Below are 40,483 nucleotides of genomic sequence, written 5' to 3'. Positions count from 1 at the left end.
AACCGGAAAACTTCAGAAGATTACTGTAAACCTAGATGCGATACGTAACGGACACCCTCAACCAGCATCACAGAACAATCCCGTAACACCCAAAGGCTCCGCCGCCCTCGCATCCCTTCTCTCTCTATCAACTTGTCAATGATCCGTCGGGCTCTTCACCCTGCCGGTAAACGATTGTTTTAGAACCGCTTTCCGTTCCAGCGACTGTCCGGTCTGGCCGTCCCCGCCGCGTTGGAGGCCGGGTTATAGGCCCCCTCGGTCGCGACTGTCAAACCCTTTCGTGAAACTTTTTTGGCGATCCCCGATTTCGCCCCCTGAACCCGCTTAACCCTTTGTTCCGCCGACTTTTCGATATTCACGAGAGGGGCCTCGGCACCGGCCTGTCCCGTTCTCTTTCGCTAAAACCGCCATCCGTTCACCCCTCCTTCATAAGAAGGTGGGCATAAAGGCGGAGGCGGATATGGTTAATCACCCGTCCGGCCCTTGTCGCGGCTCTTCGCGGTTGACATGAAGAGTCACCTTCCATCATCTTCCGTCGACACCTTTTTTCACCTTTTGCCCCGCCATTCCGGAAGTCGCCCGCCCGGGCTCTTCAGTCAGACCGGAGACCCATCCTGTGCATCTAAAGCTGGCCGCCTACCCCGTCCTGGTCCTCACCATGGCCGGCGTCGTAGGCCTCGCGGTCGAGACCGACCTGTTCTCACCCACCCCGAGCATCGCCAGCGACACCGGCGCCGACCCTTTGACGACGGCGCGGTCGGCGGCCGACGCCGGGACCATGACGGCCCCCGCGCGGAACGACATCCAGCTTTCCATCCTGCCGATCGAGCCCGGCGCCTTCGGCCCCCGGCCGATCGTCGCCCCGCCGGTGACGGCAATGGCCCCTAGCGGACCGGAGGAGCATGTACTGACCGTCGCATCCGGCGACACGCTGATGGGCATGCTGACGGATGTGGATCTCTCCGCGGTCGACGCCGCCACTGCCATCGAGGCGCTGGAGGAGGTCTATGACCCCCGCGATCTCCAGATCGACCAGGAGATCAACGTCACGATCGACCATACGCCGGACGGACCGGTGCTGGCGTCCCTGGAGCTGATGCCGGATGTCGAGCGCCGGCTGCGGATCGAGCGGACGGATGAAGGCTTCTCCGTTGCGGAGATCGCTAACGAGCTGGAGACCCGCTGGTCCGCGGCCACCGGCGTCATCGATTCCAGCCTCTATGGCGCGACGAACGGCGCCGGGGTCCCGGATCAGGTGCTGATCGACCTGATCCGCATCCTTTCCTACAAGGTCGACTTCCAGCGCGACATCCAGCCGGGCGACGCGTTCGAGATCCTTTATGAGCAGGATTACGACGAGAACGGCAATCTCGCCCGCAACGGCAACGTGCTGTACGCTACCCTGCTGATGTCCGGCCACGAGATGCCGGTCTACAGGTTCGAGACGGAGGACGGCGTCGTCGACTATTACAGCCGCGACGGCGAAAGCGTCCGCCGGCTGCTGATGCGCACGCCCATCGACGGCGCGCGGATCAGCTCCAACTTCGGCATGCGCCACCATCCGGTCCTCGGCTACAGCCGGATGCACAAGGGCACGGACTTCGCCGCCCCGCGCGGGACGCCGATCTATGCGGCCGGCGACGGTGTCATCGACTTCATCGGCACCAACAGCGGCTACGGCAATTATATCCGCATCCGCCATACCGGCAGCATCAAGACCGCCTACGCCCATATGCGCGGTTTCGCCGACGGCCTGTCGGACGGCGAGCGCGTGACCCAGGGGCAGACGATCGGCTATGTCGGGACAAGCGGCCTGTCCACCGGCCCGCACCTCCATTACGAGGTGCTGCAGAACGGATCGCAGATCAACCCGATGGATCTCGACCTGCCGACCGGCCGGACGCTGGAAGGAACCGAGTTGGCCCGCTTCCAGGACCATATGGAAGAGATCGACGCGCGCTTCATCGAGCTGATGTCCGCCGGCCAGGTCGCCGCCCGTCCCTGAACGGCGGCCTTCCCGTCAGCCCCCTTCCGTCAGGAACAGCCGCACGCCGGTCGCGGCGGCAGGGTCGACGGCGATCAGCTGGCCGGCGCGTTCGTGGGAGATTTCCGCTTCCGCCAGCAGGGCGGCGGCGCGGTCCAGATCCCGGCAGGTGATCCTCGTCTCTATGATCTCGCCGGCAGGGGCGGCGCCAAAGCGGAGGAGGATGCGGTGCGGGCCGGCGGCGATCGTCCAGCCTTCGCCATCCTCCCCCACCGCCCCTTCGCCCAGCAGCGCGAGATAGCGTCCGGCCACCGTCGCGGGATCGGTCACGGCGAGGGTCAGGGAGGCGATCCCTTCCGCGCCGTTCGGGTGGTCCAGCCATTCCGCGCGGCGGATTAGTTCCGGCGTCCGGTGCCGGCAGACGAAGCCGTTGACGCCCAGCGCCCCCGCCTCGCGCGGATGGATGAGGTCGAATTCCGGCCGCACGTCGCCTTCCGGCAGTTCCAGCATCCGGCCCAGCCGCTTCGGCAGATCGCCGGCGATGCCGGCCCGATCGAACGCCCGGAAGGTCCGATCGGCATCGTCCGTCCCGAAGGCGAGGCCGAGCGTGCCTTCGCCCTCCCGCTCCAGGAACCGGTCCAGCCCCTGGACGTGCTGCGCCGGGTCGACGATGCCGAGCAGCTCGATATAGTCGATCCCGAACATCACGCAGTAGTTCGCCGTGCCCCAGCCGACATGCCGGCCGCGCGGCGTGACGGTGAAGCCGAGCCGTTCCCAGGCCGACCGCGCCCGCTCCAGGTCGGCCACGCCGACCAGCAGGTGATCGACGCCGTCGAAGGCTGGTGGGGCGGTCAATAGCTGGACCCCGGCGTCTTGAGGAAGGCGGCTTCCTCCGCATTCGTCGCGCGCCCCAGCGCCTCGTTCCGGTGCGGGAAGCGGCCGAAGCGCTGGATGATGGCCAGATGGCCCAGCGCGTACTCCATGAATCCCTGATCCTCGACCCGCGCCCGGAAAAGCCCGACACAAATCAACTGGTCCCAGAGATCCTCGCTATGCTCGAACGGCAGATAGAGGAAGACGCGGTGCCGGTCGGTGAGGTCCGGCGACAGGTCCAGCTTCGAATCGATGGCGTTCCGGGCGACGGCGCGCGCCATCGGGTCGGTCGCGAAGGCGCGGGGCGTGCCGCGATGGAGATTGCGCGGGAACTGGTCGAGCAGCAGGCAGAGCGCGACCGAACCCCTGGCGGTCCGGCCCCAATCGGCGAACGCGCCGGCGGCGGCGCGTTCCGTCAGCGCGCCGAAGCGGTCGCGGATCGCCGCATCGAAGGAATCGTCCCTGGCGAACAGCTTCTCCGGCGGCGTCTCCTCGAACCAGAAATCCAGCAGCGTCTCGATATCTTTCATCCGGTCCTCTCGATCCTCGGGAAAATCATGTCGAAGGCGGTGAGCGCGGGGTCATCGTCCAGAAGACTCCCCGCCCCGCCGAGATGGCGGTGCACGAACCGTCCGGCCAGAAGCGCCAGCCGCTCGTCGTTCCTCGCCGCCTCCACCAGCAGCGCGGCCGCGAGCAGGTCGCTCATGCGGTCGAGCAGCCGTCGCCCAACCCTTGGCCCCTCCTCCGGGCGGGCTCGCAGTCGGGCGATGGCGGCCGTGACCTCCGACAGCCCCTCGCGGATCGTCGCGACTGCGTCCGTCAGCCGATCGGGCGCGCTCTCCAGCGCCGCCGTCACCCGCTCGACAAAGGCATAATCCCCCGGCAGCCGCCCCGTCGTCGCGCGCAGAAGCTCCAGCGCCTGGATGTTGGCCGGCCCTTCCCAGACCGCGGTCACAAGAGCGTCGCGATAGAGTCGCGCCGTCGGCCATTCCTCCGTATAGCCGTTGCCGCCCACCAGTTCGACCGCACGCACCGAGGACCGGACCGCCTGTTCCGCCGTCCGGTATTTCGCCAGCGCTGTCACCGTCCGCAGCCAGGGAATGGCGTCCTCGCGCCGCTCCGCCTCGTCGAAGGCGAGGCCGCTTTCGACCGCCAGCGCGGTCGACGCCTCATGCTCCATGGCGATGTCCAGCAGCGCTTCGCGGACCATGGGATAATTCGCGATCGGCCGGCCGAACGCCCGCCGGTGGATCGCCCAGCATGCCGCTTCCAGAAGCGCGCGCGCCTGGAGGCCGGCGGCCCCGAAGGCGTTGTGGACGCGGCTGTATTCCAGCGCCGCCATCATGGCCCGCAGGCCGTCGGGCGGTCCCGCCACCTCCACGCCGAACGCGCCCTCAAGTTCGATCTCCCCGGTCGGCAGGCCGCGCGTGCCCAGTTTCTCCTTCAGCCGGCGGATATTGTAGGCGTTGGGCTCGCCGCCCGGCAGATGGCCGGGGACGAGATAGCAGCCGAGCCCCTTGCCGCCCCTCGGCGCGCCGTCCGGTCGAGCCGTCGCCAGGGCCAGTCCCGATCCGGCGTTGCTGGTGAACCATTTGAGCCCGTGGAGCCGCCAGCCGCCGTCCGTACCCACGGCGCGCGTCGTCGTCGCCCCGATATCCGACCCGCCATGCCGCTCCGTCGCCCAGGTACCGCCGGACAGGGCCTTCCCGTCCATCCGGACGAGCTCGGGTAGGTAGCGGCCGCGGATCTCCGCCGGCGCCATGCGCTCCAGCACATGGGCGACCGCGCCGGTCATTGTCACCGGGCAATGGATGGAGATGTCGGCCATCGAGAGGAGATAGCCGAAGGCGAAGGAGAGGAGATGCGGCTCCGCCTTGGGGCCGAAGCAAAGCCCGATCGCGCCGCGCCGGTAGGCTTCGGCATGGCAGTCGCGGTAGGCCGGATTGAGGATGACGCGGCTGGACAGCCCGCCGTCGCGATCCGTCACCTCCAGCCGGGGCGGCGCATGGCGGTCGGTGTAGGCGGCCTGCTCCTCCAGCTTCCCTCCGGCCCAACCGCCGAAATCTGAAAGCCGGGTTTCGTTCCTGGCAAGAAGCTCCGGCGACCGCCGCGCCAGATGACGGCGAAGCGCGTCGTCGAGATCGAAGAAATTCGATCCGGCGGTGCGCTCCGGATAGGGAGCAGGAGAATCGGCGGCGCTCATGGCGCCAGCCTATCACGCGCCCGGAAACGGAAAAGGGCCACCCGTTCCCGGATGGCCCTCATTTCCGAATCCCGAAGGAATGGCGATGCTTAGTGCAGGTCGGCCCACACCTTGCGCTTCACGGCATACATCATGCCGCTGAAGACGATCAGGAACAGCACCACCTTCACGCCCATCTGCTTGCGTTCCTCAAGCTCCGGCTGAGCGGCCCAGGCCAGGAAGTTGGTCACGGCCCAGGCCTGGTTCTCCACCGTCGCCGGCGTGCCGTCGGCGAACTCCACGCCGCCTTCCATCAGGATGTCCGGCATCGCGACCGCGTGGCCCGGATAATATTCGTTCCAGTACTGGCCGGGCAGCAGAGTGGCGTCCTCCGGCGGCTCTCCGAAGCCCAACAGGAAGCTGTAGACGTAGTCGGCGCCGCCTTCCCGCGCCTTGGTGATCAGCGACAGGTCGGGCGGCAACGCGCCGCCATTCGCCGCGCGGGCCGCCTGCTCGTTCGGGAACGGCCCGACGAAGGAGTCTGCCGGAAGCCCCGGCCGTTCGAACATCTCGCCATTCTCGTCCGGCCCGTCGGTGACGACGTAGCGGGCGGCGATCGCCTTCACCTCATCCTCGTTGAAGCCGAGGTCGGCGAGGTTCCGGTAAGCGACGAGGTCCAGCGAATGACAGGTCGAACAGACTTCCATATAGACCTGGAGCCCGCGTTGGGCGGCAGCCTTGTCGAAGGTGCCGAAGACGCCGTTGAAGGTCCAGTCCTGGGACGGCGGCTCCGGCGCCTCGCCGGCCGCGCGGGCCTCCGAACCGAAGGCGCCGAACCCGACTGCGATGGCAAGCGCGGCGGTGACGGCCGCTGACTTAATGGCTCGCATGGCTTTACGCTTTCTCCATCGGCTTCGCGGCGGCGGCGCCCTTGACCGGCCCGCCTCCCTTCTTCAGGACGGCCTCGCTGATGCTCCTGGGCAGCGGCAGCGGCCGCTCCAGCTTGCCGACGAGCGGGGTCACGATCAGGAAGTGGATGAAGTACCACGCCGTCGCGAACTGGCCGATCAAGATGTAGGGCTGCTCCGCCGGCTTGCCGCCGACATAACCCAGGATCAGGAAGTCGATCACCAGAAGAATGATGAACTGCCGGTAGATCGGCCGGAACTTAGCCGACCGGATCGGCGACGTGTCCAGCCAGGGCAGGACCAGAAGCATCGCGATCGACCCGAACATCGCCAGCACGCCGCCGAACTTGGCCTCGATCAGGGTGATGCCGGTGAACGGGATCGTGATGTCGAAAGTGATGGCCCGCAGGATCGCGTAGAACGGCAGGAAGTACCATTCGGGCACGATGTGCGGCGGCGTCACCAGCGGGTTGGCCGGGATGTAGTTGTCCGGATGGCCCATATAGTTCGGCGCGAAGAAGACGAACAGCGCGAAGAAGATCAGGAAGACCGCCGTGCCGAAGCTGTCCTTCACCGTGTAGTACGGGTGGAACGGGATCGTGTCCTTCGGCCCCTTCGGCTCGATGCCCAGCGGATTGCTGGAACCATGGACATGCAGCGCCGCGACGTGGAGGAAGACGACCGCCACGATCACGAAGGGCAGCAGGTAGTGCAGCGAGAAGAAGCGGTTGAGCGTCGGGTTGGCGACGGAGAAGCCGCCCCACAGCCAGGTCACGATCGAATCGCCGACCAAAGGTATGGCCGAGAACAGGTTGGTGATGACGGTCGCGCCCCAGAAGCTCATCTGGCCCCAGGGCAGCACGTAGCCCATGAACGCCGTCGCCATCATCAGCAGCAGGATGACCACGCCGAGGATCCACAGCAGCTCTCGCGGCTTCTTGTAGGAGCCGTAATAGACGCCGCGGAAGATGTGGATATAGACGACGATGAAGAACATCGACGCGCCGTTCATGTGGATGTAGCGCATCAGCCAGCCATAGTTCACGTCGCGCATGATGCGCTCGACGCTTTCGAAGGCGTGGTCCACATGGGCGGTATAATGCATCGACAGGAAGATGCCGGTGACGATCATCGTCACCAGCACGATCATGGCGAGCGCGCCGAAGTTCCAGAAATAGTTGAAGTTTCGCGGCGTCGGATACGCCCCGTACTCCTTGTTCATCATCGTGAAGATCGGCAGTCGATGATCGACCCACCTGATCACTGGATTCTTGAAATTGCTGGGCTCGGCGTGCGCCATGACCCTCTCTCCCCTCAAGGCTTCTTCAGCCGGCGTCAGCCGATACGGATCCGGGCGTCCTCGATGAACTCGTAGGGCGGCACTTCCAGGTTGGCCGGCGCGGGCCCCTGGCGGACGCGCCCGGCGGTGTCGTAGTGCGACCCGTGGCAGGGGCAGAACCAGCCATTGTAGTTGCCCTTGGGATCGCTCGGCTTCTGGCCCAGCGGGATGCAGCCCAGATGCGTGCAGACACCGACCATCACCAGATATTCCGGATTGATCGTGCGTTCGTCATAGGTCTGCGGATCGCGCAGGGTGGCGACGTCCACCGCCTTCGCCGCCTCGATCTCCTCCGGCGTCTGCCGGCGGATGAAGACCGGCTTGCCGCGCCAGGTGACGGTGATCGACTGGCCCACGGTCAGGGGCGACAGGTCGATCTCGATGGAGGCCAGCGCCAGCGTGTCGGCCGCCGGATTCATGCTGTCGATCAGCGGCCATGCGAAAGCCGCCAGGCCAACGGCGCCGGTGGCCGCGGTCGCGAGATAGAGGAAGTCGCGGCGCGATTCGCCTTCGTCTTCTCGCTTGTCCGGATGGGTGATGTCCGCCATCGCTCTTGAATATCCTCGGTCGGGTGAACCTCTAAGATGGTATCCGCGCGAGGCTTGGACCCTCCCAAAGGTCCGGAACGCGCGAAGCCGCGCGGGCGAAGCCCCTCCGGCGCGCGACGGGGTGCATATACATCGCCCGGCGAGCGCTTGCAAACCGTGAAACACCGCCACAATGTCGCGCCCCCGCCGCCCTTGCCGCCGGAACCCGCCATGCGCCTCGTTCTCTATCAGCCGGACATCCCCCAGAACGCGGGCGCGATGATGCGCCTGGCGGCCTGCCTGGGCGTCGGGATCGACATCGTGGAGCCGTGCGGCTTCCTGCTCGACGACCGTCGGCTGAAGCGCGCGGGCATGGACTATCTCGACGCACTCGACCGGCGGCGCTGGCCGGGCTGGCTGGCCTATCGAGAGGCGCCGCATGAAGGGCGGCTCGTCCTGCTGACGACGGCGGCGGCGATTCCCTACACGGCGTTCATGTTCCAGCCCGACGACCGCCTGCTGGTCGGCCGGGAAAGCGCCGGGGTGCCGGAAGACGTTCACGACGCCGCGGACGCCCGGCTCGTCATCCCGCTCCGCGCCGGATTCCGGTCGCTGAACGTCGCTTTGGCGGCCGCCATGGCGCTGGGCGAGGCGCAGCGTCAGCTTGCGGTCCGGGAAGCGCCGGAACCAACATGACATTTTTTTAATGTTCCGGTCGGAACCAATTTTCAACGTTCATCATTCCGTGAGAGCTGAAGGGTTTTTCAGCCAAAGAAAGCTATAGCTCCCCTGCAGTTTGGAGAACGTTATGAAGAAACTGATTCTCGCCGCCGCCATCGTGGCAGCGCCGACCATGGCGATGGCGCAATCGGCGGAGCCGATGCCGGAACGCGATACCCGCATCACCGGTTCGGAATTCGTCTATGGCGGCCAGCAAGGAGATTGGGAAGCCACGCTGTCGGGTACCGGCGGCAACAACCAGGACTTCAACGCTGGTTCCTTCGGCATCGCCGGTAGCCTCGGCTACTACGTCACCGACGCCATCATGTTGAATCTGCGCCAGTCGCTGAATTATTCCGACTTCAACAACGGGACCAACGTCAACGGCTCCACCAGGCTCGGCGCGCTCTACAATTTCGACCTCGGCGCCTGGAAGCCGTGGGTCGGCGCCAATATCGGCTATATCTACGGCGACGGCGTCAGCGAATCCTTCATCGCCGGACCGGAGGTCGGTGTCCGCTATTACGTGAACCCGAAGACCTTCATCTTCGGCCAGGCGGAATATCAGTTCCTGTTCGACGACGCCGGCGACGCCGACAGCGCGATCGACGACGGCACCTTCGCCTACAATCTGGGCGTCGGCTTCAACTTCTAGGGTTTGAAGCCTCCAATAACGGCCGGCCCGCCCCTTCCGGAAGGGGCGGGCCGTTTCCGTTGGGGCCGTTGGGAAACATTCCCCCTTCTGAGAAGACTCCTTACCCTGAGCCAGTCGAAGGGTCGGCGCCCACATGGTTCGACGGGCTCACCATGAGGAGGCGAGGCGGCGACCGCCGACTTGGTGGGGTCGTCGCTTGGTGCTATGGACCGGGCATCGTTCCGCCGTCTTCATGGACCGACCGCCGTGACAGATCCCCATCCGACCATCCCGACCGAAGACCAGAAGGCGCGCGCCGCCGAGTGGTTTGCCGCCCTGCGCGACCGCATCTGCGCGGCGTTCGAGGCTCTGGAGGACGAAGCCTCCGGCCCCCTTTCCGACCGGCCGGCCGGCCGGTTCGAACGCAGGAGCTGGGATCGGCCCGGCGGCGGCGGCGGCACGATGGCGGTCATGAAGGGCCGGGTGTTCGAGAAGGTGGGCGTCAACATCTCGATCGTTCATGGCGCGTTCTCGGAAGAATTCCGGAAGGCCATGCCCGGCGCGGCGGAGGAAGGCGCGTTCTGGGCCGCCGGCATAAGCCTGGTCGCCCATATGCAGAGCCCGCTCGTCCCGGCCGTCCACATGAACACCCGCCACATCGTCACCAGCAAGGGCTGGTTCGGCGGCGGCGCGGACCTTACTCCGATGATCCCGGACGACAGGGACACGACCGATTTTCACGCGGCGCTGAAGGCCGCCTGCGATCGTCACGATCCGGGCTACTACCCCCGCTTCAAGGAATGGTGCGACGAATATTTCTTCCTGAAGCACCGGGACGAGGCGCGGGGCATCGGGGGCATCTTCTACGACAATCTCGACAGCGGCGACTGGGACGCCGATTTCGCCTTCACCCGCGATGTCGGAGAAGCCTTCCTGGAGGTATATCCGGCACTGGTCCGGCGGCACATGGATCGTCCCTGGACGCCCGAGCAGCGTGAGCATCAGCTTCGGCGGCGGGGCCGCTATGTCGAGTTCAACCTGCTCTATGATCGCGGCACGACTTTCGGCCTCAAGACCGGCGGCAATGTCGACGCCATCCTGATGTCGCTGCCCCCGGTCGTGCACTGGCCCTAGCTGCCCTAACCGGCCTACCGGCCCTCCCGCCGCCATGCGGCGAGCAGCGCGCCAAGGATCAGGAAGAGCGCGAGCGCGGCCGGCAACAGCGGAACGTCGCGGACGCCGGTGACGATGTAGTCGCCATTGGCGCGGAGGCCCAGCCAGTCGTCACCCGCGGCAGCGCGGTCGGGATCGGTGCGGCGGATGTCGGGCAGCCCGCCATCGGCCAGCCAGAAGATCCCGCCGCCGGTCGCCTCCGCCGCCGGCTCCAGCACAGCAGCCGTCGTCCGCACGTCGGACAGTTCCGGCGGGTTGAGCGTACCGACGACCGCCAGCGCCGTGAACTCCCCATCCTCCACCCGGAAGATGCCCGGTTCCCGCGCCACATAGTCCGCGATGGCGAGGCCCGGCGCCTCCTCGACCAGGGTCAGCGTCACCTCTTCGCCGGAAGGTGTGGTCAGCCGGACCTCCTCGGGAAGTTCCTCCAGGCTGCGGCGGACGATCCGGATATTGTCGCCGTCGACCACGGTCCGAAGATCGTTCTCCTCCAGCTCCGGCTCCTTCATCAGCCAATGAGCCAGCCGGCGCAGCAGTTCCGCCTGCGGACCGCCGCCCTCATAGCCCCGGCTCCACAGCCAGATCTGGTCGGAGGCCAGTTGCGCCACCCGGCCTTCCCCGACACGGTCGAGGATCAGGAGCGGCCGGTCGCCGATGCCATCCATCAGCACAGAGCCGCCGGTCGCGCGCACGTCGATCTGGCGGAACCAGCGGCCCCATTCCGGCTCGCCCGCGCCCGGCTCTCCCGCCTCCTCGCCCGGTGGCACGACTCCGGCCAGCCCGGCGGTGACAGGATGGCGGTGGCCAAGTTCGGTAACGTCGGGGCGGAAGCCCTCGACCAGCACCTCTCCGGTCGGCTCACCCGGCAGCACATCGCCCAGCGGCGTGCGGTAGAGGCTGAAGGAGGAGGCGAATTGCGGGCCGCTGGCCTCGAGGAACGCGCCGCCGCTGGTGACGTATTCCGCGATGTTGGAAAGATAGATGTTCGGCAACACGCCGCGCCGCCGGTACCGGTCGAAGATGATCAGGTCAAACTCGTTCAGCCGCAGCTCGAACAGCTCCCGGATCGGGAAGGAGATCAGCGACAGCTCGTTGATCGGCGTGCCGTCCTGCTTCTCCGGCGGGCGCAGGATGGTGAAATGAACCAGGTCGACCGACGGGTCCGATTTCAGGATGTTGCGCCAGGTCCGCTCGCCCGAATGGGGTTCGCCCGAAACCAGCAGGACCCGTAGCCGGTCGCGCACCCCGTTGATCGCCACGGCGGCGCGGTTGTTGGCAAGGCTCAACTCCGCCGCCGCCGCCTCGACCTCGAACTCCAGCACCGTCTGGCCGCCATGGTCGAGCGTGAACTCCATCGGCGTCTCGACGCCCACAGGCAGCAGCACGGTGTCGCTGCGCGTCCCGTCCTGCGTGACCGTCACCGCCGCCGAACCATTCGCGGCGTCGTCTCCTGCCGGCAGATCGTCGATCCGGACCGTGACCGTCACGGTCCGGTCCACAAGACCGAAAGAGGGCGCGTTGGTGATGACCAGCCGCCGGTCGGCCTCCTCCCGCTCCCCGGTCAGCAGCGTGTGGACCGGCCCCATGCCGTCGAGCGCGGTCAAATCCTCCGGCACGTCATGCACCTGGCCGTCGGTGATCAGCACCGTTCCGGCGATTCTGCGCCGGGGGATGTCGGCCACCGCCTGGTCTACCGCGTCGAACAGCGCCGTTTCCTCGATCGCGGAATCCTCCCCGCGCTGCGGGCGGACGACCCGGACCTCCAGATCCTCGAACGCGGCAAGCTCCGTCTCCAGCGCCGCCAGGGCTTCCTCCGCCCTGTCCGACCGCGCGCCGATCTCCTGGCTGGGCGATTCGTCGACCACCACCACCGCGACATCGTCGATCGGCTCCCGCTCCTCCCGCACCAGGGAGGGGTTGACCAGCACGACCGCCAGCGCCGCCAGGGTGAGGAAGCGGAAGGTCATCCCCGGCGCGCGGCGGAAGAGGCCGACCAGCAGTGCTGCGGCGGCCAGGCCGAACAGCGGGCCCAGGACCGTCCAGGGCAGCAGGGGCGCGAAGGCGATGGAGGCGGCGTCGATCATGTCACTGGCCCAGCCGTTCCAGGATCGCCGGGACATGCACCTGGTCGGCCTTGTAGTTGCCGGTCAGCGCGTACATCACGAGGTTGACGCCGAAGCGGTAGGCCATCTCCCGCTGGCGCTCGCCGCCGGGAACGACAGGATAGAGCGGCAGGCCCGATTCGCCCCGCGCCCACGCCGCCGCCCAGTCGTTGCCACCGATGATGACGGAGGAGACGCCGTCATTGACCGTCTCGCTGGTATTTTCCACCCAGACCTCCCCGCCCTCGTAGCGGCCGGGGAATTCCTGCATCAGGTAGAAGGCCTTGGTCAGCACATGTTCCGGCGGGACAGGAGTCAGCGCCGGCACGTCCAGCCCCTCGATCAGCGTGCGTAGCCGCTGGGTGCCCTCGCCGCCACCGAAGGCGTCGCCGCCCCGGTCGCGGGTGTCGAAGAGGATCGTGCCGCCGGTCGCCAGATAGCGGTTCAGCCGGTCGATCGCCTCGTCCGACAAATCCGGCTGCTCCGCCACCACCGGCCAGTAGATCAGCGGGAAGAAGGCAAGCTCGTCCGTCTCCGGATCGACCGCCATCGCGCCGTCGGCCTCGACCGCTGTCCGCGCCCTGAGCACTTCCGACAGCGTCTCAAGCCCCGCCTCGCTGGTCCGGTCCACTTCGGGAATCCCTGTCTCGACATAGGCGAGATAGAGCCCGGTGGCCGCCTGGAGCGCGAACTGCTCATCCCCCTGAGCCCACGCGTCCGTCACGGGAAGTCCGGCCAACGCGGCCAACAGCGCGATCGCCGTCGCGCTTCGGCGGGCCAGCGTGAGCAGGCCGCGCAGACCCAGCGCGATCACCAGATCGATCGCGATCAGCGCCATCGCCGCCGCCAGCAGCCAGGGCAACAGGGGAACCTCGCCCCGCGCCTCGTAACCGCCCAGCGCGACACCCGGCGGGAAGCCGGAGAGGGGCGTCGGCGCGTCGATCTCCGCGCCCAGATTGATCGCCGTCCGGGCATCCTCCGTGCCGTAGAAGCCGGGCGGATGGCGCGGCCCCACCATATCGCCGAAAGTGATCGGCAGCGCCGTGGGAGGCGGCGTCTGCAAGCGGCCGAACCCGTCGAGCGTCCGGTAGGGCTCCAGCGTCCGGCCCTCGGAAACCGCCGCGCTGCCTTCGCTCAGCCCCACCACCGCGCGCAGCATCTCCACGAACAGGCCCGACAGGGGCAGGTTGGACCATTCCGGCCCCGCCGTGACGTGGAACAGGACCAGCCAGCCTTCGCCGCGCGCCTCCCCAGTCACCAGCGGCGTGCCGTCGGTCAGCCGGGCCCACGTCCGGCTGGCAAGGTCCAGCGTCGGTTCGGCCAGCACCTGCCGTTCGATCCTGACATCCCCCGGCGGCTCCAGATCGGCGAACGGACCCGTATCGGGGAACGGCGCGAGCGGCATCGGCTCGGTCCAGGAAAGCGCGCCGGAGAGGGTGCGGTCGCCCATCCTCAGCGATACCGGCAGGAGTTGGTCGGGATTGGCCGCCATCAGCGGGCCGGCAAAACGCAGCACGACGCCGCCTTCCGCCATCCAGCCCTGCAGGCTTGCCGTCTCCTCCTCGCTCAACGCGCCGGTGTCCGGCAGGACCAGCACCGCGGCCCCGTCCTGGATCAATTCCTCGATCGTGCCGAACCTGATGTCACTGAACGGCGCGAGCGCGCGCTCCACATAATGGGTGTCGGACAAGAGGGGCTGCGTCTCCCCCTGGGTCGCGGCGGCCGCGATGCCGACGGGCCTGCGACGCCAGCGTTCGTCCAGAAGGACGACCGCGCCCGCCGTTGTCTCGCCGTCGATATCGATGCGCGCCGCCTCGTTTCGAAGCTCCGTGGGCAGGGAGAAGCGCGCTTGCCCCTGCCGCTCTCCCGGCTGGAAACTCACGACCTCCCGGCCGATCAGCCGGCCGTCCTCGGCCAGCACGCGGACGGTCGCGGTCCCGGCACCCTCCGACGCGCGGAGGATGGGGACAAGCAGGTCCTCCCCCTCATGCTCCGGCGGCCGAAGCAGCCGCGCCGTCCCGCCCTCGTCCGGCAGCACCATCTCCAGCCCGCCGAACCGCTGAAGCTGCTCCATCAGAGCAGTGTCGCCTTCCCCCGCCAGCCCGTCGCTCAGCCAGACAGCGTAACCGGAAGGCGGCAGCGCTGCTTCCGTCACCGCCTGGGCGGCGGCGGCGCGGTCGGTCGGCCAGGGATGGGGGACCAGCGCCTCCATCACGCCCCGCGCCTCGGCTGGGCGCAGCCGGCCGGAGACCGCTATCGGATCGCCCGACGGGCCGGGCGCGGTGGTCAGCAGGTAGATATCCCGGTCGGTCCGCTCCGCCCGGTCGGCGAGGTCGCCCATCAGCGCCCGCCGCGCCGGCCAGTCGCGCGCGGCGGCCCAGCCATTGTCGACGACCACCAGCAGCGGCCCGCCGCCCGGCAACGCCTCGCCGGGGTTGAGCACCGGCCGGGCAAGGCCGAGGATGATCAGCGCCGCAATCAGCAGCCTGAGCGCCAGGAGCCACCAGGGCGTCCGGTCCGGGGTCTCCTCCCGCGCGATCAGGTCGCGCAGCATCCGCGCCGCCTTGCCGGAGAAGGGGTTGCGCCTGGGCGAAGGCGGGGTCACGCGCAGCAGCCAGTAGATCACCGGTAGAGCCGCGAGCGCCGTCAGCATCCAGGGGGTCGCGAAGGCGAGGCCGCCCGCCCCCGCGAACAGGCCGGAAAGGCCGCCTGCGATCTGGTTCAGCATCGGCTCACGCCCTTTCCGCCGGGACGCCGGTGACTTCGCCGGAGATCGCAGTGAACAGGGAAAGGAGCGCCGCTTCCGCCGGACGGTCGGTGCGATGGACGGCGCAGGTCCATCCGGCCGTCCGGGCCAGCGTCGCCAGCCCGTCCTGCCGCGCCTTCAGCCGCGCCAGGAAGGCGTCGCGCACCCCTTCGACGCGGCGGACCAGCACCGGCTCCTCGCGTCCGGTGAAATCCTCGAACCGCACCCGGCCGGCGAAGGGCATCGTCGCCTCCGCCGGATCGAGGATCTGGAGGATGTGCCCGCGAACCCCGCGATCGGCCAGGGAAGCGATCTCCGCGTCGATCTCCTCCAGCGGGTCCAGGAAATCCCCCAGCAACACGATGCCGGCATGACGCGGCACGCGGTCGGCTTCCGGCCGGGCCGATGCGGTCGACAGGGCGAGCGCGATGCGGCCGACATTGGCGCGCCCCGCCGCCGGCGGTCCGTCGCCCCCGACCAGCGCGATCCGTTCGCCGGCGCGGTTCAGCAGCGAGGCCAGCGCCAGCAGCAGGATCTCCGCCCGTTCCCGCTTGGTCGGCAGGTCAGGCCGCGACCGGTAATCCATGGAAGGATCGGCGTCGCGCCACAGCCAGACGGATTGGGAGGCCTCCCATTCCAGCTCGCGCACGAAGACGGCGCGGCTCTTCGCGGTCTGGCGCCAGTCGATCGCCCGCACCTCGTCGCCGGGTTGGTAGCGGCGGAACTGCCAGAAGCTTTCGCCCATGCCGACGCGGCGGCGTCCATGGACGCCCTGGGCGACGGTCGACGCCACCCGTTCCGCCGCCGCCAGCAGGGGCGGCAGCGTCGCCGCCAGCGCCTCCGCGCGCTGCTGGCGCTTGATGGCGTCGGACGCTTGCTTCGCCAAAGGCGTCGCCTTTCGGTTCAGGCCAGCGGGGCGCACAGACGGTCGATGACGTCGTCCAGCGTGATGCCGTCCGCCCGCGCCGCGAAATTCAGCGCCATGCGGTGCTGCAGCACCGGCCGGGCCAGCGCCAGCACATCGTCGATGGAGGGCGCGAACCGCCCGTCCAGTAGCGCGCGCGCGCGGCAGGCCAGCATCAGCGCCTGGCTGGCGCGCGGCCCCGGCCCCCAGGCGACATGGCGTTCTATATCCGGCAAGTCGGTGGTGTCCGGCCGGCCGCGGCGGACCAGCGTCAGGATGGCATCCACCACGCTTTCGCCGACCGGCACCCGGCGCACCAGCGCCTGCGCGCGCAGCAGCGCCGCGCCGTCGATGACGGCCGACAGCGTCTCATGCTCCGCGCCGGTGGTCGCGATCAGCATCCGCCGTTCGGCCTCAAGGTCCGGATAGCCGACATCCACCTGCATCAGGAATCGGTCGAGCTGCGCTTCGGGCAGCGGATAGGTGCCCTCCTGCTCCAGCGGGTTCTGGGTCGCCAGCACGTGGAACGGGCGCGGCAGCGCATGGTCCTGCCCGGCGACAGAGACCTTCGTCTCCTGCATCGCCTGAAGCAGCGCCGACTGGGTGCGGGGGCTGGCGCGGTTGACCTCGTCGGCCATCAGGAGCTGGCAGAAGACCGGGCCGGGCAGAAAGCGGAAGGCGCGACGGCCGCCCTCGGTCTCCTCCAGCACCTCCGATCCCAATATGTCGGCCGGCATCAGGTCCGGCGTGCACTGGATGCGCCGGTCCTGGAGGCCCAGCACAATGCCCAGCGTCTCGACCAGCCGCGTCTTGGCCAGCCCCGGCACGCCGATCAGCAGCACATGCCCGCCGGCCAGCAGCGTCGTCAACGTCTGGTCGACAACCTGCTGCTGTCCGAAGATCACCCGTCCGATCGCCGCGCGGACGCGGGCGAGATCCTCGCCCAGCCGCTCGACCTCCCGGGCAAGGTCCGGGTCGTCGGCGGCGTCGATGCGCGCCGTCGTCTCAGTGGCCTGTGCGGTCAATGGTGTGGTCTCCCTTCCTCGGACTGACTACCTTGAGAGTATGGCGAAAATCGGAAGCCGCCACCCGGGAAAAGGTGAGATGACCCAGCCTGAAGGCGATCCCCTCGAAGCCCTCCGCCGGCCGCCCTCCGCGGAGGACGAGGCCTATCCCATCAGGATAGCCAGGGACGGCACATGGTTCCATGAAGGCGCGCCGATTCGGCGGATGGAGCTGGTGCGGCTGTTCGCGACGGTGCTGAAGCGCGACGAGGCCGGCGACTATTGGCTGATGACCCCAGCCGAACGCGGCCGGATAGAGGTGGAGGACGCGCCCTTCGTCGCCGTCGCGGTGGAGGTCGCCGGCGAAGGAAGCGACCGGACGCTGACCTTCCGCACCAATGTCGAACGGGAAACGACGGCCGGCCCCGACCACCCGATCCGCGTCGCCTTCGATCCGACGACCGGGGAGCCCAGCCCCTATGTCGCGCTGGGCGGCGGGCTGGAGGCGCTGATCGCGCGCCCGGTCTATTACGAACTGGCCGAAATGGCCGAAAGCCACGAGGGGCGGACGGGCGTCTGGAGCAAGAGCCGCTTCTTCCCGCTGGATTCGGCATGAGGTTCGACCGGGAGGATCTGCGGCGGCGGCTGCCGCGATTCGAGACGCCGGTGACGGCCGACCGCCGCAAGATCAGGGGGGATCACGACCTCAACCCCGACATGTTGCCTCCCGCCAGCCTGCGGGAGGCCGCCGTGCTGATCCCGCTGGTCGAGCGGGAGGACGGGCTGCATATCCTGCTGACGCTCCGGACCGATCATCTGGCCGCCCATGCCGGCCAGATCAGCTTCCCCGGCGGCCGGACGGAAGAGGAGGACGAGGATGCGCTGGACGCCGCCCTGCGCGAGACGGAGGAGGAGATCGGTCTGCCGCGCGAGAAGATCGACATCATGGGCCGGCTGGACACCTACGTCACCCGAACCGGCTTCCGGATCGTGCCCTTCGTGGGGCTCGTCCGGCCGCCCTTCACGCTGGAGCCGGATCCGTTCGAGGTGGCGGAGGTGTTCGAGGTGCCGCTGGGCTTCGTGCTGGGGCCGGGCAAGCCCGAGCGGCACAGCCGGATATTCCAGGGAAGGGAGCGGTTCTTCTATGTCTTCCCCTATGGCGAACGCTTCATCTGGGGGGCGACGGCGGGCATGCTGCTGAACCTGCGCGAAGCGCTGGAGGTCGATTGATGCGCCGCTACCTGCCGCTTCTCCTGCTTCTGCTGCCGACTCTTCTTTTCATCGTCTGGCGGCTCGTCGCCCGACGCCGGACCGAAGGGCTGTTCCGCGGGCTGCCGGCTCTGCCCCTGGCGCTGGCCGGCACGGCGCTGTTCGCGGTCGGGATGATCGGCTGGGCGCTGTGGGGAGAGGAAGAGCCGGGCGGCATCTACATCCCGCCACACACGGCGGAGGACGGGACCATCCTGCCCGGCCGGATCGTGGAGGAAGCGCCCGATGGTCGATAGGCCGACGCGGCTTTCGGACGCGCCCTGGCTCTCCGATCCGGCGGCGGGACGGGTGATGGCGGCGCTGTCCAACGCCGGCGGCGAGGGTCGCTTCGTCGGCGGCTGCGTTCGGGACGCGCTGCTGAAGCGGCCACTCGGCGATATCGACATCGCGACCACGCTGACGCCGGACCGCACCCTGGCGGCGCTGAAGGCGGCCGGGCTGAAGGCGGTTCCGACCGGCATCGACCACGGCACGGTGACGGCGGTCGCCGACCATCGCCCGTTCGAGATCACGACGCTGCGGCGGGATGTGGAGACGGACGGAAGGCGTGCGCGGGTCGCCTTCACCGACAATTGGGCGGAGGACGCCTCGCGCCGCGACTTCACGATGAACGCGCTTTATGCCGACATCGGCGGCGTGCTGCACGATCCGGCAGGCGGGATCGACGATGCGCTGGCCGGCCGTGTCCGCTTCGTCGGCGACGCCGACCGCCGGATCGCGGAGGACGTGCTGCGCCTGCTGCGCTTCTTCCGCTTCCATGCCTGGTACGGGAAGGGCGCGCCGGATCCCGATGCGCTGGCCGCCTGCGCCCGCGCCGCGCCGCTGCTTTCCACATTGTCGGGGGAACGGGTGCGGGCGGAATTGCTCAAACTGCTTTCCGCCCCGGACCCCGCCCCCGTCTGGCGGAGGATGATCGAGGCCGACGTAGCGCGCGCGGCCCTGGGCGTAGACGGCGATGCGGATAGGCTGGCCCGCCTGGAAGGCCCGCCCGACCCGATCCTGCGCCTCGCAGCGCTGCTGGGGCCGGACGCACCGCAGGCCCTGCCCGACCGGCTGCGCCTGTCCAACATCGAACGGGAGCGCCTGGCGACGCTGTCGGAAAACTGGAACGCGGTGGAGGATGGAGCCTCCGCCGCCGACCTGCGCCGCCTGGCCTACCGGCTCGGCCGGCCGGCGGCGGACGATCTGATCCGTCTGGCGAAAACCGAAGGAAGGCCGCCGCAAGCCGATCTCGGCGCCTGGACGCCCCCGACATTTCCGGTCCGGGGCGCGGACCTGTTGGCGCTTGGCCTCACCACCGGCCCGGAGGTGGGCCGGCTGCTGTCGGAACTGGAAGGCTGGTGGATCGCGGAGGATTTCAGGCCCGACCGGGCGGCGCTCCTGGACAGGGCGAAAACCAACTGCCCCTCACCCAACCCTCTCCCCGGCGGGGAGAGGGCTATCGACTTACCCTCGCCCCTCCTGGGAGAGGGAGGGACCCGGCGAAGCCGGGAGGGTGAGGGGCGTTAAGCCCTCAATGCCCCGGATCGTACCGAAGGCTGTATTCCGGCACGCCCGGCGTGGTGGGCGGCGACAGTTCGTTCATCTGCATTTCCTTCAGGTATTCGATCCTGTCGTCGATCAATTCGGGGGAGGGCGCGTCGGTGATGGCGGACACCGCCGCCAACGCCACGCCCCACACAGCGATGCCGGCCGCCCACGCGGCCAGCACGGATCCGATCTTCCTCATGGTCCTCTCCAAATCGTCAGGCCGTCGCGGGGCAAAGCCAGAAATTGCGGACAGGCCTATATATCAATTTGATATATATCGTTTATTATTAGGTATATGGGCATCCGTCCGGCCCGCTGCAAGAGATACGCATGAACCGTTATCGGCGGATGCAGTGGAACAGCCAGTTGGCGTTGATGCGGAACCGCCGCCGCCTGTGCGGGGACAGCATCTGCCGGGACGACACGCCCTTGGCCTCGAACCCGGCATCGGCCAGCCGGTCGACCAGGTCGCGGCCGTAATAGCGGTAATGGTAGGGATGGCCGAACCGCGCCATCCGTTCGGCCGGCGACGCGATGTCCCGCCCTTCCGGCGAGACCGCCTCCTTCGGGGTATAGGGCACCATCACGACGGCCCGGCCGCCCCTTCGCGTCACGCGCGCCAATTCGGCCATCGCCTTCCGGTCGTCGGGGATGTGCTCCAGCACGTGGGAGGTCAGCACCACGTCGAACGTCCCGTCGCCATAGGGCAGGTCGGTCAGGTCGGCCTGCCGGTCGGCATAGGGGTTGAACCGGTCGACGCTTTCGTAGCGCAGGTTCGGCAGCCCCCGTAGCCGCTCCTCCAGCGCCGTCTCCGGCGCCGTATGAAGCACTCGGTGCCGGCCGGTCAGCAGGTCCGTCCGGGTCGTCAGGTAGAGCCAGAGGAAACGGTGACGCTCGACCGACCCGCAGGTCGGGCACATCGCGTTCCGCCGCCCGCCCAGCCCGAAGGGCAGGAACCGCAGCGCCGTCCGGTTGCAGATCGGGCACTCCAGCACGCCCGGAGCGCCCTTCCCCGGCGCGGCCGTCCGGGCGTAGAGCCGCTCCATCCGGTAGACCGCCGCCTCATCCAGCGCCTCGGTCTCGATGGTCGGCAGCATTCGGGAAAGGCCCTGGAGCATGGCGCAGCGTCTGCTGTTGCGGGAATCGCCCTCACCTTATCAACGGGAGGCGCTCCTGCATAAGTGTCGGAGGTCACTTCCAGAAGAACGTCATGCCGGACTTGATCCCATAGGCGCTAACTTTGAGGCGGTGAGCCTCACACCCTCGCCTTCAAAACCCTCACCCTCCCACCGCTTCGCGGCGGGTCCCTCCCTCTCCCGCAAGCAGGAGAGGGGAAAATTACGACCAAAGTTAGCGCCTATGGGACTTGATCCGGCATCCATACGGCGTCGATGACGGCTGGAACGGCGCTCACTCTTTCGCCGCCGGTGAAAGTAGCCATGGCCCATGGATTCCGGGTCAAGCCCGGAATGACGAAGTGGGAAGGTCTTCACCCTCCCCTCATGGTGAGCTCGTCGAACCATGTCGCCCGACTGCCCGCTTGATTTCACCGCGGGCGATGCGCATAAAAAGAGGACCAGACCGGGCCCCTCTGGCAGTTCGATCGAACTGTGATGTCGGCTGGACGATATCGGAGTGGCTCGCTCTCGTTCCCATCCACCTCCGACATCCCGGCAATGAGCGACGCCCCTTCTTTGTGGGAAGGGTCGGGTTCGGTCGGCGTGTCGGCGGCCCGGCGGGCGGCGGCTGCTTGGTTTCAACGTTCGGAAAGGCAGACGGATGCCCGAATTCTTGTCCCCTGAAATGCTGGCCGCCTTCGCCCAGGTCATCATGATCGACCTGGTGCTGGCCGGCGACAACGCCATCGTCATCGGCTTGGCCGCCGCCGGCCTGGCTGCCGATCAGCGCAGAAAGGCGATCCTGCTCGGCATACTCGCGGCCACCGTGCTGCGTATCTTCTTCGCCTTGATCACCACTCAGCTTCTCGCCATCGTCGGCCTGCTGCTGGCCGGCGGTATCCTGCTTCTCTGGGTCTGCTGGAAGATGTGGCGCGAACTGCGCTCCGGCCATGAGCACGACCAGCATGTCAGCGAGGAGGCGCTGGAAGGCAAGGATCTGAACGCCGACGGCACCGTCGCCGGCTCCGCCCCGCGCAAGACCTTCGCCCAGGCGGCCTGGCAGATCGTGGTCGCCGACGTGACCATGTCGCTGGACAACGTGCTGGCCGTCGCCGGCGCGGCACAGGAGCATCCCTGGGTCCTGGTCTTCGGCCTGGTCCTGTCGGTCGCGCTGATGGGCGTCGCCGCCAGCTTCATCGCCCGGCTGCTCAGCCGTCATCGGTGGATCGCCTATGTCGGCCTTCTGGTCATCCTCTATGTCGCGCTGGACATGATCTATCGCGGCGGGCAGGAGGTCTGGCCCATCGTCGCCGCGGCGATGTGACCGTCCGGATACCGGCCTTCTCCCTCACCGGGAGAAGGCCGGTTCCTTTATGAATATCGACGTGTCCTTGCGGGCGAAGCCGACGCTCTCATAAAGCGCAACCGCCCGCTTGTCCGCGGCATCAACCTCAAGCATCGCGGCGCGAGCCCCATCGGCGGCCGCGTCCGTCAGCGCCGCCTCCAGCAGCGCCCGGCCCAGCCCGCGCCCGCGGAAGCCCGGATCAACCCAGAGATCGTCCAGCACCGCGATCCGGCCGCCATGGTCGATCGAGTGCCGCCAACAGGCCAACGCATAGCCGGCGTCGCGTCCCTCTACCGTCAGCAGCCATGCCCGGCCCAGCGAGCCGTCCGCGCACAGCGCCCGGATCGCCGCCTCCTGCACCGCTCCGACCTCATGCCCGCTTTCCCCATGGAACCGCCGCACGGCCGCGATCAGCCGATCGGCGTGAGCGGACGTCACGGCGAAGATGTCCGCCATGGGTCGCCCCGCGCCTACTTCCGGGGCCGCATGGTCGGGAACAGGATGACGTCGCGGATCGACGGGCTGTCGGTCAGCAGCATCGTCAGCCGGTCGATGCCGACGCCGAGGCCGCCGGTCGGCGGCAGGCCGTATTCCAGTGCGTGGATATAGTCCATATCCATCATCTGGGCCTCGTCGTCGCCGGCCTCCCGCGCACGGGCCTGCGCCTCGAACCGTTCGAACTGGTCCTGCGGGTCGGTCAGCTCCGAGAAGGCGTTGACCAGTTCCCAGCCGTTCACATAGGTCTCGAACCGCTCCGTCAGGCGCGGTTCGCCGCGCTTGACCTTCGCCAGCGGGGAGATGTCGCGCGGCATGTCGGTGACATGAGTCGGCTGGATCAGCGTGTGCTCCACCTTCTCGCCGAACACCAGCTCCACCACCTGGCCCCAATTCTCCTTGCCCGAGATCGGGACCTGGAGCTTCCGCGCCGCCCCCCGCGCGCCCTCGGCGTCCGCGATGGCCAGGAAATCGACGCCCGTCGCCTCCTCGACCAGCGTCGTCATCGGCTTGCGGACGAAGGGCGCGCCGAAATCGATGGCCTGCCCGCCATATTCGACCGCCGTGCCGCCGGTCGCGGCGACGGCGGCGCGGGCGAACATCCGCTCGATCAAATCCATTACGTCGGCATAGTCGGCATAGGCCCAATAGGCCTCCAGCATGGTGAATTCCGGATTGTGCCGGGTGGAGATGCCTTCGTTCCGGAAGTTGCGGTTGATCTCGAACACCTTGTCGGAGAGGCCGCCCACGATCAGCCGCTTCAGATAGAGCTCCGGCGCGATGCGGAGGTAGAGGTCCATGTCCAGCGTGTTGTGATGAGTCACGAACGGCCGGGCCGACGCGCCGCCCAGGATCGGGTGCAGCATCGGCGTCTCGACCTCCAGGAATCCCTCCTCCTGCATGAAGGAGCGCAAGGCCGAGACGATCAGGCTGCGGCGGCGCAGCGTCGTCCGCGCCTCCTCGTTCATGATCAGGTCGACATAGCGCTGGCGGTAGCGCTGCTCCACGTCGGTCAGCCCGTGATACTTCTCCGGCAGCGTCTCCAGCGCCTTGGCCAGCATGGTGATCTGGAGCGCGTTGATCGTCAGTTCCCCGCGCTTGGTCCGCCGCACCACCCCTTCGACGCCGATCATGTCGCCCAAGTCCAGGAGCTTAAGCCGCGCCTGCTCCTCCTCCGACTGAAAATCCTTATGGCTGAACACCTGGATCTTGCCGGCCGTGTCATGCAGGTCGATGAACATGCCGCTGTTGCGGATCGCCCTGATGCGGCCGGCGACGCGCACCCGGTCCTCTGTCATCGTGTCGGCCGGCAGGTCGGCGTATTTCGCGTGCAGTGCGGCCGCGTCCGTTGTCCGCTCGAACCGGTAGGGGTAGGGGTCGATCCCCGCCTCGCGCAGGGCCTTCAGCTTCTCCAGCCGCGGCGCCCGGAGCGGGTTGGAAACGTCATGCGGGGCGCGCGGTGCGGTGATGTCGGCGCGATCGTCGGAGGCGCTATCGGTCATTCTGGGGGAAATTCTTCTGCTGGAGGGGGCCGGAAAGCGGCGCACTATAGGCGGGCCTCCCGGCCTTTTGAAGTCCGGGCTGACCGGAGGGGCGGCGCGCCGCTATAGTGCCGCCCATGTCGCCCCCGGATTCACCTCACGCGCCCTCCCAGCCAGCGCCGCATCAGCAGCGCCCCGCCCCGGCCGTCGCCCTGCCCCACGCCGACACGCTGGTCGTCGGTGCGCGCGGCGGCGTGCGGCTGACCGCCGACGGTGAGTTGCTGGAGGTGGCGGCGGACGCCCTGCCCGCGCTCCTGGACGGACCGCCGCTGATCCTCGCCCATGCCCGGTCGGTCGCGCGCAAGGCCGGAAGGGATTCCGTCCGCGCCTTCGACGTGCTGGAGCTGTTCGCCTTCGTCCATCCCGCCCGCTTCTGCCGACCGACGCCGCGCGGGCTGGCGGAGGCGCTGGGGCTGGGCGACCCGCACGGGCTGGAGGACCAGGCCGTCGCGCTGCGCCGCGCCGCCGAACGGCTGCTGCGCGACCTGACCGCGCCGGGGCGGGAGGAAGCCTCCGACCCCGCCGGCATCGCCGCCGCCATGGGGCGCGGCGGCTGGCTGTGGGCGCCCGCCGTCGCGGCTGCCCTCGGCGATGCGGAAGGCCCAACCGACCGCCGCCGGCGATCGGCCCTACAGGTCTGGCATCGGCTGCCGGAATGGGAGAGCGAGGCGCCGCCCCCGCCACCGACCCAGCACGCCATCGATCCCGCCGAGGCCCGCAACCGGCTGGCGGAGATGCTGGGGACATCCAGCGAGGCGCGGCCCCAGCAGGCGGACTATGCCAGCGCGGTCAGCGCCGCCTTCTCCCCGCGCGCCGCCGAGGATTCGCCCCATCTGGTGCTGGCGGAGGCCGGCACTGGGGTCGGCAAGACGCTGGGCTACCTCTCCCCGGCGAGCCTGTGGGCGGAACGCAACGGCGCTCCGGTCTGGATCTCCACCTACACAAGGAACCTCCAGCACCAGATCGACGACGAGTTGGACCGGCTGCATCCGCTGCCGGAGCGGAAGGCGCGGCGTGTCGTCGTCCGTAAGGGGCGGGAGAACTATCTGTGCCTGCTGAATCAGGAAGAGGCGACCCGCTCATTGGAGGCGCAGCCGGCCCACTCGACGGCGCTTGGCCTCATGGCCCGCTGGACCGCTGCGACCCGCGACGGCGACATGACCGGCGGCGATTTTCCGGGCTGGCTGCCGGACCTGATCGGGCGCGGCCGCAGCCTGGGCCTCGCCGACCGGCGGGGCGAATGCGTCTATTCCGCCTGCGCCCATTACAGCCGCTGCTTCGTGGAGCGGAGCGTGCGCCGGGCGCGGAAGGCCGACCTCGTCATCGCCAACCACGCGCTGGTGATGGTCCAGGCGGCGCTGGGCGGGCTCGACGACGCGAACCTGCCCGGCCGCTATGTCTTCGATGAGGGGCACCATCTGTTCGACGCCGCCGACGGCGCGTTCGCCGGCCATCTGACGGGGTTCGAGACGGCGGAGATGCGGCGCTGGCTGATCGGCGCGGAATCCGGCCGCGCCAGCCGGGCGCGCGGGCTGAAGCGGCGGATCGAGGATCTGGTGGCGTCCGATGAGAAGGCAACGGAAGCGCTGGACGCAATCAACCGCGCCGCCCGCCAGCTTACCGGCGACGGCTGGGCCGCCCGCATCGCCGAGGGCGCGACCCAGGGCGCGACCGAAGCCTTCCTCGCCCTCGTTCGCGCCCAGACCTACGCCCGCGCCGCCGGCCGGGACGGCCCCTATGGGTTGGAGACCGACGCGACCGACCCGATAGAGGGCATGAGGGAGGCCGCGATGGCGCTGGAGGCGGCGTTGGCCCGGCTGCAGGCCCCGCTGACCGACCTCGCCCGCGCGCTCCGCGAGCGGCTGGACGACGAGGCGGCGGAGCTTGATCCCAACACCCGCCAGAGGCTGGACGCCGCCGCCCGATCGCTGGAGCGCCGGGCGCGCACCCAGATCGCCGGCTGGCGGGCCATGCTGAAGGGGCTGGGGCAGGAAACGCCGCCCGACTATGTCGACTGGCTGGGCGTGGAGCGTGAGCAGGGGCGCGATGTCGATATCGGCTATTACCGCCACTGGGTAGATCCGATGATCCCGTTCGCCGAGGCGGTCGCCAAGCCTGCCCACGGCATGGTCGTCACCTCGGCCACACTGACCGACGGGACCGGCGAGGTCGAGGAGGATTGGCGCGCGGCGGAGGCGCGGTCCGGCGCGCTGCATTTGCCGATGCCGGCGACCAGGGCGCGGGTGCCCTCGCCCTTCGATTATGCCGCACGGACCCGGGTTCTCATAGTCCGCGACGTGCGCAAGGACGATCTGGACCAGGTGGCCGCCGCCTATCGAGAGTTGTTCCTGGCGGCGGGCGGCGGCGGGCTGGGCCTGTTCACCGCGATCAGCCGGCTGCGCGCCGTCCATTCCCGCATCGCCGATCCGCTGGAGAGCGCGGGCGTGCCGCTGCTGGCCCAGCATCTGGACGGCATGGATGTGGCGACGCTGGTCGACATCTTCAGGGGAGAGGAAGAATCCTGCCTGCTGGGCACCGACGCGGTGCGCGACGGCGTCGACGTGCCGGGACGGTCGCTGCGGCTGATCGTCTTCGACCGCGTGCCCTGGCCGCGCCCGACCATCCTGCATCGCGCCCGCCGCAACGCCTTCGGCCGCGCCCGTTATGACGACATGATCACCCGACTGCGCCTCAAGCAGGCGTTCGGCCGGCTGGTTCGCCGCGCCGACGATACGGGCGTTTTCGTCCTGCTGGACCCGATGATGCCGACGCGTCTCTGCGGCGCGTTTCCCGAAGGGGTGGAGGTCCAGCGGATCGGCCTTGCCGAAGCCGTCTCGATCACGCGGGATTTCCTGTCGCCCCCTACCGCTCCATGAGGTCGCGCCCGATGAGGTCTCGATAGAGCGCCTCATACTCCCGCGCAGCCTTCGCCCAGCCGAAATCGGCTTCCATGGCGGCGCGTTGCATCGACTGCCAGACATCATGGTCGCGATGGAGCGCGCAGGCCCAGGCGATGGTGCCGGCAAGACCCTCCACCGTGGCCTCGCGGAAGACGAAGCCGGTGGCCGTCCCGGCGGCGACGTTCTCCGGCTCCGCGTTCACGATCGTGTCGGCCAGCCCGCCGACCCCGCGCACCAGCGGCAAGCTGCCATAGCGCAGCGCGTAAAGTTGGGTCAGTCCGCAGGGCTCGGCGCGGCTGGGGACCATGATGATGTCCGACCCGCCCTCGATCCGGTGGGCCAGGATCTCGTCATAGCCGATCCGCACCGCGACCTTGCCGGGATAGGCGCGGGCGGCCTCCGCGAACCCCGTCTCCAGCTCCGCGTCGCCGCTGCCGAGAAGGGCAAGTTGCGCGCCCTGCCCGACCAGCCCCGGCAACGCGTCCAGCAGCAGGTCCAGCCCCTTGTGCCAGGTCAGCCGGCTGATGACGCCGAACAGCGGCGCGTCCTGGTCCACCCGCAGGCCCATGCGGCGCTGGAGATCGGCCTTGGCAGCCGCCTTGCCCGACATGTGGTCGATGCCGAAGGGTTCGGGCAGCGCCGGATCGGCTCCCGGATTCCAGACATCGAGATCGATGCCGTTGACGATGCCGACAAGGTCGCCCGCCCGGCCGCGCAGCAGCCCGTCCAGCCCGCATCCCTGCTCCGGCGTCTGGATTTCCTTCGCATAGGTGCGGCTGACCGTGGTGATGCGGTCTGCGTACCAGAGGCCGGCCTTCAGGAAGCCGACGCCGCCATAGAACTCGACTCCCTCCACCGACCATGCCGAAGAAGGCAGGCCCAGGGCGGCGAAACTCTCCGGCGGGAAACGCCCCTGATAGGCCAGATTGTGAATGGTCAACACGGTCCGGGGCCGACGCTCGTCTTCCCCATGGGTCAGATAGGCCGGCGCAAGGCCGGCCTGCCAGTCATGGGCATGAACGATGTCCGGACGCCAATCTCGATCGCCGCCGCCGCCGATCCGCGCCGCCGCCCAGCCGAGCGCGGCGAAGCGCAGATGATTATCCGGCCAGTCCTTCCCGTCCGGCCTCAGATAAGGATTGCCCGGCCGGTCGAAATGCCCTGGCGCATCCAGCACGTAGGCGGGAACGGGCACGCCGTCGAGCCTGCTGCGCAGCAGCCGCGCCCTGCCGCCGCCGAACAGGTTGGCGTCGGCAAAGATAGTTTCGGCTTCTCCCAGCGCCGCCATCACGGGCGGATATCCCGGCAGGATCACGCGCGCATCGATGCCGTTCCCGGCCAGCGCCGCCGGCAGGGCCGCCGCCACATCGGCCAACCCGCCCGTCTTGACCAACGGATAGAGTTCCGACGCCGCATGGAGAACCCGCATCCGGCGCTCAGTCCAGCGCTTCGAGCATATCGCGGGTGATCAGCACGACGCCGTCCGGAGACCGGTGGAACCGCCGCGCATCCTCCTCCGGGTCCTCGCCGACGACCATGCCTTCGGGAATCTGGCAGCCGCTGTCGACGATGACGCGGCTCAGCCTGGCATGGCGGCCGATGTCGCTGCGCGGCAGCACCACCGCCCCGTCCAGCCGGGCGTAGGAATTGACCCTGACCTGGCTGAACAGCAGCGATTGGGAGACGATTCCGCCGGAAACGACGCAGCCGCCCGAGACGATGCTGTCAAGCGCCGCGCCCCTCCGATCGCCCTCGTCCCAGACGAATTTCGCGGGCGGAAGCTGAGCCTGGTAGGTGTAGACGGGCCACATCTCGTCATAGAGGTCCAGCGCCGGCGTCACCGTCGTCAGGTCGATATTGGCTTCCCAATAGCTGTCGATGGTGCCGGCGTCGCGCCAGTAGGGCTCCGTCTGTCCCTCGCCGACGATCCCGCTCTGGGTCAGGCTGTGGGCCAGCACCTTGTGGCCGTTGGCGACCAGGTAGGGAATGATGTCCTTGCCGAAATCGTGGCTCGATTCGCCGCTGGCGGCGTCCTGTGCGAGCAGTTCGTAGAGGAATTTGGCGTTGAAGATGTAGATGCCCATGCTGGCCAGCGCGACATCGGGCTTGCCCGGCATCCCCGGCGGATCGGCCGGTTTCTCCAGGAAGCCCGTCACCCGCCGCGCCTCGCCCATCGCCATGACGCCGAAACCCGTCGCTTCCATGCGCGGAACCTCGACGCAGCCGACCGTCACCTCCGCGCCGCTGGTGACGTGGTCCTCCAGCATCGCGCCGTAATCCATCTTGTAGACATGGTCGCCGGCCAGGACGATGACATGGTCCGGGTCCTCCGCCCTGAAGATGTCGACATTCTGCCGGACAGCGTCGGCCGTGCCGCGATACCACATCGTCTCGTCGATCCGCTGCTGGGCCGGCAGCAGATCCACGAACTCGTTCATCTCCGCCCGGAAATGGCTCCAGCCGCGCTGGAGATGGCGCAGCAGGCTGTGGGACTTGTACTGGGTCAGGACGTAGATGCGGCGGAAGCCGGAATTGATGCAGTTCGACAGCGCGAAATCGATGATCCGGAACTTGCCGCCGAAATGGACCGCCGGCTTCGCCCGCCGGTCGGTCAACTGGTGCAGGCGGCTTCCCCGCCCGCCGGCGAGGACGAGCGCGATCGCCCGTCGCGGAAGCTGACGCACCACCGGTTCCTCGCGCATGCCCTTCCTCCCCTGGTCGTTCATTGCGGCGCCGACTCGGGACCTTTCATGAACTATAGCAGCCGGCGCCGCCTGCGAAATGAACGCTTGGGTGGCCTCAGATGTTCGGGAAGGCGGGCGCGTAGATCGCCAGCAGGACCGAAAGCGTCACGACAGAGATGATGGTGGAGACGAGGATCACGGCGGAGGTCCGCTCGACATAGACCTCATACTGCTGGGCGACGACGAAGGTCAGCGCGCCGGTCGGCAGCGCCGCCAGCAGGATGGCGCTCGCCGCCCAGAACGGCTCCATCGGGAAGAAGGCGACGATCAGCGCCCAGCAGATCAGCGGCTGCCAGATCAGCTTCAGGAAGCTGATCCAGGTCACCTCCGCCAGATCCGCCGCCAGCGGCCGGCTGGCGAGGAAGAGGCCGATGGCGAACAGCGCGCACGGGCTGGCCGACGCGCCCAGAAGCTGGAACAACGTGACGAACGGCGTCGGGATCGGCCATCCCGCCTCCGACCAGGCGATTCCAGCTATCGAGGACACGACCAGCGGGTTCTTCGCCAGCGCGAGAACGACATCCTTCAGCGCATGGCCCAGCCCCTGCCGCTCCGATCCGCTCAGCTCCAGGCAGACGACCGCGATCCCGACCGACACCGCGCTCATGATCACCGTTGCCAGGGTCGCGGGCGGCAGCCCCGCCTCCCCGAAGGCGGCGACGAAGAGCGGGATGCCCATATAGCCGGTGTTGGAGAAGCTGGCGTTCATGCCCTGCATGGTCAGGATCGCCGGGCGGGCGCGGTGGACGATCGCACCCAGCAGCGCGGCCAGCGCCCAGACGGCCAGGATGCTGCCCAGGAAGGCGCCGATGAACGGCCAGTGCAGGATCTCGTCCAGCGACGCCGCCGCCATCGCGAGGAACAGGAGCGGCGGCAGCGCGATCCAGTAGACGAACTTGTTCAGCGCCTCCGACGATGCGGGGCCGAGCAGCCTTGCCTTACCGGACAGGTAGCCGACAAGGATGATGGCGAAGACGGGCAGGACGACATTGACGATGGCGGACATGATCGGCGTCCTATGCCACCGGCCCGCCCGCCTGTCGAGCGGCCTTGCCCGCCGGACTGCCTTGATTTCGACGCCCGGCGGTCGCCAAATGGCGGCGTCGAAGCTCCCGAAGCCCAAAAGGACCAGACATGACCGACCCCTGCGGCGCCCTGATCTATACCATGGTGCTTGTCTCCGCCTCGGATGGCGCGATGACCGACAACGAGATCAACACATTGGGGGAGATGATCGGCTTCCTCCCCGTCTTCCGCGACTTCGACAGGTCCAGACTGCCGACGCTGACCGAGGAGACGATCTCCCTCCTGGAGGAGGAGGAAGGACTCGACCGCGCGCTCGACATCATCGACCGGGCGTTGCCGGACCATCTGCGGGAAACCGCCTACGCCATCGCCTGCGACGTGGTGGCGTCCGACGCGACCGCCAGCCAGGAGGAGCTTCGGCTGCTGGAGATGATCCGCCACTCCCTGGATATCGATCGGCTTTCCGCCGCGGCGATCGAGCGCGGGGCTCGCGCCCGCCACATGACGCTGGAATAGGACGGCCCGCCATGTCGCTCGCAGAATCCGCCGTCGGAATGGTCGGCCTCGGCCTCATGGGCCGGCCGATGGCCCTCAACCTCCACCGCGCCGGCGCCCGCGTCACGGTCGCGAACCGCAGCCGGCCTTCGGTGGACCTGCTGGCAGCCGAAGGGCTGACGCCCGCCGCCAGCCCGCGCGAGGTTGCGGAGGAGTCAGATACGATCATCCTGATGGTCAGCGACACGCCGGCCGTGGAGACCGTGCTGGACGGCCCGGACGGGGTGATCGCCGGGCTGCGCCCCGGCGCGCTGGTCATCGACATGGGCACGACGGAGGTGCCGGCGACCCGCGCCTTCGCCGCCCGGATCGCCGAAGCCGGCGGCGGCTATGTCGACGCCCCCGTCTCGGGTGGGGAGATCGGGGCGCGCGACGCCGCGCTGACCATCATGGCCGGCGGTTCGGAAGAGGATTTCGCCCGCGCCCTACCGGTGCTGAACGCGCTGGGGAAACGCGTCACCCATGTCGGTCGGGTCGGGGCCGGCCAGATCGCCAAGGCGGCCAACCAGGTGATCGTTGGCCTGACCATCGGCGCGGTCGCCGAGGCGCTGAGCCTCGCCAAACGGGCCGGGGCCGACCCCGCCCGCGTGCGGGAGGCGCTGGATGGCGGCTTTGCCTGGAGCCGGATCATGGAGGTCCACGGCCAGCGCATGATCGACGGGCAGTTCCAGCCCGGCGGCAAGGTCCGCACCCAATTGAAGGACCTGGTCCAGGCGGAGAAGCTCGCCGCCTCCCTCGGCCTTGATCTCCCCGCCCTCACCCTCAACCGCCAGCTCTTCGAACGCCTCGCCGAATCCGGCGACGCCGAACTGGACCACTCGGCGTTGATACGGCTGTTCCAGGCGGCCGAACCAACACCCCTCACCCAACCCTCTCCCACAAGGGGAGAGGGCTAACAACTTTCCCCTCGCCCCTTGTGGGAGAGGGAGGGGCCCGGCGAAAGCCGGGAGGGTGAGGGGTTACCCCTCCTTCTCCGCCACCAGCAGGTAGCTGAGCGGCAGTTGCGCCGCGCGGTGGGCCAGCCATATTTTTTCGGAGATGTCGTGGGCGAATTCCTCCAGGCGGCGGAGGCGCAGGTCCTGGTCGAGGACGCCCGTCACGACAGCGCCCAGCGTGTGGGGGAACCAGTAGTGCGGCGGGGCGTCATAGGGTTGGCCGCTCCAGTAATCCAGGCCTGTTTTGTCCTCGAACGGCTCCGTCCGGAAATAGCTGTGCCTTAGCGGAGCGGGCACGGAGCGGTCTTCCTTGTCCGTCTCCTCGTCGCCGACCATGTTCAGGATCGGGTGTTCCTCATAGATCACCAGATGCCCGCCCGGCCGCAGCAGCCGCGCCGGCGTCTCCAGGAAGCGCCGGAGGTCCGGCATCCAGCCGAACACGCCGATGGTGATGAGGGCGATGTCGAAGACGCCGTCGAATTCGCGCGGGATGTCGTGGACATCGGTTTCCACGAAACGAGCGTCGATCCCCGCCGCCCGCGCGAGTTCCCGCCCCTGGGCCAGAAACCCCGCCGACTGGTCGAACCCGACGCATCGCGCCGCGCCCATATTCCCGACCGACAGGAGCTCACGGCCGTTGTTGCAGCAGATCTGCGCCACGCTTTTCCCCCGGACTCCCAGATCGGCGAGCGCGCCCGTCAGCGTCGCGTCCAGGCAGGAATAGCCGGGAGCGGCGAAGCTCTCCAGCAGCCGCGCATATTGCGGATGCCGGCGATGGTGAGGCTCGGCCTCGTTCCACGCCATACGGTTGGCGTCGATATAGCGGTCCGAATCATCCATGATGTCGGTCACAGGAAATCCTCCAGCGCGGCATACGTTTCCTCGGGCTTCTCCTCCGCCAGGAAGTGCCCGCAATCGATGGCGTGCCCGCGCAGGTCGTCGGCCTTGTCCCGCCATGTCGACAGCACGTCGTACTGCCGGCCCATCAGCCCCTTCTCGCCCCACAAGACCAATGTCGGGCAGGCGATGCGGCTGTCGCCATCCGCCCGGTCATGCTCCAGATCGATGCTGGCGGCCGCGCGGTAATCCTCGCAGGAGGCGCGGATCGTCTCGGGGTTGGAGAAGCAGCGGAGATATTCCGCCATCGCCTGTTCGGTGAAGGCGCCGCCGTCCGCCGACCAGTGCGACAGCTTGTGGCGGAGGTAGAATTCCGGGTCCTGGCCGATCAGCCTTTCCGGCAGCCCGCCCGACTGGATCAGGAAGAACCAGTGGTAGTAGCCCGTCGCGACCGGCTGATTCACTGTGTCGAACAGGGTCAGGGTCGGCACGATGTCCAGCAGCGCCAGCTTCTCCACCGCTTCCGGATGGTCTAGCGCCATCCGGTGGGCGACCCGCGCGCCCCGGTCATGGCCGACGACCCGGAACCGTTCGAATCCCAGCGCCTCCATCACCTGGACCTGGTCCTCGGCCATCGCGCGCTTGGAATAGCCGGCATGGTCGGGGCCGCCGGGCGGCTTGGCGCTGTCGCCATAGCCGCGCAGGTCCGGCATGACGACGGTGAACCGTTCCGCCAGCGCCGGGGCGATCTTGAACCACATCACATGGGTCTGCGGATAGCCGTGCAGCATCAGCAACGGCGGCCCCTCGCCCGCGACCACCACATGGATGGGGCCGGCATCCGTCTCTATGAATTCCCGGCGCAGCTCGTCAGTCATGAATCTCTCCCCGATTCCAGGCCGCCGAGTGTGCCGGAGGTTGCGCGGACAGGGCAATCTCCCTAAACGGAAACTCCCTCCCCAGCTTCTCCCCTCAAACCGGGACATCGACCTTGAGCGACAATCCGATCATCAAGCCCCAGCCGATCAGCGGCTTCCCGGAATGGCTGCCGGAGGAGAAGCTGGTCGAGGAGCGGCTGCTGCGGATCATCCGCGAAGAGTTCGAGCGCTACGGCTTCACGCCGATCGAGACGCCGGCCGTGGAGCGCAAGGAGGTCCTGTCCGCCAAGGGCGTGGTGGAGAAGGAGATCTACGCGCTTTCCCGCCTCGCCGCCGGAGAGGGCGAGGACCCCTCGACCGAGATGGCGCTGCATTTCGACCTGACGGTGCCGCTGGCCCGCTATGTCGCGCAGCATTTCGGCAAGCTGACCTTCCCCTTCCGGCGCTACCAGATCCAGAAGGTCTGGCGCGGGGAACGGCCCCAGGCCGGTCGCTTCCGCGAATTCCACCAGTGCGACATCGATATCGTCGGCAACAACTCTCTAAGCGCGCTGAACGACGCGGAGATCCCGTGCGTCATCCACGCCATCTTCAGCCGGATCGGCATCGGCCGGTTCGTCATCCGGATCAACAACCGGAAGGTCCTGCAGGGCCTGCTAGAGCATTATGGTGTCGCGGCGGCGCGCTATGCGGACGGGCTGCGCGCCGTCGACAGTCTTGAGAAGATCGGGCGCGACGCCGTCGCCCGCGAACTGGCGGCCCAGGCCGGCATGGAGCCCGGCAAGGCCGGCGCGCTGCTGGATGCGCTGACGGGAGAGGCCGACCTGGAGGCGCTGAAACCGATCGCGGGAGACAGCGGCTTGCTGGCGGACGGGCTGGCGGACTTGGAAGAAGTCTCCGCCGGGCTTAAGGCGCTGGGCGTGTCGCAGGACTGCTGGCGGATCGATCTCACCATCGCCCGCGGGCTCGATTACTATACCGGCACGGTCTATGAGACGCAGCTTGTCGACCATCCGGAGGTCGGGTCGATCTGCTCCGGCGGCCGCTATGACGATCTGGCGTCGAACTACACCCGCCAGAAGCTGCCCGGCGTCGGCATCTCCATCGGGCTGACCCGGTTGCTGTCGCGGCTGTTCGATGCGGGGCTGCTGAAACCCGCCGGCCAGACGCCGGCCGCCGCGCTGGTCACGGTGATGGATCGCGCGCATCTGGACCGCTACCTCGCCATCGCCTCCACACTGCGGGCGGCCGGGCTGAACATCGAGGTCTATACCGAGCGGAAGAAGCTGGGCGACCAGTTGAAATACGCCGACAAGAAGGGCTTCCCCGCGGCGATCATCATCGGGGACGACGAGTTCTCCGAAGGCGTGGCGCTGGTCAAGAATCTGCGCGCCGGCACCCAGGACCGCGTGCGGCAGGCGGACCTGCCCACGACCCTGAAGGCGCTGATCGCTTCCGAGGAAGGCTGAGGGATCAGTTCGCTTCCTGCGCCTGCCACAGCCGGCGCAGCGCCTGAACCAGGTCGGCCTGTCCGCCACCGCCCAGCGTGCCGAAGAAAGCGGAATCGGTTTCCAGCACGGCCGGCATGGCCTTGTTCAGCACGTCGGCCCCGGCGTCGGTGACGCCCAGCGCCTTGGCCCGCCCGTCCTTCGCGTTCGCCGATCGCCGGACCAGCCCCGCGCCCTCCAGCGCACGGACCACCTGGCTGGTCATCATGGCGTCGGTCCGGCAGAACTGCGCCAGGCGCGATTGGCTGACGGACCCCTCCCGCCCCTCCAGCCAAGCCAGCCCGGCCAGCAGGACGAACTGCACATGGGTCAGCCCGACCCCTTCCAGCCGCGCCCTCAGCCGCCGCTGCCAGAGGTTGGTCACTTGCCAGAGAAGGAAGCCCGGACTGTTTTCGGGACGGAGGGTGGCCGTGAGGGTCGGCCAGTCGATCTCTTTGCGACGATCCAATTCCACGCTCTCGTCTGGTGAGACTTCACATCGCTGACGACATGCCCGCCGTGGGAGGCAGGAGACTCAACCATACTTAAGCGCGCTTATGTAGCGCAAGAAAATATCAGCCCTTCCTTGATTTCCGAAAATGTCAGTTGATCGCCGCCGGCAGCGGCAGCGTCCGGTCCTCCTCCCGGCCCTCGCCGTCGATCTCCAGCCTGTCGGCATGGACATCCACGACCGCGTAGGCATTCTCCGTCGCCGTCTCGACCATGCCCTGGAAGGTGACGTAGTGGACGCCGTCCAGCTCGCCATAGCCGCCGGCATGGTTGTGGCCGTTGAGATAGGCCGCGACATTGTCGAACCGGCCCAGGAGTTCGGTCACCGCCTCGGCGTTCCAGAGATTGTGCTGGTCTTCCGGATAGAGCGGATAGTGCCCCAGCACGATCACCCGCTCCCCGGCGGCGCGGCTGGCTTCCAGCCGATCTTCCAGCCAGCGGAGCTGCTCCTCTCCCAGCCCGCCGTTCCAGCGCTTGGCGTTGACGGCGCCCTGCGCCGTCAGCGCGTCCAGCATCGCGACCGACGCCGCGTGACGCTCGGTTCTCTCCGGATTGGCGAACAGGCTGAGGTCGTTGCCGTCCAGCACGATGAACCGCCAGCTCTCATGCTCGAAATCGTAATAGCGCGCCTCCAGCCCCAGCCGGTCGGGGACGGAGGCCAGATAGTCCGCCGCCACGTCGAAATCATGGTTGCCCAGCGCGAAATAGGCCGGATGCTCCAGCCGGCCATAGATCGGCAGCAGATGATCGAAGCTCTCGAAATGACGGTCGATGACGTCGCCGACGGTGATGACGAACTCCAGATCGCGCCCGTTGAAATCCTCCACTGCTTCGGAAAGCTTCCACAGGCTGTTGCCATAGTAGCGGGTGCCCTTCGGCGGCACGGGCGCGTATTGCGGGTCCGCGACCAGCCCGAAGCGGAAAAGCGGCTCCTCCTGGGCGGCCGCGCCCGCGACGTTCAGGAGAAGGGCCGCCGCAGCGAGGACGGGAATTGGGAATCGGCACATGACGGTCATCCGGCTGGCTGGTTGGAGGGATTGTTCCAGCCTACGCCGGGGCCGCTACAGCCCGGTGACGACGGGATGACGTTTCGCCGATTCCGCCCGTCCTGCCCTCGTCAGGCATCGCGGTGATGAGGCTCGATCTCCTCCGCCGCCACGCCTTCCGGATGCTGAGCGGTCGGCGTCGGCTCGTCCCAATAGTGGCATGCGGCTACGTGCTTCGGCCCGACATCGTAGAGTTCCGGGGCGATCTGGGCGCATTTCTCCCGCGCCTTGGGGCATCGCGTGCGGAAATAGCAGCCCGATGGCGGGTTGAGCGGGCTCGGCAGGTCGCCGGTCAGCACGATCCGCTCCTTGGATCGCTCGGCGTCCGGGTCGGGCAGCGGCACGGCGGAGATCAGCGCCTGGGTGTAGGGATGGCGCGGATGTTCGTAAAGCTCCGCCCTGTGCGCGATCTCCGCCACCTTGCCCAGATAGAGCACCATGATCCGGTGGCTGATATAGCGGACGACCGAGAGGTCGTGGCTGATGAAGATCAGCGACAGGCCGAATTCCCGCTGCAGGCGCATCAGCAGGTTGACGATCTGACTCTGGATCGAGACGTCCAGCGCCGACACCGGCTCGTCGCAGATGATCAGTTTCGGCTTCAGGATCATCGCCCGGGCGATGCCGATGCGCTGCGCCTGTCCGCCGGAGAATTCGTGCGGGTAGCGATTGATCATCTCCGGCACCAGGCCGACATGGGACATGGTTTCCCGGACCCTGTCGCGCACCTGCTGGCGGGAAAGCTTCGGCTCGAAGGTCTGGAGCGGCTCGGCGATGATGTCGCCGACCGTCATGCGGGGATTGAGGGAGGCCAGCGGATCCTGGAAGATGATCTGCATGTCCCGGCGCTTGGCCCGTATGGCGCTGTCGGATAGCCTGGTCAGATCCTCCCCCATCCACACGACCTGGCCCTCGGTCGGCGTGATGAGCTGGAGGATCGCGCGGCCGAGCGTGGACTTGCCGCAGCCGCTTTCCCCCACCACGCCCAGCGTCTCGCCGGGGCGCAGTTCCAGGCTGACGCCGTCCACCGCCTTCAGCTGGTCGCGCTCCTTCGACAGGAAATGGCGCTTGGGCATCGGGAAATGGACCCGCAGGTCGCGGACGGTCAGCAGCGGCGCGGCAGCCGCGCCCGTTTCCGTCCTGCTCGCCCGGTCGGTCGTCTGATCGGTCATAGGCTTTCCAGATGGCAGGCCTTCGCGCGGCCGGGGGCGAACGGCGCCAAGGGCGGTTCCTCGTTCACGCAGCGGTCGAAGGCGTAGGGGCAGCGCGGGCGGAAATTGCAGCCCGACGGCAGGTGCTGAAGGTTCGGCGGCTGGCCCTGGATGGTCGGCAGCTCGCGCCCGATCTCGTCGGTCAGTCGCGGCATGCTCTTCAGCAGTCCCTCGGTATAGGGGTGCTGCGGACGGTAGAAGATATCCTCCACCGCGCCCGTCTCCACGATCTTGCCGGCATACATCACCATCACCCGGTCCGACAGGCCGGCGATGACGCCCAGATCGTGGGTGATCATGATGATCGAGGTGCTGAATTCCCGTTTCAGGTCGCGCATCAGATCCAGGATCTGAGCCTGGACCGTGACGTCCAGCGCCGTCGTCGGCTCGTCGGCGATCAGGAGGTCGGGTTGGCAGAGCAGCGCCATCGCGATCATCACTCGCTGGCGCATGCCGCCGGAGAATTCGTGCGGGTACATCCTGATGCGCCGCTTCGCCTCCGGGATGCGCACCAGGTCCAGCATCTCCACGGATTTCGCCAGGGCCTGCTTCTCGCTCATCCCCTGGTGCTGGACCAGCACCTCCGTCATCTGCTTGGCGATCTTGAGGTAGGGGTTCAGCGAGGTCATCGGGTCCTGGAAGATCATCGACATCTTCGACCCGCGAATGCGGTTCAGCTTCGCCGGAGCGAGCCCCAATATCTCCTGCCCGCGATATTTGACGCTGCCGGTCGCGCGGCCGTTGGTCGCCAGCAGCCCCATGATCGACATGAATATCTGGCTCTTGCCCGAACCGCTTTCGCCGACCACGCCGATCGTCTCGCCCTGGCGGATATCGAAGCTGACGCCGTTGACTGCCCGCACCTCCCCCTCCGGCGTGGAGAAGCGTGTCTCCAGCCGGTCGACGGCCAGCACCGCCTCCTCCGCATCCCTGTCCGGGGCGGAGGAGGCGTTCGTTCTTTCCATTACGGGCTGGGTCACGGTCATCGGTCCTTCGGGTCCAGCGCGTCGCGGATGCCGTCGCCGATGAAGTTGAGGCAGAACAGCGTCGCGGCGAGGAAGGTCGCGGGGAAGAGCAGCATCCAGGGCGCGTTATGGATGTTGTTGGCGCCGTTGCTGATGAGGACGCCCCAGCTTGTCAGCGGCTCCTGAACGCCGAGGCCGAGGAAGCTGAGGAAGCTTTCCAAGAGGATCACCTTCGGCACCGTCAGCGTCATGTAGACGATCACCGGCCCCAGCGTGTTGGGGATGATGTGCCGGCGGATGATGTTGAAGTTTGAGACGCCGCAGGCGTGCGCCGCCTCGATGAACTCCTTCCGCTTCAGCGACAGGGTCTGGCCGCGGACGATGCGCGCCATATCCAGCCATTCCACCGCCCCGATCGCGACGAAGATCAGGATGATGCTGCGGCTGAAGAAGACCAGCAGAAGGATGACGAAGAACATGAAGGGCAGCGAATAGAGCACGTCGACGATGCGCATCATGATGCTGTCGACGCGGCCGCCCATGAAGCCCGCGGTGGCCCCCCAGGTCACGCCGATGATCAGGCTGACGATGGTCGCCACCAGCCCGACCATCAGCGATATCTGACCGCCCTGCATGACGCGGACCATCAGGTCGCGCCCGGTTTCGTCCATGCCGAAATAGTGCCCGGCCGCCCAGTCCGGCGGGGCCTGGATGCGGTCCCAGAAAATCTGGTCGATCTCGAACGGGACGAACCAGGGGCCGGCCACGCAGAAGAGGGCGATCAGGCCCAGCACGATTGCGCTGACGATCGCCGGCTTGTTGCGCTTCAGCCGCCGCCAGGCGTCCGACCACAGGCTGCGACCCTTGATCGTCGTCGGCTCGTCGGCCGGAAGTACGGTTTGCACCGTCATGGGTTTCCTCCTTCCGTCAGTCGTACCGGACCCTGGGGTCCAGCAGGCCGTAGACGAGGTCGACCAGGAGATTGAATCCGATGA

Annotated in this window: 38 protein-coding genes (1 of these 38 running past the window's edge); 13 read left to right on the top strand and 25 right to left on the bottom strand. The window is 68.0% G+C overall.

Translation table 11 applies throughout. The features are described from left to right. The first annotated feature begins 616 nt into the window (after nt 1-616). Nucleotides 617-2,005 (top strand): M23 family metallopeptidase, encoded by a 1,389-nt coding sequence (locus AAFN89_RS13510; protein ID WP_347539591.1) that lies wholly within the window; start codon nt 617-619, stop codon nt 2,003-2,005. Nucleotides 2,006-2,020: 15 nt separating this feature from the next. Here the strand turns inward: AAFN89_RS13510 and AAFN89_RS13505 are convergent, their stop codons facing one another. The 6 genes from AAFN89_RS13505 to petA all read right to left on the bottom strand — a co-directional run bounded on the left by AAFN89_RS13505 (nt 2,021) and on the right by petA (nt 7,834). Then, complete coding sequence (locus tag AAFN89_RS13505) at nt 2,021-2,839, bottom strand: VOC family protein (protein ID WP_347539590.1); 819 nt, start codon at nt 2,837-2,839, stop codon at nt 2,021-2,023. Continuing rightward, nucleotides 2,836-3,387, bottom strand: coding sequence for a DUF924 family protein (locus AAFN89_RS13500; RefSeq protein ID WP_347539589.1), 552 nt, complete (start codon nt 3,385-3,387; stop codon nt 2,836-2,838). Before AAFN89_RS13500 ends, AAFN89_RS13505 begins: the two co-directional genes overlap by 4 nt. Continuing rightward, nucleotides 3,384-5,060: an acyl-CoA dehydrogenase family protein gene (locus AAFN89_RS13495; protein ID WP_347539588.1), complete on the bottom strand. Its 1,677-nt coding sequence runs from the start codon at nt 5,058-5,060 to the stop codon at nt 3,384-3,386. The genes AAFN89_RS13500 and AAFN89_RS13495 overlap by 4 nt, the downstream gene beginning before the upstream one ends. A gap of 89 nt (nt 5,061-5,149) precedes the next feature. Next, nucleotides 5,150-5,929, bottom strand: a complete 780-nt coding sequence (locus tag AAFN89_RS13490) for a cytochrome c1 (protein ID WP_347539587.1) — start codon at nt 5,927-5,929, stop codon at nt 5,150-5,152. Nucleotides 5,930-5,933: 4 nt separating this feature from the next. Further along, nucleotides 5,934-7,247 carry a cytochrome b N-terminal domain-containing protein gene (locus AAFN89_RS13485; RefSeq protein WP_347539586.1) on the bottom strand — a complete coding sequence of 438 codons (1,314 nt, stop codon included), beginning with the start codon at nt 7,245-7,247 and terminating at the stop codon, nt 5,934-5,936. Between the two features lie 35 nt (nt 7,248-7,282). After that, a complete protein-coding gene (gene petA / locus AAFN89_RS13480) occupies nt 7,283-7,834 on the bottom strand; it encodes a ubiquinol-cytochrome c reductase iron-sulfur subunit (RefSeq protein WP_347539585.1) in 552 nt (183 codons plus the stop codon). Nucleotides 7,835-8,044: 210 nt separating this feature from the next. Here petA and AAFN89_RS13475 point away from each other — a divergent pair, with 210 nt between their 5' ends. The 3 genes from AAFN89_RS13475 (at nt 8,045) to hemF (ending at nt 10,301) form a co-directional block, all read left to right on the top strand. Beyond that, on the top strand, nt 8,045-8,509 hold the full coding sequence (locus AAFN89_RS13475) for a tRNA (cytidine(34)-2'-O)-methyltransferase (RefSeq protein ID WP_347539584.1): 465 nt from the start codon (nt 8,045-8,047) through the stop codon (nt 8,507-8,509). Between the two features lie 112 nt (nt 8,510-8,621). After that, nucleotides 8,622-9,188 (top strand): outer membrane beta-barrel protein, encoded by a 567-nt coding sequence (locus tag AAFN89_RS13470; protein WP_347539583.1) that lies wholly within the window; start codon nt 8,622-8,624, stop codon nt 9,186-9,188. A gap of 246 nt (nt 9,189-9,434) precedes the next feature. Continuing rightward, nucleotides 9,435-10,301, top strand: a complete 867-nt coding sequence (gene hemF, locus AAFN89_RS13465) for an oxygen-dependent coproporphyrinogen oxidase (RefSeq protein WP_347539582.1) — start codon at nt 9,435-9,437, stop codon at nt 10,299-10,301. A 14-nt stretch (nt 10,302-10,315) separates the two neighbouring features. Here the strand turns inward: hemF and AAFN89_RS13460 are convergent, their stop codons facing one another. From AAFN89_RS13460 to AAFN89_RS13445, 4 genes are read right to left on the bottom strand one after another with little or no spacing between them, the layout of a single operon-like run. Continuing rightward, nucleotides 10,316-12,460 carry a hypothetical protein gene (locus AAFN89_RS13460; RefSeq protein WP_347539581.1) on the bottom strand — a complete coding sequence of 715 codons (2,145 nt, stop codon included), beginning with the start codon at nt 12,458-12,460 and terminating at the stop codon, nt 10,316-10,318. After that, nucleotides 12,426-15,170, bottom strand: a complete 2,745-nt coding sequence (locus AAFN89_RS13455) for a DUF4159 domain-containing protein (protein WP_347539580.1) — start codon at nt 15,168-15,170, stop codon at nt 12,426-12,428. The genes AAFN89_RS13460 and AAFN89_RS13455 overlap by 35 nt, the downstream gene beginning before the upstream one ends. Nucleotides 15,171-15,174: 4 nt before the next feature. Then, the gene (locus AAFN89_RS13450; RefSeq protein WP_347539579.1) at nt 15,175-16,074 is read right to left on the bottom strand and encodes a DUF58 domain-containing protein; all 900 of its coding nucleotides are present in this window, start codon (nt 16,072-16,074) and stop codon (nt 15,175-15,177) included. A 17-nt stretch (nt 16,075-16,091) separates the two neighbouring features. Next, a complete protein-coding gene (locus AAFN89_RS13445) occupies nt 16,092-17,039 on the bottom strand; it encodes a MoxR family ATPase (RefSeq protein WP_347539594.1) in 948 nt (315 codons plus the stop codon). Nucleotides 17,040-17,196: 157 nt separating this feature from the next. Here AAFN89_RS13445 and AAFN89_RS13440 point away from each other — a divergent pair, with 157 nt between their 5' ends. Genes AAFN89_RS13440 through AAFN89_RS13425 form a run of 4 tightly spaced genes read left to right on the top strand, consistent with a single transcriptional unit; the run spans nt 17,197 to nt 19,874 of the window. After that, the gene (locus AAFN89_RS13440; RefSeq protein ID WP_347539578.1) at nt 17,197-17,712 is read left to right on the top strand and encodes a DUF1285 domain-containing protein; all 516 of its coding nucleotides are present in this window, start codon (nt 17,197-17,199) and stop codon (nt 17,710-17,712) included. Beyond that, nucleotides 17,709-18,326 carry a CoA pyrophosphatase gene (locus AAFN89_RS13435; protein WP_347539577.1) on the top strand — a complete coding sequence of 206 codons (618 nt, stop codon included), beginning with the start codon at nt 17,709-17,711 and terminating at the stop codon, nt 18,324-18,326. The genes AAFN89_RS13440 and AAFN89_RS13435 overlap by 4 nt, the downstream gene beginning before the upstream one ends. Next, nucleotides 18,326-18,601, top strand: coding sequence for a hypothetical protein (locus AAFN89_RS13430; protein ID WP_347539576.1), 276 nt, complete (start codon nt 18,326-18,328; stop codon nt 18,599-18,601). Before AAFN89_RS13435 ends, AAFN89_RS13430 begins: the two co-directional genes overlap by 1 nt. Further along, the gene (locus AAFN89_RS13425; protein ID WP_347539575.1) at nt 18,591-19,874 is read left to right on the top strand and encodes a CCA tRNA nucleotidyltransferase; all 1,284 of its coding nucleotides are present in this window, start codon (nt 18,591-18,593) and stop codon (nt 19,872-19,874) included. The genes AAFN89_RS13430 and AAFN89_RS13425 overlap by 11 nt, the downstream gene beginning before the upstream one ends. A 4-nt stretch (nt 19,875-19,878) precedes the next feature. On the opposite strand, the gene AAFN89_RS13420 is transcribed toward AAFN89_RS13425, so the two are convergent. Then, a complete protein-coding gene (locus tag AAFN89_RS13420; RefSeq protein WP_347539574.1) occupies nt 19,879-20,094 on the bottom strand; it encodes a hypothetical protein in 216 nt (71 codons plus the stop codon). A 139-nt stretch (nt 20,095-20,233) separates the two neighbouring features. Further along, nucleotides 20,234-21,013, bottom strand: coding sequence for a class I SAM-dependent methyltransferase (locus AAFN89_RS13415; protein WP_347539573.1), 780 nt, complete (start codon nt 21,011-21,013; stop codon nt 20,234-20,236). 661 nt (nt 21,014-21,674) lie between these two features. On the opposite strand from AAFN89_RS13415, the gene AAFN89_RS13410 reads away from it, so the two are divergent. Further along, nucleotides 21,675-22,337, top strand: coding sequence for a TerC family protein (locus tag AAFN89_RS13410; RefSeq protein ID WP_347539572.1), 663 nt, complete (start codon nt 21,675-21,677; stop codon nt 22,335-22,337). Between the two features lie 24 nt (nt 22,338-22,361). Here the strand turns inward: AAFN89_RS13410 and AAFN89_RS13405 are convergent, their stop codons facing one another. Together AAFN89_RS13405 and lysS are read right to left on the bottom strand one after the other, a co-directional pair. Continuing rightward, entirely contained in the window at nt 22,362-22,814 is a 453-nt protein-coding gene (locus tag AAFN89_RS13405; RefSeq protein ID WP_347539571.1) for a GNAT family N-acetyltransferase, read from the bottom strand. Nucleotides 22,815-22,828: 14 nt separating this feature from the next. After that, nucleotides 22,829-24,355: a lysine--tRNA ligase gene (gene lysS, locus AAFN89_RS13400; protein WP_347539570.1), complete on the bottom strand. Its 1,527-nt coding sequence runs from the start codon at nt 24,353-24,355 to the stop codon at nt 22,829-22,831. 116 nt (nt 24,356-24,471) lie between these two features. Here lysS and AAFN89_RS13395 point away from each other — a divergent pair, with 116 nt between their 5' ends. After that, nucleotides 24,472-27,270, top strand: coding sequence for a helicase C-terminal domain-containing protein (locus tag AAFN89_RS13395; RefSeq protein ID WP_347539569.1), 2,799 nt, complete (start codon nt 24,472-24,474; stop codon nt 27,268-27,270). Here AAFN89_RS13395 and glgA read toward each other — a convergent pair. From glgA to AAFN89_RS13380, 3 genes are all read right to left on the bottom strand, one after another. Next, the gene (glgA, locus tag AAFN89_RS13390) at nt 27,257-28,723 is read right to left on the bottom strand and encodes a glycogen synthase GlgA (RefSeq protein WP_347539568.1); all 1,467 of its coding nucleotides are present in this window, start codon (nt 28,721-28,723) and stop codon (nt 27,257-27,259) included. The two genes, AAFN89_RS13395 and glgA, sit on opposite strands and share 14 nt — an antisense overlap. 7 nt (nt 28,724-28,730) lie before the next feature. After that, the gene (gene glgC / locus AAFN89_RS13385) at nt 28,731-29,996 is read right to left on the bottom strand and encodes a glucose-1-phosphate adenylyltransferase (protein WP_347539567.1); all 1,266 of its coding nucleotides are present in this window, start codon (nt 29,994-29,996) and stop codon (nt 28,731-28,733) included. 97 nt (nt 29,997-30,093) lie between these two features. Continuing rightward, complete coding sequence (locus AAFN89_RS13380) at nt 30,094-31,044, bottom strand: AEC family transporter (protein ID WP_347539566.1); 951 nt, start codon at nt 31,042-31,044, stop codon at nt 30,094-30,096. A 128-nt stretch (nt 31,045-31,172) separates the two neighbouring features. On the opposite strand from AAFN89_RS13380, the gene AAFN89_RS13375 reads away from it, so the two are divergent. Continuing rightward, nucleotides 31,173-31,580: a tellurite resistance TerB family protein gene (locus tag AAFN89_RS13375; RefSeq protein WP_347539565.1), complete on the top strand. Its 408-nt coding sequence runs from the start codon at nt 31,173-31,175 to the stop codon at nt 31,578-31,580. Nucleotides 31,581-31,591: 11 nt separating this feature from the next. Continuing rightward, the gene (locus AAFN89_RS13370) at nt 31,592-32,515 is read left to right on the top strand and encodes an NAD(P)-dependent oxidoreductase (RefSeq protein WP_347539564.1); all 924 of its coding nucleotides are present in this window, start codon (nt 31,592-31,594) and stop codon (nt 32,513-32,515) included. A 63-nt stretch (nt 32,516-32,578) separates the two neighbouring features. Here the strand turns inward: AAFN89_RS13370 and AAFN89_RS13365 are convergent, their stop codons facing one another. Together AAFN89_RS13365 and AAFN89_RS13360 are read right to left on the bottom strand one after the other, a co-directional pair. Continuing rightward, nucleotides 32,579-33,406, bottom strand: a complete 828-nt coding sequence (locus AAFN89_RS13365) for a class I SAM-dependent methyltransferase (protein ID WP_347539563.1) — start codon at nt 33,404-33,406, stop codon at nt 32,579-32,581. Further along, nucleotides 33,403-34,269, bottom strand: coding sequence for an alpha/beta hydrolase (locus AAFN89_RS13360; RefSeq protein ID WP_347539562.1), 867 nt, complete (start codon nt 34,267-34,269; stop codon nt 33,403-33,405). The genes AAFN89_RS13365 and AAFN89_RS13360 overlap by 4 nt, the downstream gene beginning before the upstream one ends. Before the next feature lie 113 nt (nt 34,270-34,382). Between AAFN89_RS13360 and hisS the strand changes: the two genes are divergently transcribed. Beyond that, a complete protein-coding gene (hisS, locus tag AAFN89_RS13355) occupies nt 34,383-35,738 on the top strand; it encodes a histidine--tRNA ligase (RefSeq protein ID WP_347539561.1) in 1,356 nt (451 codons plus the stop codon). Between the two features lie 4 nt (nt 35,739-35,742). On the opposite strand, the gene AAFN89_RS13350 is transcribed toward hisS, so the two are convergent. The 6 genes from AAFN89_RS13350 to oppB form a co-directional block, all read right to left on the bottom strand. After that, a complete protein-coding gene (locus AAFN89_RS13350; protein WP_347539560.1) occupies nt 35,743-36,225 on the bottom strand; it encodes a MarR family transcriptional regulator in 483 nt (160 codons plus the stop codon). A gap of 133 nt (nt 36,226-36,358) precedes the next feature. Beyond that, the gene (locus tag AAFN89_RS13345) at nt 36,359-37,273 is read right to left on the bottom strand and encodes a metallophosphoesterase (protein WP_347539559.1); all 915 of its coding nucleotides are present in this window, start codon (nt 37,271-37,273) and stop codon (nt 36,359-36,361) included. A 110-nt stretch (nt 37,274-37,383) separates the two neighbouring features. Next, nucleotides 37,384-38,484, bottom strand: a complete 1,101-nt coding sequence (locus AAFN89_RS13340) for a dipeptide ABC transporter ATP-binding protein (RefSeq protein WP_347539558.1) — start codon at nt 38,482-38,484, stop codon at nt 37,384-37,386. Next, the gene (locus AAFN89_RS13335; RefSeq protein WP_347539557.1) at nt 38,481-39,503 is read right to left on the bottom strand and encodes an oligopeptide/dipeptide ABC transporter ATP-binding protein; all 1,023 of its coding nucleotides are present in this window, start codon (nt 39,501-39,503) and stop codon (nt 38,481-38,483) included. Before AAFN89_RS13335 ends, AAFN89_RS13340 begins: the two co-directional genes overlap by 4 nt. A 2-nt stretch (nt 39,504-39,505) precedes the next feature. Beyond that, on the bottom strand, nt 39,506-40,399 hold the full coding sequence (locus AAFN89_RS13330; RefSeq protein ID WP_347539556.1) for an ABC transporter permease subunit: 894 nt from the start codon (nt 40,397-40,399) through the stop codon (nt 39,506-39,508). A gap of 16 nt (nt 40,400-40,415) precedes the next feature. Further along, nucleotides 40,416-40,483, bottom strand: partial view of an oligopeptide ABC transporter permease OppB gene (gene oppB, locus AAFN89_RS13325; RefSeq protein ID WP_347539555.1) — the 3' end only. Its footprint extends 856 nt past the window's final position; the window shows 68 of its 924 coding nt (coding positions 857-924); its start codon lies off the right edge, out of view; its stop codon occupies nt 40,416-40,418.

Origin of the sequence: Inquilinus sp. CAU 1745, from assembly GCF_039839375.1 — a bacterium.
Classification (GTDB): domain Bacteria; phylum Pseudomonadota; class Alphaproteobacteria; order DSM-16000; family Inquilinaceae; genus JBDOQU01.
This window is presented reverse-complemented; position numbering and strand designations above follow the sequence as displayed.

Excerpts from the sequence above, each read along its gene's own strand:
- AAFN89_RS13500 (WP_347539589.1), bottom strand. The coding sequence starts at position 3,387 with ATGAAAGATATCGAGACGCTGCTGGATTTCTGGTTCGAGGAGACGCCG.
- AAFN89_RS13495 (WP_347539588.1), bottom strand. The coding sequence starts at position 5,060 with ATGAGCGCCGCCGATTCTCCTGCTCCCTATCCGGAGCGCACCGCCGGA.
- AAFN89_RS13490 (WP_347539587.1), bottom strand. The coding sequence starts at position 5,929 with ATGCGAGCCATTAAGTCAGCGGCCGTCACCGCCGCGCTTGCCATCGCA.
- AAFN89_RS13485 (WP_347539586.1), bottom strand. The coding sequence starts at position 7,247 with ATGGCGCACGCCGAGCCCAGCAATTTCAAGAATCCAGTGATCAGGTGG.
- petA (WP_347539585.1), bottom strand. The coding sequence starts at position 7,834 with ATGGCGGACATCACCCATCCGGACAAGCGAGAAGACGAAGGCGAATCG.
- AAFN89_RS13475 (WP_347539584.1), top strand. The coding sequence starts at position 8,045 with ATGCGCCTCGTTCTCTATCAGCCGGACATCCCCCAGAACGCGGGCGCG.
- AAFN89_RS13470 (WP_347539583.1), top strand. The coding sequence starts at position 8,622 with ATGAAGAAACTGATTCTCGCCGCCGCCATCGTGGCAGCGCCGACCATG.
- AAFN89_RS13460 (WP_347539581.1), bottom strand. The coding sequence starts at position 12,460 with ATGTCCCGGCGATCCTGGAACGGCTGGGCCAGTGACATGATCGACGCC.
- AAFN89_RS13455 (WP_347539580.1), bottom strand. The coding sequence starts at position 15,170 with ATGCTGAACCAGATCGCAGGCGGCCTTTCCGGCCTGTTCGCGGGGGCG.
- AAFN89_RS13440 (WP_347539578.1), top strand. The coding sequence starts at position 17,197 with ATGACCCAGCCTGAAGGCGATCCCCTCGAAGCCCTCCGCCGGCCGCCC.
- AAFN89_RS13435 (WP_347539577.1), top strand. The coding sequence starts at position 17,709 with ATGAGGTTCGACCGGGAGGATCTGCGGCGGCGGCTGCCGCGATTCGAG.
- AAFN89_RS13430 (WP_347539576.1), top strand. The coding sequence starts at position 18,326 with ATGCGCCGCTACCTGCCGCTTCTCCTGCTTCTGCTGCCGACTCTTCTT.
- AAFN89_RS13425 (WP_347539575.1), top strand. The coding sequence starts at position 18,591 with ATGGTCGATAGGCCGACGCGGCTTTCGGACGCGCCCTGGCTCTCCGAT.
- AAFN89_RS13420 (WP_347539574.1), bottom strand. The coding sequence starts at position 20,094 with ATGAGGAAGATCGGATCCGTGCTGGCCGCGTGGGCGGCCGGCATCGCT.
- AAFN89_RS13415 (WP_347539573.1), bottom strand. The coding sequence starts at position 21,013 with ATGCTCCAGGGCCTTTCCCGAATGCTGCCGACCATCGAGACCGAGGCG.
- AAFN89_RS13410 (WP_347539572.1), top strand. The coding sequence starts at position 21,675 with ATGCCCGAATTCTTGTCCCCTGAAATGCTGGCCGCCTTCGCCCAGGTC.
- AAFN89_RS13405 (WP_347539571.1), bottom strand. The coding sequence starts at position 22,814 with ATGGCGGACATCTTCGCCGTGACGTCCGCTCACGCCGATCGGCTGATC.
- lysS (WP_347539570.1), bottom strand. The coding sequence starts at position 24,355 with ATGACCGATAGCGCCTCCGACGATCGCGCCGACATCACCGCACCGCGC.
- AAFN89_RS13395 (WP_347539569.1), top strand. The coding sequence starts at position 24,472 with ATGTCGCCCCCGGATTCACCTCACGCGCCCTCCCAGCCAGCGCCGCAT.
- glgA (WP_347539568.1), bottom strand. The coding sequence starts at position 28,723 with ATGCGGGTTCTCCATGCGGCGTCGGAACTCTATCCGTTGGTCAAGACG.
- glgC (WP_347539567.1), bottom strand. The coding sequence starts at position 29,996 with ATGCGCGAGGAACCGGTGGTGCGTCAGCTTCCGCGACGGGCGATCGCG.
- AAFN89_RS13380 (WP_347539566.1), bottom strand. The coding sequence starts at position 31,044 with ATGTCCGCCATCGTCAATGTCGTCCTGCCCGTCTTCGCCATCATCCTT.
- AAFN89_RS13375 (WP_347539565.1), top strand. The coding sequence starts at position 31,173 with ATGACCGACCCCTGCGGCGCCCTGATCTATACCATGGTGCTTGTCTCC.
- AAFN89_RS13370 (WP_347539564.1), top strand. The coding sequence starts at position 31,592 with ATGTCGCTCGCAGAATCCGCCGTCGGAATGGTCGGCCTCGGCCTCATG.
- AAFN89_RS13360 (WP_347539562.1), bottom strand. The coding sequence starts at position 34,269 with ATGACTGACGAGCTGCGCCGGGAATTCATAGAGACGGATGCCGGCCCC.
- AAFN89_RS13345 (WP_347539559.1), bottom strand. The coding sequence starts at position 37,273 with ATGTGCCGATTCCCAATTCCCGTCCTCGCTGCGGCGGCCCTTCTCCTG.
- AAFN89_RS13340 (WP_347539558.1), bottom strand. The coding sequence starts at position 38,484 with ATGACCGATCAGACGACCGACCGGGCGAGCAGGACGGAAACGGGCGCG.
- AAFN89_RS13330 (WP_347539556.1), bottom strand. The coding sequence starts at position 40,399 with ATGACGGTGCAAACCGTACTTCCGGCCGACGAGCCGACGACGATCAAG.